56 protein-coding genes and 1 pseudogene (2 of these 57 running past the window's edge) are annotated in these 55,865 nt (G+C 64.5%); 21 read left to right on the forward strand and 36 right to left on the reverse strand.

Features of this window, described 5'->3' with window-relative positions; all coding sequences use genetic code 11:
- The 3 genes from FJ956_RS10955 to FJ956_RS10965 all read right to left on the reverse strand — a co-directional run.
- A protein-coding gene (locus tag FJ956_RS10955) for a YceI family protein (protein ID WP_140681425.1) crosses the window boundary here: on the reverse strand, nt 1-235 show its 5' portion. Its footprint begins 341 nt before the window's first position; only the first 235 of its 576 coding nucleotides appear in the window; the start codon lies at nt 233-235; its stop codon lies off the left edge, out of view.
- Between the two features lie 67 nt (nt 236-302).
- Nucleotides 303-872: a cytochrome b gene (locus FJ956_RS10960; RefSeq protein WP_140681423.1), complete on the reverse strand. Its 570-nt coding sequence runs from the start codon at nt 870-872 to the stop codon at nt 303-305.
- A 93-nt stretch (nt 873-965) separates the two neighbouring features.
- Nucleotides 966-1,856, reverse strand: a complete 891-nt coding sequence (locus FJ956_RS10965; RefSeq protein WP_140681421.1) for a LysR family transcriptional regulator — start codon at nt 1,854-1,856, stop codon at nt 966-968.
- 97 nt (nt 1,857-1,953) lie between these two features.
- Between FJ956_RS10965 and FJ956_RS10970 the strand changes: the two genes are divergently transcribed.
- Entirely contained in the window at nt 1,954-2,949 is a 996-nt protein-coding gene (locus FJ956_RS10970) for an aldo/keto reductase (protein ID WP_140681419.1), read from the forward strand.
- A gap of 96 nt (nt 2,950-3,045) precedes the next feature.
- Here FJ956_RS10970 and FJ956_RS10975 read toward each other — a convergent pair whose 3' ends face one another.
- The 8 genes from FJ956_RS10975 to infC form a co-directional block, all read right to left on the reverse strand.
- On the reverse strand, nt 3,046-3,648 hold the full coding sequence (locus tag FJ956_RS10975; RefSeq protein ID WP_140681417.1) for a nucleotidyltransferase family protein: 603 nt from the start codon (nt 3,646-3,648) through the stop codon (nt 3,046-3,048).
- 47 nt (nt 3,649-3,695) lie between these two features.
- Nucleotides 3,696-6,104: a phenylalanine--tRNA ligase subunit beta gene (pheT, locus tag FJ956_RS10980; protein WP_140681415.1), complete on the reverse strand. Its 2,409-nt coding sequence runs from the start codon at nt 6,102-6,104 to the stop codon at nt 3,696-3,698.
- A complete protein-coding gene (locus tag FJ956_RS10985; RefSeq protein WP_140681413.1) occupies nt 6,101-6,538 on the reverse strand; it encodes a GFA family protein in 438 nt (145 codons plus the stop codon). Before FJ956_RS10985 ends, pheT begins: the two co-directional genes overlap by 4 nt.
- Entirely contained in the window at nt 6,535-7,587 is a 1,053-nt protein-coding gene (pheS, locus tag FJ956_RS10990; protein ID WP_246672166.1) for a phenylalanine--tRNA ligase subunit alpha, read from the reverse strand. The genes FJ956_RS10985 and pheS overlap by 4 nt, the downstream gene beginning before the upstream one ends.
- A 188-nt stretch (nt 7,588-7,775) precedes the next feature.
- Entirely contained in the window at nt 7,776-8,177 is a 402-nt protein-coding gene (gene rplT, locus FJ956_RS10995; RefSeq protein ID WP_042637600.1) for a 50S ribosomal protein L20, read from the reverse strand.
- Between the two features lie 91 nt (nt 8,178-8,268).
- Nucleotides 8,269-8,472, reverse strand: a complete 204-nt coding sequence (gene rpmI / locus FJ956_RS11000) for a 50S ribosomal protein L35 (protein ID WP_027166935.1) — start codon at nt 8,470-8,472, stop codon at nt 8,269-8,271.
- Nucleotides 8,473-9,163: 691 nt separating this feature from the next.
- Nucleotides 9,164-9,811, reverse strand: coding sequence for an isoprenylcysteine carboxylmethyltransferase family protein (locus FJ956_RS11005; RefSeq protein ID WP_140674231.1), 648 nt, complete (start codon nt 9,809-9,811; stop codon nt 9,164-9,166).
- Nucleotides 9,812-9,998: 187 nt separating this feature from the next.
- On the reverse strand, nt 9,999-10,535 hold the full coding sequence (infC, locus tag FJ956_RS11010; RefSeq protein ID WP_095767981.1) for a translation initiation factor IF-3: 537 nt from the start codon (nt 10,533-10,535) through the stop codon (nt 9,999-10,001).
- Between the two features lie 214 nt (nt 10,536-10,749).
- On the opposite strand from infC, the gene FJ956_RS11015 reads away from it, so the two are divergent.
- The 4 genes from FJ956_RS11015 (at nt 10,750) to FJ956_RS11030 (ending at nt 14,142) form a co-directional block, all read left to right on the forward strand.
- Nucleotides 10,750-11,520 carry an alpha/beta hydrolase gene (locus FJ956_RS11015; RefSeq protein WP_140674232.1) on the forward strand — a complete coding sequence of 257 codons (771 nt, stop codon included), beginning with the start codon at nt 10,750-10,752 and terminating at the stop codon, nt 11,518-11,520.
- Between the two features lie 3 nt (nt 11,521-11,523).
- The gene (locus FJ956_RS11020) at nt 11,524-12,666 is read left to right on the forward strand and encodes a benzoate/H(+) symporter BenE family transporter (protein WP_140674234.1); all 1,143 of its coding nucleotides are present in this window, start codon (nt 11,524-11,526) and stop codon (nt 12,664-12,666) included.
- A 116-nt stretch (nt 12,667-12,782) separates the two neighbouring features.
- Nucleotides 12,783-13,262, forward strand: a complete 480-nt coding sequence (locus FJ956_RS11025; protein ID WP_140674236.1) for a DUF2852 domain-containing protein — start codon at nt 12,783-12,785, stop codon at nt 13,260-13,262.
- A gap of 121 nt (nt 13,263-13,383) precedes the next feature.
- A complete protein-coding gene (locus FJ956_RS11030) occupies nt 13,384-14,142 on the forward strand; it encodes a M48 family metallopeptidase (protein ID WP_140674238.1) in 759 nt (252 codons plus the stop codon).
- 300 nt (nt 14,143-14,442) lie between these two features.
- Here the strand turns inward: FJ956_RS11030 and FJ956_RS11035 are convergent, their stop codons facing one another.
- Nucleotides 14,443-14,658 carry a hypothetical protein gene (locus FJ956_RS11035; protein WP_140674240.1) on the reverse strand — a complete coding sequence of 72 codons (216 nt, stop codon included), beginning with the start codon at nt 14,656-14,658 and terminating at the stop codon, nt 14,443-14,445.
- 110 nt (nt 14,659-14,768) lie between these two features.
- On the opposite strand from FJ956_RS11035, the gene FJ956_RS11040 reads away from it, so the two are divergent.
- The 6 genes from FJ956_RS11040 (at nt 14,769) to FJ956_RS11065 (ending at nt 20,571) form a co-directional block, all read left to right on the forward strand.
- Nucleotides 14,769-15,428 (forward strand): phosphoribosylanthranilate isomerase, encoded by a 660-nt coding sequence (locus FJ956_RS11040; protein ID WP_140674410.1) that lies wholly within the window; start codon nt 14,769-14,771, stop codon nt 15,426-15,428.
- A 26-nt stretch (nt 15,429-15,454) separates the two neighbouring features.
- On the forward strand, nt 15,455-16,675 hold the full coding sequence (trpB, locus tag FJ956_RS11045; protein WP_140674242.1) for a tryptophan synthase subunit beta: 1,221 nt from the start codon (nt 15,455-15,457) through the stop codon (nt 16,673-16,675).
- A 2-nt stretch (nt 16,676-16,677) separates the two neighbouring features.
- Nucleotides 16,678-17,517, forward strand: coding sequence for a tryptophan synthase subunit alpha (gene trpA, locus FJ956_RS11050; protein WP_140674412.1), 840 nt, complete (start codon nt 16,678-16,680; stop codon nt 17,515-17,517).
- A 95-nt stretch (nt 17,518-17,612) separates the two neighbouring features.
- Complete coding sequence (gene accD, locus FJ956_RS11055) at nt 17,613-18,539, forward strand: acetyl-CoA carboxylase, carboxyltransferase subunit beta (RefSeq protein WP_140674244.1); 927 nt, start codon at nt 17,613-17,615, stop codon at nt 18,537-18,539.
- A gap of 235 nt (nt 18,540-18,774) precedes the next feature.
- The gene (locus FJ956_RS11060) at nt 18,775-20,100 is read left to right on the forward strand and encodes a folylpolyglutamate synthase/dihydrofolate synthase family protein (protein WP_140674246.1); all 1,326 of its coding nucleotides are present in this window, start codon (nt 18,775-18,777) and stop codon (nt 20,098-20,100) included.
- A gap of 51 nt (nt 20,101-20,151) precedes the next feature.
- On the forward strand, nt 20,152-20,571 hold the full coding sequence (locus tag FJ956_RS11065; protein ID WP_140674248.1) for a VOC family protein: 420 nt from the start codon (nt 20,152-20,154) through the stop codon (nt 20,569-20,571).
- 396 nt (nt 20,572-20,967) lie between these two features.
- Here the strand turns inward: FJ956_RS11065 and FJ956_RS30840 are convergent.
- The 14 genes and pseudogenes from FJ956_RS30840 to FJ956_RS11140 all read right to left on the reverse strand — a co-directional run bounded on the left by FJ956_RS30840 (nt 20,968) and on the right by FJ956_RS11140 (nt 39,650).
- Nucleotides 20,968-21,176, reverse strand: a pseudogene (locus FJ956_RS30840) (plasmid stabilization protein).
- A gap of 72 nt (nt 21,177-21,248) precedes the next feature.
- A complete protein-coding gene (locus FJ956_RS11075) occupies nt 21,249-21,530 on the reverse strand; it encodes a cupin domain-containing protein (RefSeq protein WP_140546375.1) in 282 nt (93 codons plus the stop codon).
- A 132-nt stretch (nt 21,531-21,662) separates the two neighbouring features.
- Nucleotides 21,663-21,986, reverse strand: coding sequence for a thioredoxin (gene trxA / locus FJ956_RS11080; RefSeq protein WP_140674250.1), 324 nt, complete (start codon nt 21,984-21,986; stop codon nt 21,663-21,665).
- 74 nt (nt 21,987-22,060) lie between these two features.
- A complete protein-coding gene (gene addA, locus FJ956_RS11085) occupies nt 22,061-25,573 on the reverse strand; it encodes a double-strand break repair helicase AddA (protein WP_140674252.1) in 3,513 nt (1,170 codons plus the stop codon).
- The gene (gene addB, locus FJ956_RS11090; protein ID WP_140674254.1) at nt 25,570-28,689 is read right to left on the reverse strand and encodes a double-strand break repair protein AddB; all 3,120 of its coding nucleotides are present in this window, start codon (nt 28,687-28,689) and stop codon (nt 25,570-25,572) included. The genes addA and addB overlap by 4 nt, the downstream gene beginning before the upstream one ends.
- 60 nt (nt 28,690-28,749) lie before the next feature.
- Nucleotides 28,750-29,526, reverse strand: coding sequence for a nucleotidyltransferase family protein (locus tag FJ956_RS11095; protein WP_246672001.1), 777 nt, complete (start codon nt 29,524-29,526; stop codon nt 28,750-28,752).
- On the reverse strand, nt 29,523-31,034 hold the full coding sequence (gene tsaE, locus FJ956_RS11100; RefSeq protein ID WP_140674256.1) for a tRNA (adenosine(37)-N6)-threonylcarbamoyltransferase complex ATPase subunit type 1 TsaE: 1,512 nt from the start codon (nt 31,032-31,034) through the stop codon (nt 29,523-29,525). The genes FJ956_RS11095 and tsaE overlap by 4 nt, the downstream gene beginning before the upstream one ends.
- Before the next feature lie 9 nt (nt 31,035-31,043).
- Complete coding sequence (locus tag FJ956_RS11105) at nt 31,044-33,608, reverse strand: PAS domain-containing sensor histidine kinase (RefSeq protein WP_140674258.1); 2,565 nt, start codon at nt 33,606-33,608, stop codon at nt 31,044-31,046.
- Nucleotides 33,609-33,798: 190 nt separating this feature from the next.
- On the reverse strand, nt 33,799-35,199 hold the full coding sequence (ahcY, locus tag FJ956_RS11110) for an adenosylhomocysteinase (protein ID WP_140674261.1): 1,401 nt from the start codon (nt 35,197-35,199) through the stop codon (nt 33,799-33,801).
- Between the two features lie 478 nt (nt 35,200-35,677).
- Entirely contained in the window at nt 35,678-35,974 is a 297-nt protein-coding gene (locus FJ956_RS11115; protein WP_140658726.1) for an HPr family phosphocarrier protein, read from the reverse strand.
- Nucleotides 35,971-36,372 carry a PTS sugar transporter subunit IIA gene (locus FJ956_RS11120; RefSeq protein ID WP_140674263.1) on the reverse strand — a complete coding sequence of 134 codons (402 nt, stop codon included), beginning with the start codon at nt 36,370-36,372 and terminating at the stop codon, nt 35,971-35,973. The genes FJ956_RS11115 and FJ956_RS11120 overlap by 4 nt, the downstream gene beginning before the upstream one ends.
- Before the next feature lie 164 nt (nt 36,373-36,536).
- Complete coding sequence (locus FJ956_RS11130; RefSeq protein WP_140674268.1) at nt 36,537-36,998, reverse strand: HPr kinase/phosphorylase; 462 nt, start codon at nt 36,996-36,998, stop codon at nt 36,537-36,539.
- A gap of 14 nt (nt 36,999-37,012) precedes the next feature.
- Complete coding sequence (locus tag FJ956_RS11135) at nt 37,013-38,797, reverse strand: sensor histidine kinase (RefSeq protein WP_140674270.1); 1,785 nt, start codon at nt 38,795-38,797, stop codon at nt 37,013-37,015.
- A gap of 151 nt (nt 38,798-38,948) precedes the next feature.
- Nucleotides 38,949-39,650: a response regulator transcription factor gene (locus FJ956_RS11140; protein ID WP_006201274.1), complete on the reverse strand. Its 702-nt coding sequence runs from the start codon at nt 39,648-39,650 to the stop codon at nt 38,949-38,951.
- 341 nt (nt 39,651-39,991) lie between these two features.
- On the opposite strand from FJ956_RS11140, the gene FJ956_RS11145 reads away from it, so the two are divergent.
- The 5 genes from FJ956_RS11145 (at nt 39,992) to FJ956_RS11165 (ending at nt 44,890) form a co-directional block, all read left to right on the forward strand.
- Nucleotides 39,992-41,602, forward strand: coding sequence for a phosphoenolpyruvate carboxykinase (locus FJ956_RS11145; RefSeq protein ID WP_140674272.1), 1,611 nt, complete (start codon nt 39,992-39,994; stop codon nt 41,600-41,602).
- An 81-nt stretch (nt 41,603-41,683) separates the two neighbouring features.
- Entirely contained in the window at nt 41,684-42,121 is a 438-nt protein-coding gene (arfB, locus tag FJ956_RS11150) for an alternative ribosome rescue aminoacyl-tRNA hydrolase ArfB (RefSeq protein ID WP_140674274.1), read from the forward strand.
- Between the two features lie 178 nt (nt 42,122-42,299).
- The gene (lysM, locus tag FJ956_RS11155) at nt 42,300-42,779 is read left to right on the forward strand and encodes a peptidoglycan-binding protein LysM (protein ID WP_140674276.1); all 480 of its coding nucleotides are present in this window, start codon (nt 42,300-42,302) and stop codon (nt 42,777-42,779) included.
- A 208-nt stretch (nt 42,780-42,987) separates the two neighbouring features.
- On the forward strand, nt 42,988-43,605 hold the full coding sequence (locus tag FJ956_RS11160) for an alpha-ketoglutarate-dependent dioxygenase AlkB (protein ID WP_140674278.1): 618 nt from the start codon (nt 42,988-42,990) through the stop codon (nt 43,603-43,605).
- Nucleotides 43,606-43,720: 115 nt separating this feature from the next.
- Nucleotides 43,721-44,890, forward strand: a complete 1,170-nt coding sequence (locus FJ956_RS11165) for a glycosyltransferase family 87 protein (RefSeq protein WP_181181043.1) — start codon at nt 43,721-43,723, stop codon at nt 44,888-44,890.
- 79 nt (nt 44,891-44,969) lie between these two features.
- On the opposite strand, the gene FJ956_RS11170 is transcribed toward FJ956_RS11165, so the two are convergent.
- From FJ956_RS11170 to hisB, 10 genes are all read right to left on the reverse strand, one after another.
- Entirely contained in the window at nt 44,970-46,178 is a 1,209-nt protein-coding gene (locus FJ956_RS11170) for a glycosyltransferase family 87 protein (RefSeq protein ID WP_140674282.1), read from the reverse strand.
- Between the two features lie 90 nt (nt 46,179-46,268).
- Nucleotides 46,269-47,228 carry a type I pantothenate kinase gene (gene coaA / locus FJ956_RS11175; protein WP_140674284.1) on the reverse strand — a complete coding sequence of 320 codons (960 nt, stop codon included), beginning with the start codon at nt 47,226-47,228 and terminating at the stop codon, nt 46,269-46,271.
- 37 nt (nt 47,229-47,265) lie between these two features.
- Nucleotides 47,266-47,589, reverse strand: coding sequence for a phosphoribosyl-ATP diphosphatase (locus FJ956_RS11180; RefSeq protein WP_140674286.1), 324 nt, complete (start codon nt 47,587-47,589; stop codon nt 47,266-47,268).
- A 9-nt stretch (nt 47,590-47,598) separates the two neighbouring features.
- Nucleotides 47,599-48,393: an imidazole glycerol phosphate synthase subunit HisF gene (gene hisF / locus FJ956_RS11185; RefSeq protein WP_181170118.1), complete on the reverse strand. Its 795-nt coding sequence runs from the start codon at nt 48,391-48,393 to the stop codon at nt 47,599-47,601.
- Nucleotides 48,390-49,229, reverse strand: coding sequence for an arginase family protein (locus FJ956_RS11190; protein ID WP_140674290.1), 840 nt, complete (start codon nt 49,227-49,229; stop codon nt 48,390-48,392). Before FJ956_RS11190 ends, hisF begins: the two co-directional genes overlap by 4 nt.
- Nucleotides 49,229-49,972: a 1-(5-phosphoribosyl)-5-[(5-phosphoribosylamino)methylideneamino]imidazole-4-carboxamide isomerase gene (hisA, locus tag FJ956_RS11195; protein WP_140674292.1), complete on the reverse strand. Its 744-nt coding sequence runs from the start codon at nt 49,970-49,972 to the stop codon at nt 49,229-49,231. Before hisA ends, FJ956_RS11190 begins: the two co-directional genes overlap by 1 nt.
- A gap of 3 nt (nt 49,973-49,975) precedes the next feature.
- Entirely contained in the window at nt 49,976-50,266 is a 291-nt protein-coding gene (locus FJ956_RS11200) for a DUF1330 domain-containing protein (protein WP_140674294.1), read from the reverse strand.
- Between the two features lie 3 nt (nt 50,267-50,269).
- Nucleotides 50,270-50,920: an imidazole glycerol phosphate synthase subunit HisH gene (gene hisH, locus FJ956_RS11205; protein WP_140674296.1), complete on the reverse strand. Its 651-nt coding sequence runs from the start codon at nt 50,918-50,920 to the stop codon at nt 50,270-50,272.
- A 1-nt stretch (nt 50,921) separates the two neighbouring features.
- On the reverse strand, nt 50,922-51,398 hold the full coding sequence (locus tag FJ956_RS11210; RefSeq protein WP_140674298.1) for a DUF2628 domain-containing protein: 477 nt from the start codon (nt 51,396-51,398) through the stop codon (nt 50,922-50,924).
- A 4-nt stretch (nt 51,399-51,402) separates the two neighbouring features.
- Nucleotides 51,403-51,999, reverse strand: coding sequence for an imidazoleglycerol-phosphate dehydratase HisB (gene hisB / locus FJ956_RS11215; RefSeq protein ID WP_140674300.1), 597 nt, complete (start codon nt 51,997-51,999; stop codon nt 51,403-51,405).
- Between the two features lie 219 nt (nt 52,000-52,218).
- Between hisB and hslV the strand changes: the two genes are divergently transcribed.
- The 5 genes from hslV to FJ956_RS11240 form a co-directional block, all read left to right on the forward strand.
- Nucleotides 52,219-52,770 carry an ATP-dependent protease subunit HslV gene (gene hslV / locus FJ956_RS11220; RefSeq protein ID WP_140674302.1) on the forward strand — a complete coding sequence of 184 codons (552 nt, stop codon included), beginning with the start codon at nt 52,219-52,221 and terminating at the stop codon, nt 52,768-52,770.
- Nucleotides 52,760-53,287, forward strand: a complete 528-nt coding sequence (locus FJ956_RS11225; RefSeq protein WP_140674304.1) for a GNAT family N-acetyltransferase — start codon at nt 52,760-52,762, stop codon at nt 53,285-53,287. Before hslV ends, FJ956_RS11225 begins: the two co-directional genes overlap by 11 nt.
- Before the next feature lie 4 nt (nt 53,288-53,291).
- Nucleotides 53,292-53,891 (forward strand): DUF2585 domain-containing protein, encoded by a 600-nt coding sequence (locus FJ956_RS11230; RefSeq protein ID WP_140674306.1) that lies wholly within the window; start codon nt 53,292-53,294, stop codon nt 53,889-53,891.
- 5 nt (nt 53,892-53,896) lie between these two features.
- Nucleotides 53,897-55,207 carry an ATP-dependent protease ATPase subunit HslU gene (hslU, locus tag FJ956_RS11235; RefSeq protein ID WP_140674308.1) on the forward strand — a complete coding sequence of 437 codons (1,311 nt, stop codon included), beginning with the start codon at nt 53,897-53,899 and terminating at the stop codon, nt 55,205-55,207.
- Nucleotides 55,208-55,787: 580 nt separating this feature from the next.
- Nucleotides 55,788-55,865, forward strand: the start of a protein-coding gene (locus FJ956_RS11240; RefSeq protein ID WP_140674310.1) for a DUF1402 family protein. The gene runs 882 nt beyond the window's last position; only the first 78 of its 960 coding nucleotides appear in the window; it begins with the start codon at nt 55,788-55,790; its stop codon lies beyond the right edge, outside the window.

Consider the following 55,865-nt stretch of genomic DNA (forward strand, 5'->3'; position numbering starts at 1 on the left):
TGAGGTCGACCTTCGAGCGGCTGACATCGCCATTGTCGATGCGGATCGTGCCCTTGAAACGGCCGAAGGCGCCGTCGAAGCCGCCGCCGCCGGCCTTGCCGATGGTGAAGCGGATCGAGGAGCCCGACGGGCTGATCGTGTAGCTGCCGGCGGCGTCGCTGAGCGCCACCGCCGCGTAGACAGGCATGACGAGGCAAGCGGCAAAAGCCGCCAATCCGAGGATGCGCGCGTTCATGGGTTTCTTCCTTCCGCAGATGCGGTTTTTCTGCGTTCTCGCCCCACCAACGAATGATGGCGCAGTTCTATTCCCCGCCTGACGAAGGTGTGATCATGCGCTTGAGCACGCTGTCGCGCAGCAGGAAATGATGGCGCAAGGCCGCTGCGATGTGCAGCGCGACCAGCGCGATGCCCGCATAGGCGAGATACCAGTGCGCGGACGTCCAGAAACCTTCGGCGGCGTCGGATTCGGCGAGCGGCAGATTGGGCATGACGAACAGGTTGAACGGCATGCTCGGGATCTCCAGCGTCGACACCGAGACCAGCGCCCAGCCGGACAGCGGCAGCGCGAGCTGGAAGGCGTAGAGCGCGAAGTGGGCCAGCGGCGCCGCCCGGCGTTCCAATGTTCCGACAGAGCGCGGCAGTGGCGGCGCCGCATTGCCGAGCCGCCAGGCGATGCGCAGGACGATCAGGCCGAGCAGCAGGAAGCCGAAGGACTTGTGCAGCTGGATCAGCTCGAAAGACGTCCGTTGGCTTGTCGTCCGCACCATGACGACGCCGAGCACGAACTGGCCTATGAAAATGACGCCGATCAGCCAATGGAAGACGATCATCGCCCAGCCATAGCGGGTGGCGGTGTTGGTGATGGATTGCATGGTGGAAGAACGAAGCAGGCGCCGGCTTTCTTCCGGAAGTCTCACCCTCCCCCTTGTGGGGAGGGTCGATCCGCATAGCGGATCGGGGTGGGGCTATCCGCTCACCTTGAAGAAATCCACGAACGCCCTCAGCGCCGGCCGCATCTGCCTGCGGCTCGGATAGTAGACGAAGAAGCCCTCGAAGGACGGGCACCAGTCCTCCAGCACGCGGATCAGCCTGCCGTCGGCGAGCGGCGCCCGCACATAGGGTTCGAAGACGAAGGCAAGCCCGGCGCCGTCGACCGCCGCCTGGGCGATCAGATGATCCTCGTCGAGGATCAGCGGCCCCTCGGCCGCGATCTCGATTTCCTCGCCGTCCTTTTCGAACTCCCAGCGGTAGAGGATGCCGCTGGAGAAACGGAAGCGGATGCAGCGGTGACCGGCGAGCTCGCGCGGATGGCGCGGCTTCGGCATAAAAGCGAAATAGGACGGCGCGGCGACCACCGCGCCGCGGATATTCGGCCCGATGCGCACCGCGATCATGTCGCGCTGCAGGCTTTCGCCGAGCCGCACGCCGGCGTCGAAGCCGCCTTCGACCACATCGGTGAAGCGATCCTCGATGACGATCTCCAGCACGATGTCGGGATAGGCGGCGGCAAAGGCGCCGAGCCGCGGCGTCAGCACCAGATGCGCGGCGGTGCGCGGCACGCTGAGCCGCAGATTGCCAGCCGGCCGGTCGCGCGCCTCGACCGCCGTCTCCAGCGCCAGGTCGATCTCCGACAACGCCGGCCGCAGCCGTTCGAGCAACTGCGCGCCTTCCTCGGTCGGCGCGACGCTGCGCGTGCTGCGCGCCAGCAGCCGCACGCCGAGCCGTGCTTCCAGGCTCGACACGGCATGGCTGACCGCCGACGGCGCGATGCCGAGCTCGCGCGCCGCGCGGCGGAAGCTGGCGCATTGGGCGACGGTGGCGAGCACGGCGAGCTGGGAGAGGTTGGTGCGGTTCATTGTTCTATTTTATAGAGCAAGCCGTGCGAAAGAGAACTGATTATCGAACGGAGTACAAGGCGCTATTCTCTCCCTCATCGCAACAAGGAGACGCGTGATGAAAACCCGCAAGCTCGGAACTGAACTCGAAGTCTTCCCCGTCGGCCTCGGCTGCATGGGCATGAGCTTCGGCTATGGCGGCCAGCCGGAGGCGGAAGCCATCGCCACGCTGCGCCGCGCCGTCGAGATCGGCGTGACCTTCTTCGACACCGCGGAAGTCTATGGTCCGTTCGAGAACGAGATCCTGCTCGGCAAGGCGCTGAAGCCGGTGCGCGATCAGGTGACGATCGCCACCAAATTCGGCTTCAAGATTTCCGAGCACGGCTCGGGCATGGACCGCATGATCGGCGTCGATAGTCGTCCTGAGCATGTCAAGGCGGTGGCCGAAGCCTCGCTCAAGCGGCTCAATACCGACGTGCTCGACCTCTACTATCAGCACCGCGTCGACCCCAACGTGCCGATCGAGGACACGGTCGGCGCCATGGCCGAGCTGGTGCGCGAGGGCAAGGTGCGGGCGCTCGGCCTGTCGGAGGTGAGCGGCGCCACGCTGCGCCGGGCGCATGCCGTGCATCCGATCGCCGCGGTGCAGAGCGAATATTCGCTGTGGACCCGCGATCCTGAGGATGAGGTGTTCGATATCTGCCGCGAGCTCGGCATCGGTTTCGTCCCCTACAGCCCGCTCGGCCGCGGTCTGCTCACCGGCACGCTCGACAAACCGGACGCGCTCGGCGCCGCTGACTGGCGCCGCACCCTGCCGCGCTTCCAGGCCGAAGCGATGGCAGCCAACAACGCCGTCATCGCGCTGCTGGAAAAGCTGGCGGCTGAAAAGGGTGTGACATCCGCGCAACTGGCGCTCGCCTGGGTGCTGCATCAGGGCGATTTCATCGTGCCGATCCCCGGCGCAAGGAAGATACGCCATCTGGAGCAGAACATGACGGCGGCCGGCATCGAGCTGAGCGCGGCGGAAGTGGCGGCGATCGGGGATGCGCTGTCGCCGGACAAGGTCGTCGGCAAGCGCTATACCGAGGAATTGCTGGCGCTGGTGAATGGGTGAGCATAAGGGCGCTTAGGCGCCCTTTGTTGAGAGGTTGGCGCGAGGCCCCCCTCTCTGTCCGGCAGGACAGAGAGGGGGGTCTCGCGCCGACGTTTCCTACCAAGCCACCACACTAATCTCCGGCCAGTACGCCTGCGCCCTTTTCCCCTTGGCTTCATGCGTCCGCTGATTATCCAGCACCCGGTTCGGCGTGATCCGAAACGAAAAAAGATCGTCCAACCCGAACGGCGCCACCAGCTCCAGCGCTCCGTCCCGTCCGAACCGCACCCCGACCGCATGCGTCTTCGAAGCAAAATAGCTCACCGATTCGCTCGCGCTCGTGTACCTCGGACATTCCTGCCCGAACTTGACCGGATACCACAGATGCACCCGCGCCTGGTTGCGCACCTCGACCGGCAGCGACAGTCCCTCGAAATGCTGCGCCGCCCGGCGGATCACCGCATCTTCTGCCTCGTAGGAAAGGTCGGCATCGTCGAAATAGAACAGGTCGACATCCTTGATGCCGTATCCAGGCGGCTTGCCGGTCAGATGGTTCCAGACGCTGTTGTAGAGAGCGCCGGAAACCACCAGCCAATCCGGCAGCGCAAGCTGGCGCACCCGCGCCAGCGTCTCGCTGAGCAGCGGGTCGGCCGCAACGATCCTCAGGAACGCTGCGCGCTGTTCTTCAAAAGGCAGGCCGGAATAGCGGAGATGGTGCATCACCCTTTGGAGGGCGATTCGCCATGCTCGGGCAATCCCAGAAAGCGTTAAGCCCTCAGCACGCCGCCCGTCTGCTTGTTGACGTTGTCGACGATGCGCTTGGCCAGCGCCTCGAAATCCTCGTCGGTCAGCGTCTTTTCGACAGGCTGGATCGACACCTCGATGGCGATCGACTTCTTGGCCGCCCCCAGCGAGGCGCCTTCGAAGACGTCGAACACCGAAACGCCGGTGACCAGCTTCTTGTCGGCGGCTAAAGCCGCCCGCACCAGCGTGCCGGCCTCGACCGTCCGGTCGACGACGAAGGCGAAATCGCGCTTCACCGCCTGGAAGGGCGACAGCTCCAGCTTCGGCTTGGTGCGCGTCGGCTTGGCCTTCGGCTCCGGCACGGCGTCGACGAACACCTCGAAGCCGCAGAGCGGACCCGACACGTCCAGCCCGTCCAGCGTCCTCGGATGGAATTCGCCGAAGGTGCCGAGCACCGTCTTGGGGCCGAGCTTGATCGTGCCGGAACGCCCCGGATGATACCAGGCCGGGCCGCCGGGCTCGATCTGCAGCCGGTCGACCGGCGCGCCGCAGGCTTCCAGCGCCGCGATCGCGTCCGCCTTGGCGTCGAACACGCCGACCGGTCCGGCATTGCCGGCCCAGCTGCGGCCCGAGCCGTCGAGCTTGGCGGTGCCGCGCCGCACGCCGGCGGCGACGCGGCGCTGCTGGTCGGCCAAGTCGCCCTCATAGGTGCCGGAGACCTCGAACAGCGCCACGTCGCCGATGCCGCGGTCGGCATTGCGTTGCGCGGCCGCGATCAGCCCCGGCAGCAGCGAGGGCCGCATGTCGGACATGTCGGCGGCGATCGGGTTGGCGAGCTTGAGCGCAGCCTGGCCGCCACCGAACAGCTCGGCGTGCTTTGCCGGGATGAACGACCAGGTGACGGCCTCCATCATGCCGCGCACGGCCAGCGCGCGCTTGGCCGAACGGGTGCGCACCTGCAGCGTGGTCAGGATCTTGCCGTTGACCGCGTCATGCGAGGTCAGCGGCTGCGGTGCGATGTTGTCGACACCATAGATGCGCATCACCTCTTCGACGAGATCGGCCTTGCCGTCGACATCCGGCCGCCAGGACGGCACCTCCACCTTGACGACGTCGCTCAGTCCTTTCGGCTCGAAGCCGAGCCGGGTCAGAATGCCGAGGGCTTCTTCCCGCGGCACCTCGATGCCGGTCAGCCGCTTCACTTCCGAAAGCGGGAAGGAGACGATCTTCGGCTTGTGGCCGGTATAGCCGGCCACCTCGATTTCAGAAGGCGTGCCGCCGCAGAAATCGAGCACCAGCTTGGTCGCGAGCTCGACGCCCGGCACCATGAATTCCGGGTCTACGCCGCGCTCGAAGCGGTAGCGCGCATCGGTGATGATGCCGAGCGCGCGGCCGGTCCGCGCGGTGGCGATCGGGTCCCAGAGCGCCGATTCGATCAGCACGTCGGTGGTGTTCTCGTCGCAGCCCGAATGCTCGCCGCCCATGATGCCGGCGATCGATTCGACGCCATTGTCGTCGGCGATCACGCACATCTCCGGCGTCAGCGTGTATTCGCGCCCGTCGAGCGCCAGCACCGTCTCGCCGTCCTTCGCGCGGCGCACCACGAGGTTGCCGGCGACCTTCTTCGCATCGAAGACATGCAGCGGCCGGCCCCGGTCGAAGGTGACGTAGTTGGTGATGTCGACCAGCGCGCTGATCGGCCGAAGCCCAATGGCGATCAGCCGCTGCTGCAGCCATTTCGGCGACGGACCGTTCTTGACGCCCTTCACCAGCGCCAGCGCGAAGCCGGGGCAGAGCTCCGGCGCCTCGATCGTGACCTTGACCGGGCACAGGCCTTCGCCGGCATGCGGCATGATCCCGCCGCCCACCAGGCGGCCGAGACCGCTCGCCGCGAGATCGCGCGCGATGCCGTAGACGCTGGTGGCGTCCGGCCGGTTCGGCGTCAGGTTGATCTCGATCACCGGATCGTCGAGATGCGCGTAGGCGGCGAAGCTCGTGCCGACCGGCGCATCCTGCGGCAAATCGATGATGCCGTTATGCTCGTCGGAGATTTCCAGCTCGCGCTCCGAGCACATCATGCCGTGGCTCTCGACGCCGCGGATCTTGCCGACCGAGAGCGTCACGTCGATGCCGGGAACATAGGTGCCGGGCGCCGCGAAGGCGCCGATCAGGCCCGCGCGGGCGTTGGGCGCGCCGCACACGACCTGCACCGGCGGCTTGCCGTCGCCGGTGTCGACGGTCAGCACGCGCAGCCGGTCGGCGTCGGGGTGCTGCACCGCCGTCAGCACCTTGGCGATGACGAAGGGTTTCAGGCCGGCCTTGTCGTCGACATGTTCGACCTCGAGGCCGATCGCGGTCAGCCGCTCGACGATCTCGGCAAGCGAGGCGTCGGTCTCGAGATGGTCCTTGAGCCAGGAGAGGGTGAATTTCATGACTGTGTTCCGTCGGGTCTTTGTTCTTCGGGCCGGGGTACGCTGGTCTTCAGATGCCTGGGCAGGTCGTCCGGCATGTGCAGGAAGGGCAGCTGCTCACGCACATAGGCATGCAGCGTCGGCTTGAAATAAGCCGGCATGTCCATGGCGCCGAGCATGAAATAGATCTGGTTGTCGAGCCGCTTGTCGACATAGGCGATCGGCGAGCCGCAGATGCCGCAGAACGAGCGCTCCACCGGGCCGTTGCGGTAGCTTTTCAGCGATTTGCCGTTGAGCGCGACCTGATCGGCCATGAAGCCGACAAAGGCCGACACCGGCGCGCCCGTCGCGCGCCGGCAATCGCCGCAATGGCAATAGCTGATGTGGTGCGGCTCGGCCGAGGCCTCGAACCGCACCGCGCCGCAGCGGCAACCCCCGGTGTGGGGTGCGGTCATGTCGACAGTCCCCCGAACAGCGTCGGCAGGTCGAGCGGCCGGAAGCCGTAGTGCGCCAGCCAGCGCACGTCGGCGTCGAAGAAGGCGCGCAGGTCCGGCATGCCGTATTTCAGCATGGCGATGCGGTCGATGCCCATGCCCCAGGCAAAGCCCTGATATTCGTCGGGATCGAGCCCGCCGGCACGCAGCACGTTGGGGTGGACCATGCCGCAGCCCAGGATCTCCATCCAGTCGGAGCCCTCGCCGAAGCGCACTTCGCCTGGACGCGAGCGGTCGCACTGGATGTCGACCTCGAGGCTGGGCTCGGTGAACGGGAAGAAGGACGGGCGGAAGCGCATCTTGACCGACGGCACCTCGAAGAAGGCCTTGCAGAACTCCTCCAGCACCCACTTCATGTTGGCGACGTTGGCTGAGTTGTCGACCACCAGCCCCTCGACCTGGTGGAACATCGGCGAGTGCGTGGCGTCCGAATCCTGCCGGTAGGTCTTGCCGGGGATGACGATGCGGATCGGCGGCTTCTGCCGCTCCATGGTGCGGATCTGCACGGGTGAGGTGTGCGTGCGCAACAGCTTGCGCTCGCCCTTCTCGTCCGGCTGGAAGAAGAAGGTGTCGTGCATCTCGCGCGCCGGATGCCCCTCGGGGAAATTCAGCGCGGTGAAATTGTAATAGTCGGTCTCGATGTCCGGCCCTTCGGCGATGGCGAAGCCGAGATCGCCGAAGATCGCCGCGATCTCGTCGATCACCTGGCTGATCGGATGGATGCGGCCGCGCTCGGCCGGCGACTGGCGAACCGGCAGCGTGACGTCGACCTTCTCGGCCTCGAGCCGGGCGGCGATCGCCACATACTTCAGTTCCGCCTTGCGCTGGGTGAGCGCTTCGGTGACGCGGTTCTTCAGGCCGTTGATCGCCGGGCCCTTCACCTGGCGCTCCTCCGCGCTCATGGCTCCCAGCGTCTTCAGCATCTCTGAGACCGAGCCCTTCTTGCCCAGCGCCGAGACTCGCACCGCCTCGATCGCGGTCTCGTCCGCCGCCGAAGCGATTTCGGCCATCAGAGAATTTTCGAGTGTATCAAGGCCTGTATTTGCGTCGTTCACGATCAAAGCTCGCTGCGTTGGAAGTCACGCTAAAACGTGAAAGTCACGTCTAAAGTGAAAGTTCAGGCATAAGAAAAACCCGCGCCAGCCGTGCCAGCGCGGGTTCCCCAAATCAGTACTAAAAATGCTTGGGAAGCGCTGGCTTAGGCGACAGCGCTCTCAAAAGCATTCGGCGTGGTGTTCTTCAGGTATTCGAGCGCGACCTTGGCCTTGGCGACCAGCGCGGCGAAAGCCTGCGGCTCGTGGATGGCCATGTCCGAAAGAACCTTGCGGTCGATCTCGATGCCGGCCTTGTTGAGGCCGTCGATGAAGCGGCCATAGGTCAGGCCGTGCTCGTGCGTCGCGGCGTTGATGCGCTGGATCCACAACGCGCGGAACGAGCGCTTGCGGTTCTTGCGGTCGCGGTAGGCGTACTGCAGCGACTTTTCCACCGCCTGCTTGGCGATGCGGATGGTGTTCTTGCGGCGGCCATAGAAACCCTTGGCAGCCTTCAAAACCTTCTTGTGCTTGGCGTGGGCGGTGACGCCTCTCTTTACGCGTGCCATGTCATGATCTCCTTAAAAAGCAATTCCAGGAAAAGTGTCGAGCGGTTTTCCGTTCGGAATTGCGTCAAACAAATGCGTCCAGGCCGAATGCTCAGAGGCCGTTCGGCAGAAAATTCTTGATGACCTTCTTGCCGTCCGGTTCAGCCAGAACCATCGTGCCGCGGGCATCGCGAATGAACTTGTTGGAACGCTTGATCATGCCGTGGCGCTTGCCGGCGGCAGCCGACAGCACCTTGCCGGTGGCAGTAATCTTGAACCGCTTCTTGGCGGCCGATTTGGTCTTCATCTTGGGCATTTTGCTACTCCGTATTGGTGGCGCACCATCGCGCTTCTTGTCTCGCTTCAGGCCGACCAAAGCCCGAAAAGCAAATGAAACCGCCACGGCATGCCCTGCCGGGCGGTTTTCGTTTTTTGCTCTGCGTATCGTGCTTTCCGTAAATCAAAGATGATTTCCGGGCCGATACGCGGAACGGCGGTCCTATAGATCAAAGACGGCCTGTACGCAACACCTCATAGGGGTTCCCCACTCTGTTCCGACCGCACAAGGCAGCCGCTGCCAGGAGCGGGTTGGGGTTCAGACCAGACTAGCATCACCTGAATATCAATACGCTCAACACAGGGATTTTGAACGATTGTAGGCTTGTCGGCGGGCAAGATTATCCACGTCCGTTGCGGTAGCCAGCGCAAACGCTGGCGATGAGTTGAAGCTCCCCAACCTCGTCATTCTAGGGCGGAGCAAGGAGCGAAGCGACGCGCGCAGACCCTAGAATCCATGCCGTTACCTCGATCGAAGTGTGCAACGGTGCAGAATTCTGGACCGCCGCGGCGCTTCCAAGTCACGGCATGGATCCTCGGGTCTGCGCGCGTCGCTTCGCTCCTTGCTCCGCCCGTGGATGACGAAGTGACGAGCGTTTCGGCCAATCTCCAAGGCATGGGATCTGCCAATGCACGCATAGTCAACCGGTCAGAACTTCTGTGCTAGAGACCTAAGGCAGCGTGAACCACACCGGCAACATCCCCGACTGCTGCATGCCGTCAATCAACTCGAAGGCCGGCAGCGCCACCAGGAACACCAGCCCGTCGAGCAGCGTGTTCAAGAGCAGGCGGGGCTTGAAGCTGCCGGTATCGCCTTCCTGGTAGAGCGCAAGGTTGGGGAAGAAGCGCGGCACCTTGGCCAGATAGGCTTGGTAGGGCGCGCCGAGCAGTTCCTTCAGGTAACGCTCCTCGCGCAGGATGACGATGTGGAAGGCGCCAGCGCAGAGCAGCGAAAACAGGATGATGCCGCTGAACGAGCCGATCTGCGCGCCGACGCCGGCGGCGGCGACCGTCGAAAACAGATAGAGCGGGTTGCGGGTGATCGAATAAGGCCCGCCGGTGACCACTTCGGCCGACTTGCGCCCGCCAATATAGAGCGTCGACCACAGCCGTCCGACAATGCCGAGGAAGATCAAGAGAACGCCGAACATCTCGATCGACTCGTGCATCGAGGTCTCGGGCGGAAAGCTCGATTGGCCGAACAGCAATGCGCAGAACAGCACCACGATCAGCACCGCCAGCACGATCCGGCGCATGTGCTGATAGCCGCCAAGGCCTTCTGTTTGCCCGGCGGGCTGGGACTTCACTTCATCGGCCATGGCGAAACCCGATCGTCGATTGGCTCGCGATCGAGGAACTTGATCGTCGAGATTTACACGCGATCGACAACTCGATCGTCGATTTGCTCCCGATCGGTTACCCGATCGCGAGTTTGAGAGCGATCGGATAGAAAAACAGGCGCCCCGCCGATCGTCGGGACGCCTTGCACCATGATTTTGGCGGGATTTAGCGCGGCGCCAGAACCATCATCATCTGGCGGCCTTCGAGCTTCGGCTCCGCCTCGACCTTGGCGATCGTCGCAACTTCCTCGCGCACCTTGTTCAGAAGCTGCATGCCGAGTTCCATATGCGCCATCTCGCGGCCGCGGAAGCGCAGCGTCAGCTTGACCTTGTCGCCTTCCTCGAAGAAGCGCCGCACGGCCTTCATCTTGGTCTCGTAATCATGGCTGTCGATGTTCGGGCGCATCTTGATCTCCTTGATCTCGATGACCTTCTGGTTCTTGCGCGCTTCGGCCGCCTTCTTCTGGTTGGCGTATTTCAGCTTGCCGAGATCGAGGATCTTGACGACGGGCGGCACCGCGTTGGGCGATATCTCGACCAGATCGAGCCCGGCCTCTTCGGCCAGCAGCAATGCGTCGTTGATGGAAACATCGCCTCGGTTCTGGCCGTCGGCATCGATAAGCTGGACCCGGGGCACCCGGATGTCTCGGTTGGAGCGCGGCCCGTCCTTGGTGGGTGCCGCTGCTTTGAAAGGTCTGCGAATGGTCGTGGTCTCCTCGGCCGTTTCGTTCTGGGTTCTTTAGACAAAAAATAGGTGGACGCGCCTATGTGGGGAGCGCGGGGCGTGAGTCAATAGCATAGCCCCGCCGGAAAATCACCTGCTGCCTGGTAATTGTCTGCACCAAGCAAAGAAACGCCGCGAGCACTTTTCGTTGAACCACCGCCTGTGCCAAAAGACCGGCGGGAAGGACAAGCTCATGGCCGCCAGCGCTCCGGTTTTCATCGATGTGGACGGATCGGACATCGCCGTCAGGCAGGCGCCTGGCGCGGCGCCCGGCGTGGTCTGGCTCGGCGGCTACAAGTCCGACATGCTGGGCACGAAGGCGCAGACGCTTGCCGCCTGGGCCGCTCGCGAGGGCCGTGCCTGTCTGCGCCACGACTATTCCGGCCATGGCGAGTCGGGCGGCGCGTTCGCCGACGGCACGATCTCCAGATGGCTGGCCGAGAGCCTTGCCGTCTTTCGCCGGTTCAGCCAGGGCAAGCAGATCTTGGTCGGCTCCTCGATGGGGGCGTGGATCGCGCTGCGCATGGCGCAGGAGCTGCGCAAGGCGGGCGACACAAGGGTTGCCGGCCTGGTTCTGCTCGCCCCGGCGCCGGATTTCACCGTCGAGCTGATCGAGCCGGTGTTGACCGACGCGCAACGGCAGGATCTGAAGGAAAAAGGCTTCTTCGCCGAGCCGTCCGACTATTCGGACGAGCCTTATATCTACACGCGCGCGCTGATCGAGGACGGTCGCGCCAACCGGGTGATGACCGGGCCGATCGACACCCATTGCCCGGTCCACATCCTGCAGGGCCTGGCCGATCCGGACGTGCCGTCCGGCCATGCCTTGAAGCTCGCATCCATGCTGCCCGCCGACGATGTGACGCTGTCGCTGATCCCGGACGGCGACCATCGCCTGTCCCGCCCCGAGGATCTCGACATGCTCGAGCGGGCCGTCGGCGACATGGTCAAGCGGGCCGCCTGACCGATGCGCATCTCCATCCCGATATCCGCCTTCGTCGCGGCGATCGTCGGCTTCGGCGGCACGCTGGCCCTCGTCATTGCCGCCGCCAAGGCGGTCGGCGCCACGCAGATCGAGACCGCGAGCGGCGTGACCGCGATCTGCCTGGCCATGGTCGTTGAGTGCCTGTGGCTGTCCTGGCGCACCAAGATGCCGGTCATCACCGCCTGGTCGACGCCCGGCCTGGCGCTGATCGGGGCCTCCAGCGGCTTCACCATGCCCCAGGTCGTGGGCGCCTTTATCGTCACCGGCGTCCTTCTGGTCGCCACCGGCCTGTTCAAGCCACTGACCCGGTTTATCGCCAAAATCCCGACCTCGGTCGCTTCCGGCATGCTGGCCGGCATCCTGGTCAGCTTCGCCGTCAACGCGGTGAAGGCCATTCCGGCCGATCCCTGGCTGATCCTGCCTTTGATCGCCGCCTTCTTCGTCATCCGCCTGTTCAATCCGGCTTTATCGGTGCTGGTGGTGCTGATCGGCGGCGGCCTCGCCGCTTTCCTCACCGGTCGCGTCGGCAGCCTGCCGGCGCCGGAACTGTCGACATTGACGCTTATTGCGCCGCAATTCACCGCGTCGGCGGTCATCGGCCTTGCCCTGCCGCTCTATCTGGTCACCATGGCCTCGCAGAACCTGTCCGGTCTCGCGGTGCTGCGCGCCGCGGGCTACCATCCGGAGCCCGGTCCGCTGATCGGCGTCACCGGTTTGTTTTCGCTGCTCTCGGCGCCGTTCGGCGCCGCGACGACCAATCTTGCGGCGATCTCGGCCGCCATCTGCACCGGCCCCGATGTCCATCCCGACCCGGCCGAGCGCTGGAAGACCGGGCCGTTCTACGCGCTCGCCTATCTCATCTTCGCGATCTTCGGCGCCTCGCTGGTGGCGATCTTCGCCGTCCTGCCGCAAAGCCTGATCGTGCTGGTCGCGGGGCTCGCCTTGACGGCGCCCTTGGCCAACGCGCTGTCGATCGCGCTGAAGGACGAGGCCGAACGCATGCCGGCCACCGTCACCTTCGCCGCGACGGCTTCGGGGCTCACGCTCTTCGGCGTCGGCGCCGCATTTTGGGGGCTCGTGGCCGGAATGGCGGTGCTTTTCCTCGAGAAGCTCAAAAAGCGATAATCATTTCAGATGCTTCGCCGGTTTTGGCCGGACTTGCCTTGAATCGCCGATTTCGCCTTCCCATTTCGATTCCACGCAGCCGGTTTGGCTGTCTCCAAAGGAAGGATTGGGAGAAAATGAACACAAGTGCATTGATCCGTCCGGCCTGGACGCCGGCCACCATCGCGCTGATGGTCATCGGCTTCATGGTGTTCTGGCCGCTCGGCTTCGCCATGCTCGCCTACATCATCTGGGGCGACCGGCTCGATGGCTTCAAGCGCGACGTCAACCGCGCCACGGACGGCATCTTCGCCGGCTGCCGCCGCGGTTCCGACAAGGCGGCCCGCTGGGGCCACGGCTCGGCCCGCACCGGCAACGTCGCCTTCGACGACTGGCGCGAGAAGGAACTCGAGCGCCTCGCCGAGGAGCGCCGCAAGCTCGACGAGATGCTGACCGAGTTCGACGACTACGCCCGCGAGCTGCGCCGCGCCAAGGACCAGGACGAGTTCGACCGCTTCATGGCGAACCGCAACAAATCGACCGCGCCGACCACCACCGGCTCGACCGACAAGACCGCTCCCAAGCGCGGCAAGGGCACGACCTTGCTCGACGACTAAGATCCGGCGACAGGTCTTAGGTTGATAAAACGGCGTCGCGCTTAGCGGCGCCGTTTCTTTTTTGTTCTCCATGTGACTTCCCTCCACTGGCCGTTTTTTTCGAATCGCGTATCGTCCAGCCATGACCCTCGGCTTCCTTCGCAACCTGACCAAGCCAAAGCCCACGCCCGTCGTCGAGCGCGAGCATTGCGTAGCCGGCCGTACGCTGCCGCTGAAAATCGTCGAAAGCGCCAGGGCCCGGCGGCTCACGCTGCGCATCGATTCCGGCGGCCAGGGCCTGCGCGTCACCGTTCCGCCCGGCCTGCGTCGGGGCGAGGTGGAGAAATTCCTCGACCGCCACCAGGACTGGCTGGAGCAGCGGCTGGCCAAGGTGCCGACGAGGCCGCAGGTGCGCCCGGGCATCCGGATCCCGATCCGCGGGGTGCCGCACCGCATCGTGCACGAGCCTTCGAGGCGCGGCACCGTCACCGTCGCGCGCGACGATCGCGGCCCGCTCCTGATCGTCCATGGCGAGCGCATCCATTTGCCGCGTCGCATCGGCGATTACCTCAAGCGCGAGGCCAAGAAGGAGATCGAGAAGCTGGTGGTCAAGCACACCGAGGCGATCGGCAAGCGCGCCAAGGCTATAAGGTATAAGGATACCTCCAGCCGCTGGGGGTCATGCACCTCGGAGGGCAATCTCTCCTTCTCGTGGCGCATCATGATGGCGCCGCCGGCGGTGATAAACTACCTTGTGGCGCATGAGGTGGCGCATCTGAAAGAGATGAACCACGGCCCGAAATTCTGGAAACTGTGCGAGAAGCTTTGCCCGGATACCGACCGCTGCAAGGACTGGCTGAAGCGCAACGGCGGCGCGCTGCAGGCGATTGTGTTCGAATAGAGGCGATGGTTGTGCGGGCCACTAGCCCGCAAACGGTGGAGATTGGCCGAGCCACTCGAGCTTCGTCATTCTAGGGCGAAGCAAGGAGCGAAGCGACGCGGCGCAGACCCTAGAATCCATGCCGTGACGTGCGGGCGCCGCAGCGATGCAAAAAGACGCTATATCATTGAACGAAAAAGAGAATATTCTCCGTCGCCGCACCTTTTGGTGGATGTAACGGCATGGATTCTAGGGTCTGCGCGCCGCTTCGCGTCGCTCCGCCCTAGAATGACGAAGGATAGGTGGCGCCCTATGGACCCCTCAATCGTCATTCGCCGCATTCAGCTCTTCCGGTCGCAGCCCTTCCTCCGTGTGCGGCCACGGCAGAAAATCCCGGTCGAACGCGTCGCTACTAAAATACTCCAGGGCCCGGTGCGCTTCGGCGCCGTTGTAGGCGGCCTTGTCCATCAGATGCGCGATCACCTCGCGCGCCTGCGCGATCTTCTGCTTGAGTTCGGCGACGGTCCGGTCGGCCATGTTTATCGTTCTCCCGCCTGTGTTTCCTATATCAACGTAGTGTTTTCCGCAGAACCGGCAACAGCATGCTTTTTCTCGACTCTTTGGCCGTTTCGTGCCAATCCCGCGCCATGACGCTCGACATCAAGATCTGCGGATTGAAGACCGACGCTGCGATGACCGCCGCGCTTGCCGGCGGCGCCAGTCATGTCGGCTTTATTTTCTTCGCCAAGAGCCCGCGCTATGTCGAGCCGGCCGAGGCCGGGCGCCTGCGCGAAGCGGCGCGCGGCAAGGCCAAGGCGGTCGCCGTCACCGTCAATGCCGATGATGCCTTCCTCGACGAGATCGTCGCCAAGATGCAGCCGGACATGCTGCAACTGCATGGTTCGGAGACATCCGAGCGCGTGGCGGAACTGAAGGCCCGCTATGGCCTCCCGGTCATGAAGGCGCTGTCGGTCAGCGAGGCGGCGGATCTCGAGCGGGTAAAACCCTATATTGGCATCGCCGACCGCTTCCTTCTGGATTCCAAGCCGCCGAAGGGCTCGCAGCTGCCGGGCGGCAACGGCGTCGCCTTCGACTGGCGCATCCTCGTCGGCCTTGACGCCGGGCTCGATTACATGCTTTCCGGTGGGCTCAACGCCGCCAATATCGGCGATGCCCTGAGACAGGCCAATCCGCCCGGAATAGACGTTTCGTCCGGCGTGGAAAGCGCTCCGGGCGTCAAGGATCCGGCGCTGATCGAGCAGTTTTTCCGGGCCGTCAGGGCCGCGCGCGACGACCGCGCCGCCTGAATACAATTCACATTAGGAGATCGGCGATGAACAAGCCGGCAATGCCCAATTCCTTCCGCACCGGACCCGACGAGCAGGGCATGTTCGGCATTTTCGGCGGCCGCTTCGTCGCCGAGACGCTGATGCCGCTGATCCTCGATCTGGAGGAGCAGTGGAACAAGGCCAAGACCGATCCGGAGTTCAAGGCCGAGCTGCAGAACCTCTCCACCCATTATGCCGGGCGGCCGTCAAAACTTTATTTCGCCGAGGGCCTTACAAAGCATCTCGGCGGCGCAAAAGTCTATTTCAAGCGCGAGGACCTGAACCACACCGGCTCGCACAAGATCAACAACTGCCTCGGCCAGATCCTGCTCGCCAAGCGCATGGGCAAGAAGCGCATCATCGCCGAGACCGGCGCCGGCCAGCATGGCGTCGCCTCGGCCACCGTCGCGGCGCGCTTCGGCTATCCCTGCGTCGTCTACATGGGCGCCACCGACGTCGCCCGCCAGAGCCCGAATGTCTTCCGCATGAAGCTGCTCGGCGCCGAGGTGCGGCCGGTCACCGCCGGCCACGGCACGCTGAAGGACGCCATGAACGAGGCCCTGCGCGACTGGGTCACCAATGTCGAGGACACCTATTACCTGATCGGCACCGCTGCCGGCCCGCATCCCTATCCGGAACTGGTGCGCGACTTCCAGTCGGTGATCGGAACGGAAGCCCGCGCCCAGATTCTGGAGCAGGAAGGCCGGCTGCCGGACGTGATCATCGCCGCCGTCGGCGGCGGCTCCAACGCCATCGGCCTGTTCCATCCCTTCCTCGACGACAAGGACGTCCGCATCATCGGCATCGAGGCCGGCGGGCGCGGTCTCGACGGCATCGAGCACTGCGCCTCGATGAATGCCGGCAAGCCAGGCGTGCTGCACGGCAACCGCACCTATCTGTTGCAGGACGCGGACGGCCAGATCCTCGACGGCCACTCGATCTCGGCCGGCCTCGACTATCCGGGCGTCGGTCCGGAACATTCCTGGCTGCGCGATTCCGGCCGCGTCCAGTATGAGCCGATCCTCGACGACGAGGCGTTGGAAGCCTTCCAGCTCACCACCCGCGTCGAAGGTATCATCCCGGCGCTGGAATCGGCGCATGCCATCGCGCATGCGATGAAGATCGTGCCCAAGATGGACAAGGACCAGATCGTCATCGTCAATCTGTCCGGCCGCGGCGACAAGGACGTGCACACGGTGGCGAACATGCTGGGCATGGAGATCTGATGATGACCACCCGCATCGACCGCCGCATGGCCAAGCTCAAAGCCGAAGGCCGCCCGGCTTTGGTCACCTATTTCATGGGCGGCGACCCGGACTACGATACCGCTTTGGCCATCATGAAGGCGCTGCCGGGCGCCGGCAGCGACGTCATCGAGCTCGGCATGCCCTTCTCCGATCCGATGGCCGACGGCCCGGCGATCCAGGCGGCGGGTCTTCGAGCGCTGAAGGGCGGCCAGACGCTGGCCAAGACGCTGAAGCTGGCGTCCGAATTCCGCGCCGGCGACGACGAGACGCCGATCGTGCTGATGGGCTATTACAATCCGATCTACATCTATGGCGTCGACCGCTTCCTCGCCGATGCCAAGGCGAGCGGCATCGACGGTCTGATCGTCGTCGACCTGCCGCCGGAGATGGATGAGGAGCTTTGCATTCCGGCGCTGAAAGCCGGTGTCAACTTCATCCGGCTGGCGACGCCGACCACCGACGACAAGCGCCTGCCCAAGGTTTTGGAAAACACCTCCGGCTTCGTCTATTACGTCTCGATGACCGGCATCACCGGCTCGGCACTCGCCGACACCGCCAAGGTCTCGGCGGCGGTCAGGCGCATCAAGGGCCATACGGCGCTGCCGGTCTGCGTCGGCTTCGGCGTCAAGACCGCCGAGCAGGCGCGTGTCATAGGAGCCTCGGCCGACGGCGTCGTCGTCGGCACGGCGATCGTCAACGCGATCGCCAATGTGCTTGGACCGAAGGGTGAGAAGACAGCCGATCCGGCGGAAGCCGTCGCCACTTTGGTCAGCGGTCTTGCCCAGGGCGTCCGCTCGGCCCGCCTTGCTGCCGCCGAATAGCCTGACTATTTGTTCTTGAGCAATTCCGGCCGGAAAACCGCAACAGACTTTCCCTGGAATTGCTTGCAGTCCTTTCCAGGACAGGAGCCGAAGCCATGAACTGGATCACCAATTACGTCCGCCCTAAGATCAATTCGATGCTCGGCCGGCGCACCGACATGCCGGAAAACCTCTGGATCAAGGATCCCGAGACCGGCGAGATGATCTTCCACAAGGATCTCGAATCCAACCAGTTCGTCATCCCGGCTTCCGGCCACCACATGAAGATCTCGGCCAAGGAGCGGCTGAAGTACTTCTTCGACGACGGCAAGTATGAGGTGCTGGAAAACCCCAAGGTCGTTCTCGATCCGCTGAAGTTCCGCGACGAGAAGCGCTACACCGATCGCCTGAAGGAGGCGAAGGCCAAGACCAGCCTCGAGGATGCGATCCTCAACGGCGCCGGCACCATCGACGGCCTGCCGGTCATCGTCACCGTGCAGGATTTTGCCTTCATGGGCGGCTCGCTGGGCATGGCCGCCGGCGAAGCCATCGTGCATGCCTTCGAGGTCGCGCTGCAGCGCAAGCGGCCGCTGATCCTGTTCGCCGCCTCCGGCGGCGCACGCATGCAGGAAGGCATCCTGTCGCTGATGCAATTGCCGCGCACCACGATCGGCGTCGACCGGCTGAAGGAAGCCGGCCTGCCCTATATCGTCGTGCTCACCAACCCGACCACCGGCGGCGTCACCGCCTCCTACGCCATGCTGGGCGACGTCCAGATCGCCGAGCCCGGGGCGCTGATCGGCTTTGCTGGCCCGCGCGTCATCGAGCAGACCATCCGCGAAAAGCTGCCCGACGGTTTCCAGCGCGCCGAATATCTGATGGAGCACGGCATGGTCGACATGGTCGTCTCGCGCCTCGAGATGCGCCGGACCATTTCCCAGCTCTTGAAGATGCTGCTCAAGATGCCGGAGGCCGAGAAGCCGCTGGAGGCGGAGATCCTGCCGCCGGCGGTGGTCAATGCCGAGGCGCGGCCGCAAGCCTGACGATATCGGCCCGACGCGACATCGCTCGCCGCGAACCGCGATTTGCGCCGCCCGTTGCGTGCTGTAGCCTCTGATTTGCGCATGACCGTTCCGAGACCGATTCCCGATCTCTGGTTAGGCGCTAAAGCAATTCCAGGAAAAGTGTGAAACGGTTTTCCGTCCGGAATTGCGTCAACAAAAAAGAGAGAGCGGTTCAGAATTTCCATGAAATGATGAACCGCTCTAGGATTCCATCATGACAACGCTTTCCGCCGAACGCGAAATCGAACATCTGATGACGCTGCATCCGAAAGGCTTCGACCTTTCGCTGGACCGCGTCACGCGGCTTCTCGAGCGCCTCGGCAATCCGCAGGACCGGCTGCCGCCGGTCATCCACATCGCCGGCACCAACGGCAAGGGTTCCTGCGCCGCCTTCGCGCGCGCGCTGCTGGAGGCGGCCGGCCACCTCGTTCACGTCCACACCTCGCCGCATCTGGTGAACTGGCATGAGCGTTACCGGCTGGCGGCCGAAGGCGGCGGCAAGCTCGTCGAGGACGATATCTTCGCCGAGGCCATCGCGCGTGTCGCCGAGGCCAATGGCGGCCAGAAGATCACCGTCTTCGAGATACTCACCGCCGTCACCTTCATCCTGTTTTCGGAGCATCCGGCGGAGGCGGCGATCATCGAGGTCGGCCTCGGCGGCCGCTTCGACGCCACCAATGTCATCAAGCAGCCGGCGGTTTCGGTGATCATGCCGATCTCGATGGACCACGAAGCCTATCTCGGCGACCGCGTCGAGCTGATCGCCGCCGAGAAGGCCGGCATCATGAAGCGCGGCTGCCCGGTGGTGATCGGCGCCCAGGAAAGCGACATCGCGCTTCAGGTGCTGATCGAGACGGCCGAGCGGCTGGATTGCCCGACCGTGGTCTATGGCCAGGATTTCCTCGCTTTCGAGGAGAACGGCCGCATGGTCTATCAGGACGGGGACGGGCTGATGGACCTGCCCTCGCCGCGCCTGCCGGGGCGCCATCAATACGCCAACGCCGCGGCGGCGATCGCCGCCGTCAAGGCGGCCGGCTTCGAGATCGGCCACCGCGCCGCCGAGCGGGCGATGACCCAAGTCGCCTGGCCGGCGCGCATGCAGAAGCTGACGCAGGGCAAGCTCGTCGACCTGGCGCCGAAGGGCGCCGAGATCTGGCTGGACGGCGGCCACAACCCCGGCGCCGGCATCGTCATCGCCGAGGCGCTGGCCGAGCAGGAGGAAAAGAACCCGAGGCCGCTGGTGCTGATCTCCGGCATGATCAACACCAAGGACCAGTCTGGCTATTTCAGCGCCTTCAAGGGGCTGGCCCGCCATGTCTACACCGTGCCGGTAACCAGCAGCGACGCCGGCGTTCCCAACGACGAGCTGGCCCTGTGTGCCGAAGAGGCCGGGCTGTCGGCCGAGCCGGTCAGCTCCGTCGCCAGCGCGCTGATGCTGTTGCGCGACAGTTGGGACGGCCCGGCGCCGCGTATCCTGATCGGCGGCTCGCTCTATTTCGCAGGCGCCGTGCTGGCCGAGAACGGCACGCCGCCGACCTGAAGCAATCGGCATGACGTATTGGATTTCGGCGGGGGGCGAAAGGAACCGACCATGATCAAGGTGAAGCAACTCGCCCATGTCTGCATCTTCGCGCATGACCTGGAGGCGACGCGCCGCTTCTATCGTGACGTCCTCGGCATGGATACGCGGTTCAATTTCCTCCGCGACGGCAAGATCTTCGGCTTCTACCTCGACTGCGGTGGCCGCAGCCATGTCGAGGTGTTCGAGAAAAGCGAAGCCAGCTACAGCGCGGCAAACCAGATCAACCACTTCTGCCTTGAGGTGGAAGACATCGATGCGGCGATCCTTCACATCCGGTCGAAGGGCATCGCGGTGACGCCAAAGAAGCTCGCCTGCGATGACACGTACCAGGCCTGGATCGCCGACCCGAACGGGGTGAAGATCGAGCTGTTCGAATACACCGCCAAAAGCGCGCAGTTCGCCGGCGGCGATCGCATCGCCGACTGGTGACTAATTCAGCCAATTGATCAGTCCGAAATTCGGCTACTTCCCGACACAGGGATTTTGAAAGGTTGCCGTTTGTCTTGGTGCCAGATTTTCCGTTCATTTGCGTGAAATCAGCGCAAACGCCGGAGATTGGCTGAAGCCGCCCCCATCTCGTCATTCTATGGCGGAGCAAGGAGCGAAGCGACGCGGCGCAGACCATAGAATCCATGCCGTGACTTGGAAGCGCCGCCACGGTACAGAATTTGCTCCGTTGCACTCCCTGGCGAAGGTAACGGCATGGATTCCAGGGTCTTCGCGACGGAGCTTCGCTCCTGCTCCGCCCTAGAATGACGATCGCGAAGGGCGTCTCGGCCAATCTCCAAAGGCATGCCACCTGCCAATGCAAACAGAGCCGACCGGTCAAAATCCCTGTGCAGTGCCGCTAGAGTTCGCGGCCTTCGCGATAATTTTCTCCAGATCGATGTCGGCTCCGCTGCTTGCAACCAGGCGAGCGTAGAAGCAAGCGCGCGTTCGACCACATCGGCTATGGAGCGATTTTCCCGACGAGCAAGTCGATGAGCAATATCCCGTGCTTTCGCGCTACGGACTGAGAGTTTTGGTTCTGCCATTTGAACTCCGCTTGCCGGAAATAGATACCGACAGAGCTTAGCCATCAAGATGGCAGGTGATGGCCATCCCGCTCACTTCAGCTCGATCTCGATGAAAGCATACTCGCCGTCATTGGCGTTGATGACATCGTGCTCGACGCCCTCCCGACGGAAATAGGGCGCGCCCTGCTTCATCTCGGCGAAGGATTCGCCGTCCTTGGTCACCAGCTTCACCTTGCCGTCCATCAGCGGCACCACGACATAGTCGTGGCCATGGCGGTGCCAGCCGGTGTTGGCGCCCGGCGCGAAGCGGTATTCGGTGACGATGACGCGCTCATTGTCGACGTGAACTATGGCCTTGGCTGTTCCGGTCATGAAGCTCTCCCTTTCCTGCGAACAGAGGCCATGGAGTGCCCGCCGGCGAGAGCCAGCGCGCGTCAAGCGATGGCGCCAAAGAAAAAGCCCGGCGCGATGGCCGGGCTTGGATCTTGAAGACTTCAGATTGGCTCAGGCAAGGCTGCCGTTGATCCAGTGCGACAGCGCGGTCTTGGGTGCGGCGCCCACCTTCATGTCGGCGACTTCGCCACCCTTGAAGATCATCAGCGTCGGGATCGAGCGCACGCCGTACTGCGCGGCGAGCTCGGGGTTCTCGTCGATGTTGAGCTTGGCGACCTTGATCTTCGCGCCAAGCTCCTTGGCGATGTCTTCCAGCGCCGGCGCGATCATCTTGCAGGGGCCGCACCATTCCGCCCAGAAATCCACCACGACCGGCTCCTTGGCGTTGAGCACATCGGCCTGGAAATTGCTCGTGTCGACCTTGACGGTGGCCATGCTGAAATCCTTTCGAAAACTCGGGTTGCACCAAATGTGGTGGTTATGGCGGCGATGTTCAAGCAGTTCTTGTGTCACGCTGCCGTGAGTCGGGCAAGGGCGTCATCCATGGCGGGGGCGGGCAGCTCGATCAGGCGCGGCGCCTCGGTGAACAGCAGCGCGGCCGTCACCTCGCGGCCGGGATAGAGCGGCTGGAGCAGCGCCCGGTAGAGCGCAAGCTGCAGCACATAGGCGGGCGGCACCTGCGCCAGGTTCCCGGGCGCCGGCCGGTTGGCCTTGTAGTCGACGATCGACACTTTCTCCGGGGTTACAGCCAGCCTGTCGATCTTGCCGGAGATCGAACGCAATTTGCCCTTCACCTCGAGGCTGCCCATCACCGCGACTTCCGCGCGCGAGGATTGCGAGAACAACGCCGCGAAATGATTGTCGGACAGGATCGACAGCACCGCCTCCAGCGCCCGGTCGCGCTCGCTTTCCGGCCAATCGACACCGGCGCGTGCCAGATAGCGCTCCGCCGCGCCCCGCCTTTCAGCTTCGGCGATCCCAGGCAGCACCTGCAGCAATTTGTGCAGGGCCAGGCCCCGCATCACCGCAAAGCCGGGCTCGGCGGCGGCATCGAGCACCGGCGAGCGTGTGTCGGGCGCGGCGTCTTTCGCCTCGTCGATCAGCGCCGAGGCGCCGGAAGGCGAAAGTGGCCGCGGCAGCTCCTCATAGGGCGGCAGCGGCCGGAACAGGCCGTCCGGCAATGGCGCGGTATGCTCGAACAACCCCGCCTTGTCGACGCCGGTCGGCGCCACCGGCGGCAATTTGGTCATGTGGAAGCGGTGCACGGCCACATCGGTCGTTGCAGGATGCCGGCGCTCCTCGCTTTCCGGCGCACCAAGCAACGCGCGGCTGACGATCGAATGCCAGGTGCCGGGGCTGGGCTGACGCTTGCCGTGATAGCCGCAGACGATCAGCCGGTCCTCGGCGCGCGTCATGCCGACATAGAGCAGCCGCCGGTATTCGTCGTCCGCCAGTTCGCGCGCCCGGATCGAAGCCGCCTTCGAGACGCCGTTGGCGACATCGCTGGCCGAGCGCCACAGATAACCCTTGCCCCTCCACTGCGTCCCCGAGCTTTCGAACGGCATGAGCCGCGGCAGATGCTGGTCGCTGAACGGCGCCGAGCCGCCATCGACCAGGAAAACCACCGGCGCCTCCAGGCCCTTGGCGGCGTGCACGGTCATGACGCGGACCTCGTCGCGCGTCTGGTCCATCTCGCGCTTGATCTCGGGACCGGCATTTTCCAGCGTAGAGAGGAAGGATTCCAACCCAGGCAGGCCGGTGCGTTCCTCGGCCAGGCAGAAACTCAGGAATTCGTCCAGGATGTCGCCGGCTTCGGGCCCCAGCCGCGCCGTCATCTTGCGGCGCAGGCCGTCACGCGCCAGCACCGCGGCATAGAATTCGAACACCGGCTTGAAGGCAACTTCGCTCGCCCACTCATCGAGCCGGCTAACGACAGCGGTGAGCGCGACATCTTCCGCCGCATGCTGCCGCAGCGAAGCGATCAGCGACTGGCCTTTCGGCCTCGAGCCAGCGAATACCAGCAACGCCTCCTCGGAGACCTCGAAGATCGGACTGCGCAGCACCGCGGCCAAGGAAAGATCGTCTTCCGGCTGGATCAGGAAATGTCCGAGCGCGATCAGGTCCTGAACGGCGATATGGCCGGGCAGGCTCAGCCTGTCGGCGCCGGCGACCGGGATCTGCCGGTTCTTCAGGCTACGCGACAGCGCATGGACGAAGCGGTCGCGCTTGCGCACCAGGACGAGGATGTCGCCGGCGGTCAGTTTCCTGCCCTTGCCTTCGATCGCCTCGCCGCTGCGCAGCCAGTTCTGGATGGTCGTAGCGACATGCTCGGCCACCCGCACGGCCGGCGCGCTGGCATGGTTGACCGGCAAGGTCCAATCGTCGGGCTCCTCGACCGCATCAGTGCCGATCGAAGGCCACACCTCGACATAGCCCGGCGCGTCATTGCGGATCGCCTTGTGGCTGAGCGGATCGGGATCGTGGCTGATGCCGCGCCTGACGCCCGGTTCCGCGAAGACGCGGTCGACCGCGGCAAGCACGTCGTCGCTCGAACGGAACGACCAGGTGAGCTTGAGATTGGCGAAGGCGGCTTCGGCGTCGCGCACGCGTCCGGCGAACAACAGCCGGCTTTCGGCGAAGGAATCGGGTGCCGCGCCCTGGAAGGAGTAGATCGACTGCTTCTCGTCGCCCACGGCAAAGATCGTGCGCGTGACTGTCTCGCGCTGGCCGAGCCCGGCAAAGAACTCTTCCGTCAGCTTCTTCACCACCTCCCACTGGTCGGGGCTGGTGTCCTGCGCCTCGTCAAGCAGGATGTGGTCGATGCCCTGGTCGAGCTTGAACTGCACCCAGGGGCCGGCATCCGGCCGCGACAAGAGGCTGACGGTGCGGGTGATGAGGTCGTTGAAGTCGAGGAAACCCCGCCCGCGCTTCAACTGCTCATAGCGCGCGATCAGCCAGCCGGCGACGGTGAGCGCCGCCGCTGTCCCTTCCAGCATGCGGAACAGCGCCAGCCGGTCGGTTACCTCGAGGATCGCCTTGGCCGCGGCCAGATAGCGATCGGCCAAGTCCGGCAGCCGGTCGACCAGCGCCTTCTTGAAGATCTTGGGCGGCTCATAGGGGTCGCCGTCGGCCTTCAGGAAGGCCTTTGCCAGGAGCCGCAGCCGCCGGATCGGGTCGGTTTCGGCGAATGCGCCGCGTGCATAGGGGATGACGTTGTTCAGCACCTGCCGCGCGTCGGCGGTTTCGGCGGCCTGCGCGAATTCGGCGAATTGGCGGGGCGCGAAGCCAGGCAGCGGCCACAGCGAAGCGGCGATGTCCTCGGCCGTCTGTCCGGGCCTGAAACCGAATTCGGCGAACAGCGGCCGGAAGTCCCGATCCCTGCCGAGCTTGGCGATGAAATCGCGCAGCTCGCCGCGCTTGCCGACGATTTCAGAAAGCAGCGTATCGAGCCCGAACTCGCCGCCGCGCTCTAGCACGGTGGCAAAGGCTTCCGCCAGGCCTTCGACACCAGCGCCCGCCCCCGAAATCATGTCTCGACGGGCGTCGCCAAACAGTGAGGCCTCCATCTGCGGATCGAGCATCTCGAAATGCGCCGGGATGTTGGCTTCGAGCGGGAACTGGTGCAGCACGGATTCGCAGAAGGCGTGGATGGTCTGGATCTTCAGCCCGCCCGGCGTCTCGAGTGCCTCGGCGAACAATCGCCGCGCGCGCCGCATCGTGTCGCGGTCGGCGCCGCGGCCGTCCAGCGCCGCGATCCGCACGCCAAGTTCCGCATCGGGTAGCGCCGTCCATTCCGACAGGGTCGAGAACACGCGGTTCGACATGTTGGCGGCGGCGGCCCGCGTATAGGTGAGGCACAGGACCTTCGACGGGTCGGTGCCGTTGAGCAGGAGCCGGATGACGCGCTGCGCCAGCACATGCGTCTTGCCCGAGCCTGCATTGGCCGACACCCAGGCGGAGTAGGCGGGATCGGAAGCGCGCGCCTGGCTGGCCGCGGTATCGGAGGGGATCGGATACTTCATCCCTCCGCCTCCTCCTCGCTGGCGCCGCCGGCCGACCATTCCAGCACACGCGCCAGATGGTCGTAGTCGCCATCGGCTTCGCCTTCGCGGAACGGCAGCGCGCGCGACAGATAGCCGGTTGTCGGGTCGGCATAGTGGAAGAGCAGCCGTTCCAGCCGTGCCCAGGCTTCCTCGGAGAGGTCGTTGGCGGTGCGGGGCTTGCGGTTGTATTCGAGGATCGATTCCTCGAACACCTCGCCATTCGGCTTCAGCCGTACGAAGGCGAGTTGCGAGGGCTCGCGAATGCCGAGTTCCTTGAAGGCGCCGCGCCTCAGCAAGGCGCCTTCAAGCGCAAGCTGCGGCGACAGCAGCGTGTGCGCCTGCGCTTTCGAGGGCGAGGAGCCGGTCTTGTAGTCGAGGATGTCGGCCATGCCGCCAGCAAGCAGGTCGACGCGGTCGGCATAGCCGGACAGCGTCACGCCGGTGCGGCCGACCACCGTTTTGTCGGCGCGTTCCTCGGCATAGCGCCTCGCCACCGCATCGGCGCGACCATGCTCCCATTCAATGATGTTTTCGGCGAGCTTTTCGAAGCGCGGCCACCAGATAGCCTCGATATCCGGCGGAAGCTTTGCCTCGGCAAAGCAGAGACGGCCGGCTTCGATGAGGCTTTGCAGCGCGTTTGGTGCCCGGGGGTCTTCGACGCGGCGCGAAAACAAATGCAGGATTTCGTGGAACAGCGTGCCGCGCTCGGCGGCGCCCGGATCGCGGATCAAAGGTTCCAGCGGCATCAGGTTGAGAATCCGCCTGGCATAGACCGCGTAAGGGTCGCGACGCAAAGTCTCGATCTCGGTGACCGAGAAATGCTGCGGGCGCATGCTGAGCGGCGGCTTCGGTTGCGGGCGGGGGGCAAAATCCTTCTTCTCGCCGGCATCGAGCGCGCGCGCCCAGGTAAGCAGCGCGTCGCCGCGGCCGCGCAGTGCTGCTGCCGGCTCCTTGCCGATGAAGGTCAGGATGCGCTGCAGCCAGCGCGACGGCACCGCCGGCGCGTCGCCCGAGCGCGCCGACCGCGTCAGCACGACTGCAGCGGCACCCGTCGCCATCTGGAAGTCATGCGCGGCAAGGCCGATGCGCCGTTCCGGCGGCTCGAGATCGATGCCGGTCTTCATCAGCCGCGACATGAAGCGGTCGCTCTCGGGCTTGCGCGGCCAGACACCTTCATTGAGTCCGCCGATGACCAGCGTGTCGACGTTCTGCAATCGGGCTTCCAGCGCGCCCCAGATGGCGATGTTGCGGTCGGTGCCTTGCGCCGGCTTGACCGTCTCCGGCGCGATCAGCGCCTCCATCACGTCGGGCCATTCCGAAGCGGCGAAGGTGAAGGGCGAGGACGCCGCCACCAGTCCGCGCAACAGCTCGGCGAGTTTCTCGCCGGCGTCGCCGGCATAGAGTTCCGCCAGACCGCCATCGGCCGCGCGGCCCAGATCCTCCAGCGCGACAACGCTGGCGCGCGTCAGCGTCGCGATGTCGGCGTCGTTCTCGTCGCGGATCGCGGTGAGCGGCAGGAGTGAATTGGTAAGACGGCTAAGCATTCCGCGCGCCTGCTCAATGCCGCGCACGGTCAGGCGCGAAAACCAGAAGGGCTGCCTTGTGTCGCTGCTCAGCTCCGCCAGCCGTGCCTCGAAAAGCGCGCCGAGCGACGCGACATCGGGGCGGCCCGTGCCGCCGCGCAGCGCCACCAGCTCGACGAGTTCGGCCGCCTTGCGCACGGCTTGGCGTTCGAGGCCGAGCCCAAGCAGCGGATGCTTGAGCAATGACAGCAGGCTTACCGGATCGCCGGGCCGGAAGGCGGCGCTCAGCGCGAGCCGAAGCAGGCTGGCGGCCGGCGTGTTGACGAGCGGCGCGCCGCCGGAATCGTCGGCGACGACGCCGAAACGCAGGAGTTCGGCCGAAACCCGCCGCGCCAGCGCCCGGTCGCCGGTGACGAGCGCCGCGCGCTTGCCCGACGTCTCCACGGCGCGCTTCAGCGCGATGGCGATTGCCGCTGCCTCGTCGCGTTCGTTCGCCGCTTCCACCAGGGTCACGCCGCCAAGCGCCTGTTCGATGTCGTGTGCCGTGAAGCGCGGCCGCGTCTCGGTCCAGTACTCGGTGGTTTCGGCCGGCCGCAGCGCCTCGCCGACAAGGGCCGCGCGCAACGCGAGCGGCGGTGGCGCGGCGACGATATCCTCGACGTCGCGGCGCGAAATGCCGATGCCGCCGATCAGCTTGGCGAGGCCGTATTGCGGATGGCCGAGCGTTGCCGGGCGCGCGCCGGGCGCCGTGATCGCCGCGAAGGATGCGTCGTCCAGCTCGCGGTCGAGCCCAGGCAGCACGACGGCGCCGTTGGGCAGTCCGGCGATGACGCCAAGCAGTTCGGCCGTGGCGGGGATCGAGCCGGTCGACCCTGCGGCGATCACCGGTCCGGCCGGCGGATTGCGCTTCAGCCGCGTTGCCTCCAGCCGGATCAGGGCGCTGCGATGCGCGGCCGGATTGGAGCGGTCGCGCTCCTTGAGCAGTTCCGGCCAGTTGTCGGTGACGATCCCGAGGAAATCCAGCGTCACCTGCCACCAGCCGGCAAGATTGCCGGTCACCAGCGTCGCGAGCTTCGCCCAATCCGTGCCTTCGGTCTCGATCTCGTCCATCAGCCGGGCGAGGTCGCGCGCCAGCCAGATGGCGTCGGTGGCCGAGGTCGGCACGATGAATTCCTCGTTGAACCGCTCTCGCACATGCGCCGGCAGGCTTTCCTTCCAGGCGCGCACCAGCGGCGCCAGCAACAACAGCCGCTCCTGCGCGGCGATCGGCGGCGCGAGCTCGATGGCCGGCGCCGCCTCGGCGTCGAAGTCGGCCTCGTCCTCGTCGAATTCGCCGAGCGGCCGCACCGTCGGCAGGATGGCCGAGCATTTTCCGAGAATATCGACGAAAGCCCCGCGCAGCGCCCGCGCCGCACGGCGCGTCGGCACATAGATGGTGGCGTCGGCGAGCGCCAGCGGATCGCCATCGAAGCGGAAGCCGGGGATCAGGCGCCCGTCGAGCAACGCCTCCGCCAGCGTCGGCAGGAACGGCGCTCCGGACGGGATGGAAAGGACGCGGCGCGCGCCGCTCATACCGCATTAGATCGCCGTGCGCCCTTTTGGGCGCACCAAGGACGATCTAACCTTTTGAATCTACGCATCGTGCTTTCCGAAAATCGAACCCGATTTTCGGTCCGATGCGGTAGCGAGCGCGCCGGCGACGGCTGCCTCTGCCGCCGGAATCGCGTCCGGCGTGCCGACGGTGATCCAGCGTCCGTTCATCTTCATGCCGAACAGGCGCCCAGTGGCGATCGCCTTGTCGAAATAGACGTTGAGCGAATGCGAGCCTGTGGGCGCGTCCTTGAAGATGCGCGGATGGATGATCGCAGCACCCGCATAGATCAACCCGGTCGGATCACCCTTCGAGCGCCGTAGAGTTCCATCGGAGGCAACAAGGAAATCGGTGCCGACGCAATGCCCGGTCGCTGAGTCGAGATCGGTAAGCATCAGCAGAATATCCATTCTGGCGGCGTCCCATGCAAGGGCAAGGCGCTCGAGGCTGGGCTGGCCGCTGTCGATCCAGAACGTGTCGGCATTGATGATGTAGAAGGGCTCGCCACCCAGAAGCGGCAGCGCGTTGACGATACCGCCAGCCGATTCCAGCAGCGCCTCGCGCTCGTCGGAGATGACGATCTTCGGTGCGCGCCTATGGGCGACATGGGCGACGACCTGCTCGGGCAGATAGTGCACGTTGACGACGGCCTTGGCGACGCCGGCAGCTTCCAGACTGTCCAGCCCCCAGTCGAGCAAGGTCTTGCCGGCGATCGTCACCAAAGGCTTGGGCATCGTGTCGGTAATCGGCCGCATACGCTTGCCAAGCCCGGCCGCCAGCACCATCGCGGTCTTCGGCGTCATGGTTGGGGGCTTCATGGAACCCGTTCCTCGAGCAGGCCGTGGGCCATGTAGAAATCCTTAAGGCCGGCAAGCGCCGGATGCGCCAGCGCCCGCCTCAGATAATCGCGGATGCGCGGCAGGTGCTTCAGATAGTAAGGCTTGCCGTCGCGCTTTTCGAGCCGCACGAAGATGCCGAGGATCTTCGAATTGCGCTGCGCGGCCATCATCGCATAGGCCTCGGCGAAGCCGGCCTCGTCGAAAGCGCCGGCGCCGCGCCGCGCCGCGACATAAGCAGCGACCGTCCGCCGCTCGATCGCGGGCGAAACGGTGACGCGCGCATCCATGGCCAAAGAAGCCACGTCATAGGCCGCGGGCCCGATCAGCGCATCCTGCACATCGACGATGCCGAGCCGGTCGAGGCCGGCGCGCTCGGCCCGCCAGATGATGTTGGGCGAATGGAAATCGCGCAGCATCAGCGTGTATTCGCTGCCTGCCAGGCGATCGAGAAGCGCGTTCCATACCTTGTGGTAGCCTGCCCGCAACTCGTCGTTTGCCGGTTCGCCGGTGATCCATGGCACATACCAGTCGACCAAAAGGTCGGCTTCGATCAGCATAGCCTCCCGGTCGAAGGGCGGCACGTCATGGAATGCGCCCGGCGCCGCTTCCATGCGCGTGGGCCAGGTCTTGCCATGCATCATGGCCAGCAGCTCGGCCGCCGCCTCGTAGCGTTGGGCGATGGGCTTGCCGTCGCGACCGAGGAAACCTTCCGAGCCGAGATGCTCGATGAGCAGAAAACCCTGGTCGAGATCCTGGGCATGGATCGCCGGCACGCTGACGCCGGCGGCATAGAGCGCCCGGTCGATGGCGACGAAGGCGGTGACGGACTGGGCCGTATGGGCGATCACCGCATAGGGCTTGCCGTCGCGCACCGGCGGCCCGAGCACCAGCCGCGGCGAGTTCATCAGCACGCGCGGCGCCTCGCCGGCCAACGAGACGATTTCGTAGGAGCGGGCGGAGGCGTCGCCGACGAAATGGCGGCGGCTGGCTTCGCCCCATCCGGCCGAGGCCAGGAAATCGCGCATCGCCAGCGATCGCGCCACGCGATCATGGACCGGCCCGTTTCCGGACAGCCTTGCCACGCGGCCCTCGCCATGTTCGGCAAGCTCGACCCACAGCGCGTTTTGCGGCAAGCGGTCTGCGGCCCGTTCCGGCCATTCGATGAGCGCAGTGCCCTGCGTCAGCGCGTCGTCGAGGCCGAGCTCGTCGAGCTCGTCCGGTGAGGACAGCCGATAAAGGTCGAAATGATGCACCGGGACGCGCGTCTCGTAGCTCTGCACCAGGGTGAAGGTCGGGCTCGGCACTTCGAGGCCGGTATCGTCGGCAAGCGCGCGGATCAGCGCGCGGGCCAGCGTCGACTTGCCGGCGCCGAGATCGCCTTTCAGCGCGATCGCATCACCGGCGCGCAACGCCATGGCGAGATCCTCGCCAAGCCTTGCCGTTGCCACCTCGTCGGCGAGAAAACGTTCCAGCACCGTTCCTGCCATCGGGCCGCGCTACTCGGCCGCGTCGCGGATGCCCGCCGGCGTATCCGGGATTCCGGAAGGCTTGTCCGGGAAGATGCAGATGACCGTGGTGCCCCTGTCCTGGCCGGTCTCGATGCGCACGGTTCCGCCATGCAGTTCGACGAAGCTCTTGACGATCGAGAGGCCCAGCCCGGCGCCGCGCCGCCGTCCGCCATTGGCGCGCGGCTCGAAGCGGCGGAAGACTGATTCCAGCACGTCCGGCGGCATGCCGGGGCCGTCGTCATGCACCGAGAACTCGACGCTGTCGGCCAAGCGGCGGCATGTCAGCGTGATCGTGCTCGCCTCCGGCGCGTAGTTTGCCGCGTTGCTGAGCAGGTTGTAGAGGATCTGGCGGATGCGGATCTCGTCGCCATGGAAGCTCGCGGGCGCCTCCGCCGCGTCGATCTCGAGCTTGATCCGGTGCTCGTCCAGCCGGTCGGCGACCAGCTCCGCCGCAGCCGCGATCGTCCGGTCGATGTTCATTTCGGAAATGTCGAGCTGCATGATGCCGGCATCGACGGTGGCCAGGTCGAGGATATCGTTGACGATGGTGAGCAGCACCGACGACGACGAGCCGACATGCTCGACATATTCGCGCTGTTTGGGCGTCAGCGGCCCGGTCGCGGGCAGCGACAGAAGCTCGGTGAAGCCGATGATGTTGGTCAGCGGCGAGCGCAGCTCATAGGACACGTGCTGCACGAATTCGTTCTTCAGCTGGTCGGACTTCTCCAGCGCCTCGTTCCTGTCCTTCAGCGCCCGTTCGACATTGACGGTGTCGGTGACGTCGACGAAGGTGATCATCACCTGGCCGTTCGGCAGGTGGATCACCGCGTAGCTCAGCACCGTGCCGTTGACGAGCTCGATCTGGCCGCGCCGGTCGCGCCGCTCGTCGTCGAAGCCGGTGACCGCGGCGACGAAGCCGCCCCACGGGCTGTTCACGGCGCGCTGGTCGCACAGGTCGCGGATCGCCGAAACATGGACGTTCGGCTTGACCGCCTCCACCGTCAGCCCCCACAGCGCGACGAAGGCCGGATTGGACAGGCGCAGCCGGCCGTCTGGACCGAACACGGCCACGCCTTCGGCGAGGTTGTCCAGCGTCTCGCCCTGCACCCGCACGGCGGTCTGGTAGCGGCTTTCGAGGTCCATCTTCTCGGTCAGGTTCTCGAACACCCAGGTGACGCCGCCCTTCGGCTGCGGGTTCGCCACGACGCGGATCGTCTTGCCGTCCGGCAGGTGCCACCAATGCTCCTGCGATTCGACGGCGCGATAGGCGCCGAGCAGGTTTTCCTTCCAGCGCCGCCATTCCGGCTGCTCGGCGATCCTGCCTTCTGAGCGCAGCCTGTCGAGCAGCAACGTGTTGGAGGGAGCGCTGAGCAGGAAGCCCGAGTCGAGACCCCACAGCTTCTGGAAGGCCTGGTTGAAGAAGCGCAGCTTTTCCTCGGTGTCGAAGATCGCTACCGCCGTGTTCAACTGGTCCAGCGTGTCGGCATGGCTGCGCACGGTCCGCTCATACTCGGCGCGGATCGTCTCGGCGGCACTGGTGTCGCAGGCAAGTCCCGCCGAACCGTCGGCGCCGGCGAAATCGGTGACCGCGAACATGCGGCGGTCGCCCTCGATCACGGTGGAAAGCGTCTGCTCGAAGACCGGGCGCGACTTGTGCTGCTCGGCGATCTGCTCGCGTGCCTGGCCCCCGAGGAATTCCTTCGCGTCGCGCACGGCCGCGACCGTGCTTTCCGCCTCCACCGCCTCGGCATAGGCGCGGTTGACCCATTGCAATCGCCCGTCCGCGCCGCGTAGCCACACCGGCATCTTCAACGCGTCGAGCAAGCCGACCATGGTGTCGTAGTCGGCGCTGAGCCGCTGGTTCTCGATCTTCAGCCTGGCCTGGTTGCGCAGCGTCTCCGACAGCGAGACGAAGCGCACCAGCACATGCGCCGCGCTCTTGCGGCCATGCACCTCCAGCGGCACGCCGGCCTGCGTTTCGATGACCAGGTCGAAGGCCTTCGCCTGTTCACGCAGCGCCGCGACCGCGTGCTCCAGCGCCGCCGCCGAGCGCGGCATCAGCCAGCGGCCGAAGGCCAGGAAAGCGGATCTGTCGTCGGGCGCGCCGCTTTCCAGCGGCAGGCTGCCGATGAGCTCGGGCTTCTTGTTGTCCGTGGTCCACACCACCAGGCGCTGGTCGCGCAGGTTGAGCAGCGCCTCGGAACGCTGCAGCGCCGCGTTGACGTCCGCGACGCGAGCCCTGAGCTGGACATTCTGCGAGGCGGTGCGGGCGCGCTCTCGGATCAGGAAGATGGCCGAGACAAGTGCTGCGCCCATGACGCCGACGAACATGGCGAGCTGCATGACCTCGGCGGTGTTGACGGACGCCGAGGCCTTTACCGGAGCACCTGTCTGGGCGTGGGCCGCGAAGGCGAGCAGCGGGCCGGCAAGCGCCGAGGTGGCAAGCAGTGAGGCCAGCCGCACGCCGGCACGAAAACCGCCGCCGCTCACGTTCGAATCCTCATGGCCGCCGGAAACGGCCTTTCCCGCGCGTGGCGGGTAATCCCCCGGCATGTCTTGGTCCTCTTCGCCGCTTGAATGCAAGACCGCCCTGAATGCGTCCTCGGCCCAACATGTCCCCGGACCGCGAATCACAACAATAACGCTTGCCGGAATCGGCGTGAAGAATCATTGGCGCAAAAAATAAAGCCGGATGGAAAGTCAACCACCCGGCTTCAATATATGGTAGATAATTTCGCTTTGGTTAATAGCGGTAGTGTTCGGGCTTGTACGGGCCCTGCGGCGTCACGCCGATATAGGCGGCCTGTTCGCCGGACAGCTCGGTGAGCTTGGCGCCGAGCTTGTCGAGATGCAGCCGCGCGACCTTCTCGTCGAGGTGCTTGGGCAGCACATAGACCTGGTTCTCGTACTGGCCGTGCTTGCTGAAAAGCTCGATCTGCGCCAGCACCTGGTTGGTGAAAGAGGCCGACATGACGAAGCTCGGATGTCCGGTGGCGTTGCCGAGGTTGAGCAGGCGGCCCTCGGACAGGAGGATCATCCGCTTGCCGTCCGGGAAGGTGATCAGGTCGACCTGCGGCTTGACGTTGGTCCATTTCAGGTTGCGCAGCGACGCCACCTGGATCTCGTTGTCGAAGTGGCCGATATTGCCGACGATCACCATGTCCTTCATCGACCGCATATGGTCGAGCGTGACGACGTCCTTGTTGCCGGTGGTGGTGATGACGATGTCGGCGTTGGGGGCGGCGTCTTCCAGCGTCACCACCTCATAGCCGTCCATCGCCGCCTGCAGCGCGCAGATCGGGTCGACCTCGGTGACTTTGACGCGGGCGCCGGCGCCGCGCAGCGAGGCCGACGAGCCCTTGCCGACATCGCCATAGCCGCAGACCACCGCGACCTTGCCAGCCATCATCGTGTCGGTGCCGCGGCGGATGCCGTCGACCAGCGATTCCTTGCAGCCGTATTTATTGTCGAATTTCGACTTGGTGACGGAATCGTTGACGTTGATCGCCGGGAAGGGCAGCAGGCCCTTCTTCTGCAGCTGGTAGAGCCGGTTGACGCCGGTGGTGGTCTCCTCGGTGACGCCGCGGATCGCTTCGCGCTGCTTGGTGAAGAAGCCGGGCGAGGCCTTCAGGCGCTTCTTGATCTGCGCGACGAAGTATTCTTCCTCCTCGCTCTGCGGATTGGACAGCACATCCTCCCCGGCCTCGGCGCGCGCGCCGACCAGAATGTACATGGTGGCGTCGCCGCCATCGTCGAGGATCATGTTGGAGAGGCCGCCATCGGCCCACTGGAAGATCTTGTCGGTGTAATCCCAGTAGTCCTCGAGCGACTCGCCCTTGATGGCGAACACCGGAACGCCGGCCTCGGCGATCGCGGCGGCCGCATGGTCCTGGGTCGAGAAGATGTTGCAGGACGCCCAGCGGATGTCGGCGCCCAGCGCCTTCAGCGTCTCGATCAGCACCGCCGTCTGGATGGTCATGTGCAGCGAGCCGGTGATGCGCGCGCCCTTCAGCGGCTTCTTGGCGCCGAACTCCTCGCGGCAGGCCATCAGGCCCGGCATTTCGGTTTCGGCGATCTCGATCTCCTTGCGGCCCCAGCCGGCGAGCGAGATGTCGGCGACCACATAGTCCTTGCTACCCGTCATGGCAGTGCTCCGGTGTGATTTTTTCTCAAAGACGCGCCGGCGCCGGGAGGCGCATGGGAGGGCGCGGTTGCCGGCCTGACTAGCAGATCGGCCGTCGCACGACAATGGGATATAAAGAAATCTTTATGCGCGCATGTCCTGGAAAAGCGAAGCTGTTCCGTGAAATCAGCGCAAACGCCGGGGATTGGTTGAAGCCGCTCCCAATCTCGTCATTCTATGGCGGAGCAAGGAGCGAAGCGACGCGGCGCAGACCATAGAATCCATTCCGTGACCTTGGAGCGCCGCCACGGTGCAGAATTCTGCTCCGTTGCACGCCTTGGCGGAGGTAACGGCATGGATTCCAGGGTCTTCGCGACGGAGCTTCGCTCCTGCTCCGCCCTGGAATGACGATCGCGATTGCGCGTTTCGGCCATCTCCAACGCTTGCCACCTGCCAACGCGAACAGAGCCGACCGGTCAAAATCCCCTGTGCTGGGGAACTAGATTTCCTCGCCGAAACGCGAGGCGACCAGCTGCTCCAGCGCATCCATGGCCGGCACGGCTTCCGGGCCGCTGGCGATGACGCGGATCGAATAACCCGGGCTTGCCGCCAGCATCATCAGGCCCATGATCGAGGTGCCGCCGACCTTCACACCGTCCTTCTCGACATGGATGGTGGCGTCGAAGCCGCTGGCGACCTGGACGAACTTGGCCGAAGCGCGCGCGTGCAGGCCGCGCTGATTGATGATCGGGAACTCCCGCACCACCTCATCCGTACGCGGCGCCGGTGCGTTCATTTGCTGCTCAGGAGCTGGCTGGCGACGTTGATGTATTTGCGGCCCGCCGCCTGCGCTTCGTCGAGCGCGGCGGCCATGTTGTCGCCCTTGCGGATCGAGGAGAGCTTGATCAGCATCGGCAGGTTCATGCCGGCGATGACCTCGGTGCGGCCGGATTCCATCACCGAGATGGCGAGGTTGGAGGGCGTGCCGCCGAACATGTCGGTGAGCACGATGACGCCGGTTCCGGTGTCGACGCGCGCCACGGCGTCGACGATGTCGGCCCGGCGCTGCTCCATGTCGTCGTCGGCGCCGATCGCCACGGTTTCGAAATTGTCTTGCGGCCCGACGACATGCTCTACGGCATGCCGGAACTCGGTAGCGAGTTGACCGTGCGTCACGAGCACGAGTCCGATCATTCTCTGGTGGCTCCCGTCATCGCCGCTTTACAGGCGTATCTTATGTTCGCCGGCCATTCCAGGCGGCGGGAGCGCTATCTTGTCGACGCACGGCCGGTTGACAAGCCCAAAATTGCGGCGGCCCGGGCCATTTTGACGCATCGCAGCAAAAATCCCGGGCCGGATCATGAAAAAGGCTGGATCGACAGCCGCGCCATCAGCATGGACAGCGCGGCGGTGATATTTTGCCGGGCGACATCGACGCGGGGCAGCCGGCATCCGTCGATCGTTTCCGCGGCTTCGTCCTGCAGGCGCGCCATGTCGGCCGGCTCGACCAGCCGCACCATGAGGTCGATCACGGCGGCCGGTTCGAAAGCCAGCGGCCGCGGGCCGATGCCGTGCACCTCGGCGAGACCGGCGATGCTCGCCGGCGCACGGCACACCAGCCGGCCGCCATGGGCCACCGCAAACAACTGGTCGTCGCCCACCAGCCGGGCAAAAAGCCCCCGCGCGCGGCAATGATCGATCAGCGCCAGCGCCAGCGTCGTCTTGCCGGCGCCCGACGGTCCGGTGATCAGCACGCCGCGCTCGCCGACCAGTACGGCTGTCCCATGGATGTTGCGGGGCTTTGCGGCGGCGTCTGGCATGTTCGGCTCGGCGATCAGCCTTCCGCCGGCAGCGTCACCACGAAACGCGCGCCCTTGATCTCGCCGGGCTTGGTGCCGGGGATGTTCTCGGCCGTCAGCGTGCCGCCATGCGCCTCGACGATCTGGCGGCTGATCGACAGCCCGAGGCCGGAGTTCTGGCCGAATGCCTCGCCGGCCGGCCGGTCGGTATAGAAGCGCTCGAAGATGCGATCGATCTTCTCGGCCCGGATACCCGGACCGTTGTCGTCGACGGTGATGATGTTGAACTTGCCCGCGCGCGCCAACGAGATCGCTATGTGGCCATGCTCGTCGGGCACGAAGGAACGCGCGTTCTCGATCAGGTTGGTGATGACCTGACCGATCCTGAGGTCATGGCCGACAACGAAATATCCTTTGGCGCCGGCCGGCAGCTTGGCGACCTTGAGCTCGATCTCGACGGCCTTCTTGTTGCGCGTCGCCTCGCGCGAGACCGCGATGAGATCGGTGGTGAATTTCTTCAGGTCGACGGTCGCGGCATCCTCGCGCGCAAGCTCGGCATCGAGCCGCGAAGCGTCCGAGATGTCGGTGATCAGCCGGTCGAGCCGCCTCACATCGTGCTGGATGATTTCCATCAGACGCGCGCGAGACGTATCATTTTTCGCCAAAGGTAATGTCTCGACCGCGCTGCGCAGCGAAGTCAGCGGGTTCTTCAATTCATGCGAGACATCCGCCGCGAAACTCTCGATCGCCTCGATTCTCGCGTACAGCGCATTCGTCATGTCGCGCACGGCAATGGACAAATTGCCGATCTCGTCCTGGCGATCGGAAAAATCGGGGATTTCCTCGCGGCTCTTGACGCCGCGCCGCACCCTGACGGCGGCCGCGGAAAGCCGGCGCAGCGGATTGGCGATGGTGGAGGCGAGCAGCATCGACAGGATCGCGGTGACCAAAGCCGCCACCCCGAACACGCGCAGGATCGCCTTGCGCTCGGCCGCCACGATCTTGTCGATGTCGCCGCCTTCGGTGGACAGCATCAGCACGCCGAGCACGGCGCGGAAGCGCTGGATCGGCACCGCGACGGAGACGATCTGCTCGCCCTGCTCGCTCACCCGCACGATGGTCGAGGGGCTGCCGGTCAGCGCCTTGACCACTTCGGGGAAGGCCGCGCCATTGCCGCCGGGCTGCTCGTGGTAGACCGGCAGGTCCTTGTTGCGGAAGAAGTCGAAGATGAATTTCTCGACTCGCTCCACGACGCCGGGCTGTTCGTCTTCGACCGGCGGCAGGTCGTAGCGCAGGATCTGGCCGCGCGAATAAAGATGCCGCGAATCGAGCAGCAGGTTGGCGTCGCGGTCATAGATGCGGGCGCGGGTGCGCGTCGGCGAGATCAAGCGTCGCAGCACCGGCGCCACGCGCTCGGGATTGATCGGGAAATCGAGATTGTCGAGCTGGTCCGACCCCGGCCCCAGGCTTTCGCCCGCCTGCAGCTCAAGCAGCTTTTCCGGGTCGATGCTGATCGAATCGGTCTCGACGGTCGCCGAAGCCGCGATCGCGCCGGCGATGATCTCGCCCTGCGTCATCAGGCTTTCGACGCGCGCGTCGATCAGCCCGTCGCGGAAGGTGTTGAGATAAAGGATGCCGGTGACCAGCACGGCGAGGCCGGCCAGGTTGAGGAACAGGATGCGCCGGGTCAGGCTGGAGAAGATGTGATGGCCGAGAAACCGGCGCATCGGCACCGTGAATTTCGACACGAAGGCGGGCACGATCCGCGACGGGCGCCTTGCCGCGCCCGCCCGTCTGCCTCGCTCTACTTCCACTGCCATCGACTAGCAGGCCCTGCTTAGTTGGTGAGTAGCGAGTAGTGAGTAGGGAATAGAGACATGGTTGGCTGACCGCGGCTATGAATGAGCGGCCGCTCTCACCATTCAAAACTGACTACCGACTATTCCCTACTGCCTACTCACTACTGCCTATTCAAGCCTCGCGGAACCGGTATCCGACTCCGTAAAGGGTTTCGATCATCTCGAAGTCGTCGTCGACGGCCTTGAACTTCTTGCGCAGCCGCTTGATGTGGCTGTCGATGGTGCGGTCGTCGACATAGACCTGCTCATCATAGGCCGAATCCATCAGCGCATCACGGCTTTTTACCACGCCGGGGCGCTGCGCCAGCGAATGCAGGATGAGGAATTCGGTCACCGTCAGCGTCACCGGCTCGCCCTTCCAGGTGCAGGTGTGCCGCTCCTGGTCCATCACCAGCTGGCCGCGTTCGAGCGAGCGGGCCTGCTGGCTCGGCGCCTTGGCCGCCGCCTCGCGGGCGCTGGTCCGGCGCAGCACGGCGCGCACGCGCTCGACAAGCAGGCGCTGCGAGAAGGGTTTGCGGATGAAGTCGTCGGCACCCATCTTGAGGCCGAACAATTCGTCGATCTCGTCGTCCTTTGACGTCAGGAAGATGACCGGCAGGTCCGACTTCTGGCGCATGCGGCGCAACAGCTCCATGCCGTCCATGCGCGGCATCTTGATGTCGAGGATGGCGAGGTTCGGCGGCCGCGCCGCCAGGCCTTCCAGCGCCGACGCGCCGTCGGTGTAGGTTTCGACCCGATAGCCCTCGGACTCGAGCGCGATCGACACCGATGTCAGAATGTTGCGGTCGTCGTCGACAAGCGCGATTGTTGCCATTTCAAGCGGCTCCCTCATGAGCTGTCCCTTCTGTCGTCGAGAAGGGGCTTTTGCAGGACAAATTGGGTACAAAATGTGGCACGGGCCTTGTCCGAAGTCACGAGCGGCCTGCCGTCACACGCCATCGCACCCTAATTGGGATTGGACGAACCGAGCCTGCCAATCCTTTGGGCAACCTCTATGGTTTTTTGCACATATAAACGATTTAAACAACTTTCAAATTTTTTAAATCGATTAATGATTTGATATCATTCGGCTTTTCTGGTTCTGAACCTGACGGCCCCAGCGCGGGCTCCGGGAAGTCACCCGTCAGATGCGGCCAAATCCAGAGAGGAAATTTGATGTCGGAAGCCGGCAAACGCAACCCCGACTGCGCCATCGACGCGATAGGCCTGAAGACAACGGGCATGGTACGCTATAATTTTGGCGCCGCCGAACTCTACGAGGAAGCGATCCGGCGCGGCGAGGCGAGATTGACCGCGCAGGGCGCGCTGGTCGCCGAGACCGGCCAGCACACCGGGCGTTCGCCGAAGGACAAATTCGTCGTGCGCGACGAGGCGACCGGCGGCCAAGTCTGGTGGGACAACAACAAGGCGATCTCGCCGGGTGAGTTCGAGGCGCTGCTGGCGGATTTCAAGGCTCATGCGGCCGGCAAGGATCTCTACGTGCAGGACCTCGTCGGCGGCGCCGACGCCGATCTCAAGCTGCCGACCCGGGTCATCACCGAATTCGCCTGGCATTCGCTGTTCATCCGCAATCTTTTGATCCGCCCCGAAGCCGCCGAACTCGAGCATTTCGTGCCGGACATGACGATCGTCGACCTGCCATCCTTCCGCGCCGATCCCGCCCGCCATGGCACCCGCACCGAAACGGTGATCGCCGTCGACCTCACCCGCAAGATCGTGCTGATCGGCGGCACCTCCTATGCCGGCGAGATGAAGAAGTCGGTGTTCACGATGCTGAACTACCTGCTGCCGTCACAGGGCGTCATGCCGATGCACTGCTCCGCCAATGAAGGTCCGGACAGCGACGCGGCCGTCTTCTTCGGCCTGTCCGGCACCGGCAAGACGACCCTTTCCGCGGATCCGTCGCGCACGCTGATCGGCGATGACGAGCATGGCTGGGGCCCGCACGGCATCTTCAATTTCGAAGGCGGCTGCTACGCCAAGACGATCAGGCTGTCCGCGGAGGCCGAGCCTGAGATATTCGCCACCACGCAGCGCTTCGGCACGGTGCTGGAGAACGTGGTGCTCGACGCCTGCCGCGTTCCGGATTTCAACGATGGCAGCCTGACCGAGAACACGCGCTGCGCCTATCCGCTGGACTTTATCCCCAATGCCTCGAAGACCGGCCGCGCCGGTCATCCGAAGAACATCATCATGCTGACCGCCGATGCCTTCGGCGTCATGCCGCCGATCGCGAGGCTGACGCCGGCGCAGGCGATGTACCACTTCCTGTCGGGCTATACCGCCAAGGTTGCGGGCACGGAAAAGGGCGTCACCGAGCCGGAAGCGACGTTCTCGACCTGCTTCGGCGCCCCGTTCATGCCGCGCCACCCGTCCGAATACGGCAATCTGCTGCGCGAGCTGATCGCCGGCCATGGCGTCGACTGCTGGCTGGTCAACACCGGCTGGACCGGCGGCGCCTACGGCACCGGCCGCCGCATGCCGATCAAGGTGACGCGCGCCTTGCTGGGCGCCGCGCTCGACGGCTCGCTGAAGTCGGCCGAGTTCCGCACCGACGCCAATTTCGGGTTCGAGGTGCCGGTGGCGGTCCCGGGTGTCGACGGCGCCATTCTCGACCCGCGCTCGACCTGGGCGGACAAGGCCGGCTACGACCGCCAGGCCGCAAAGCTGGTCAATATGTTCGCGACCAATTTCGAGAAGTTCGAACGCCACGTCGACGCCACCATCCTCGGCGCGGCCCCGCGCTTGCAGGAAGCGGCTGAATAGCGGCCGCTTCTCATCTTTCCTCCAGGGCCTGGCTCGCGCCGGGCCTTTTCTTTTTGCCGTCATCGCGTCATGAGTGCGTGCATGGCAAGCGACGACGACATCATCATCTCGGGCGAAGCGGTCATTCGTGCGAGCGACCTGCATGAGGACTTCATCCGCTCGTCCGGTCCGGGCGGCCAGAACGTCAACAAGGTGGCCACCGCCGTGCAGTTGCGCTTCGACGCGGCGAACGCTTCGGGCCTCAGCGAGCGCGTGCGCGAGCGTGCCATCAAGCTTGCCGGCCAGCGCGCCACCAAGGACGGCGTCATCGTCATCGAGGCCGGCCGCTTCCGCACCCAGGAGCAGAACCGGGCCGATGCGCGGGCGCGGCTGACGGCGTTGATCGCCAAGGCGGCCGAGCCGCCACCGCCGCCGCGCAAGAAGACCAGGCCGTCCAAAGGCGCCGTGGAGCGCCGTCTCAAGAGCAAGGCGGGCCGATCGACGGTGAAAAAGCTGCGCGGCCGTGTCGAGAACGATTAGAGCAATTCCAGGAAAAGTGAGAGCGGTTTTCCGTCCGGAATTGCGTCAAAACAAGAGATAGAGCGGTTCGCCGTTTCCGTGAAACGGTGAAACGCTCTAAGCACGGTTGAATCAGCTGCTTCCAATTCTGGGTTGCAGATGGCAAGCTCCGATTGCTGCAACAGCGAGGAGACCAGCTATGGGTATTTTCGATTTCGTCAAAGGCGTCGGCAAGAAGCTCGGCATCGGCGGCGACGACGAGGCATCGCCAAGCGCGGATACGTTGAAGAAGGAGCTCGATTCCCACAAGCTGGGCACGGACGGCGTCGAGGTTGCCGTCCAGGGCGACACCGCGGTTTTGAAGGGCACGGTCAAGGATCAGTCGGCCTTCGAAAAGGCGGTGATCGCCGTCGGCAACACGCTCGGCGTCTCCAAGGTGCAGGCGGACGAGTTGAAGGTCGCGCCCGAGGCCGGCAAGGCGGCGGCGCCGGCCAAGGAACCGACGCTTTATACCGTCCAGAAGGGCGACAATCTCTGGAAGATCGCCGAGAAGTCTTACGGCAAGGGCAAGGGCGCGAAGAACAACATCATCTTCGAGGCCAACAAGCCGATGCTGACGCATCCCGACAAGATCTATCCCGGCCAGGTGTTGCGCATACCGGATATCGACCAGGCCTGAGGGGCATATCGCCGAGATTGAATAAACGGCGGCTTTCGGGTCGCCGTTTTCTTTTGCCGGTGGCATGCTAGAGCCGGATGATTTCAGGTCGAATCGACCTGAAATCTGAATCCGTCTCTAAATCAAAGAGATAGAGCATGATGTCGTCCGAAAACCGCTTCACACTTTTCGGCATCATGCTCTAGGGCAAAGAAAACGGATCGACGCAATGCTCGTCTTGCCCAAAGGCGTCCGCCATATGCCGGGCTACATCGCCCGACCGGCCCAGGAAGCGCTGGTCGAGGAGATCAGGCGCGTCGTGCAGGCAGCACCCCTCTACGTGCCGACCATGCCGCGCACCGGCAAGGAGATGAGCGTGCGCATGACCAATTGCGGCGCGCTTGGCTGGGTCACCGACAAGGAGCGCGGCTATCGCTACCAGCCGACCCATCCGGTGACGGGCGAGCCCTGGCCGCCGATCCCGGAAGCCTTGCTGCAATTATGGCGCGAGGTCTCGGCCTATCCGCATCCGCCCGAGGCATGCCTGGTCAACTTCTATGCGGCGGACGCCAAAATGGGCCTGCATCAGGATCGCGACGAGCAGGATTTCGCCGCGCCCGTGGTGTCGGTCTCGCTGGGCGACGACTGCCTGTTCCGGGTCGGCCAGGACAGGCGCGAAGGCGGCACGAAGTCGTTCAGGCTGAAGAGCGGCGACGTCGTCGTGCTTGGCGGCGAGGGACGCCTCGCCTTCCATGGCGTCGACCGCATCTATCCCGCGACGTCGGCCCTTTTGAAGAATGGCGGCCGCATCAATCTGACGCTGCGGCGGGTGACGGTGCCTGGCTGACCACTCCTCGGTGCAACGCGATTTTAAGGACACCCGGGCTACAACCGCGGTTGCGAAAACCGAGGTCGTCATGGAACCGAATTGGATCAGGACCCGAAGCCTCTTGGACGTGGCCTTGGTCACGGTCGTATCGATGATCGGTATCTGGATGGCCGAGGTCTACCTGAGCATGTTGTGGAACCTCGACGGCAGGGGGTTTTCCGAACTTTCGCATAGGCTTCCCTACTGGGATTTCACGAATCTCTGGGCAGGTTCGCGCATGGCTATTGACGGCCACGTTGCCGTCCTTTTCGATGTGGACGCCTATCGAGCGGCGCTGCGCGCCATGTTTTCGCCCGACCTTCAAAATCAGGAATGGAGCTACCCGCCGAGTATCCTCTTGCTCGGCGTTCCGCTTGCGACCTTGCCGATCCTGCCTGCTTATCTGATCTGGACGGTTGGGACCGTGCTGTGTCTGTGGCTGGCGATCCGGCCGCTGAAGCTCGGAGCGGCCCTGGAACTGGCGATTGTCTTGAGTCCCGCCGTTATCTGGAACTCGGTGTTCGGTCAGAACGGCGCGCTGACGACGGCTCTGTTGATCGGAGGTCTCGCCGTGGCGCCAAGGCGTCCGGTGCTGGCTGGTATCTTGTTCGGCCTGCTGACGATCAAGCCGCATCTTGGCATTCTGGTGCCTTTCTGCCTGCTCGCCAGCGGCAATTGGCGAGCCATTCTCACCGCCATCGCGACCGCCGTCGTGATCGCCGTCGCCACGGGCCTGTTCTTTGGCTTCGATGTCTGGCGGCTGTTCCTGACCGAAACCCGTCCGTTGATGACGGCGATCATGGAGGCTCCTTATCCGCAGCCCTACCAATACAACGCGATAACGGTGTTCTTCACGGCGAGGGCAATCGGCTTGGGTGTGGCCGCCGGCTATGGCGTGCAGGCGATCGCGACCGTCGTTTCCATCGCGGTAGCGGTCTGGCTCTGGTGGCCAGGGCGCCAGGTCTCGCATCAGGAACGCGTGGCGCTCACCGCTGTCCTTGCTATCCTAGCCACGCCTTATGGCTATACCTACGACACGATCGGTCTGGCCGTAGCGGTCGCCATGCTGGCCGCGATGACGTCAAGGCCACCCCGATTGATACTCGCGGTTTGCTGGCTCTGGCCTTTCGTCGGGCATTTTTTCACCTGGGGCGGATATTGCGTCGCCGTGCTGATCCCGCTGTTCCTCGCCGCCTGGATGCTGTTTTCTATATGGACGAGAAGCCGGAAGACTGAAGTCTCCGGAGAGCCGTCCATGGCGTAAGCGTTCGTAAGAGTGATTCAACGTTTCACGGAATCGCTCCACCAGTCTAAGTGTTTGTTTTTGCGTAAAAACAAACACTCTACGGCGCTGCGTCCATCTTGACGCTCACACGCCGCCGCAGGAAGTCGGGCGTAAGGCCGGCGTCGCGCAATGCCACGAGAAGAAGCGCGAACAGGACAATCGCGGCGAGCGGAATTTTCAGCAATCCAAACTGGATCATGGCGAGAGGCAGCAGCATCGCCAAGGTCAGGATGGCGATCCGGGTCCTGCCTTCGGGCGACGGCGGATCTCTCAATGCCATCAGCCCGAGCGCGCCGGCAAGCAGGCCGAGATCGTAGCTCAGCGCATAAGGCGTGATGATGAATGTGGCGATCAGCAGAAGAATGCTGCGGTCGCGCGCATCGCCGACACGGAAGAAGGCCGCGATGACGACCAGCGCCACGGGCGCGGCCACCGAAAGATGCAGCATGAGCGCCATGTCCGGACCGAAGTTCCAGTTGCGGAGCGCGCCATAGACCGAGGGCATCATCGCAAGGAACAGGCCCTCGAGCACCCTCATGACCGCGTTCTGGTATGGCACGACATTTTGGATGTAGCCGCGCCACGCATCGGGCCCGAAGATGGCGGCCGAGGCCGCCACCAGCAGCAGCGTGGAGATAGTGGCGCTGGCGATGACGGTCCAACGCCGCTCTGCCACCAGGAGGAACGGAAACAGCAGGCCGAGCTGCGGCTTGATCGTCAGCAGGCCGAGCAGGATGCCGGCGATGATGGGCCTTTTCTCGCGCAATGCCAGCGCGCCGAGCGCCAGGGCCGCGCAGAGATAGCCGTTTTGGGCGGCCCAGAAGTTGATAACGATGAAGGGCATTGCGGCGACCCAGGCCACGAGGTTCCGTTCGCCGATGAATGCGCGATAGGCGAAAAGGAAAGCGATGCCCGTCGTTGCCAGGAAGAGCAGCAGCGCGGTCTTGTAGCCAAACAATCCGAATGGCCAGACCAGGAAGAGGAAATGCGGCGGATAGCTCCAATTGTGCCAGGGATATTCGCTGCCGAAGGCCTCCTGGAGATGGCTGAAATAAACATCCCAAGGCCCGAACAGGTCCTGCACCTCGCCGGAGAGCAGCAATCTGGACGCCATCCAGTAGTTGGCGAAGTCCTTGTCGGCAAGGCTCGGGGCGAGGCCCGGTGCAAGGATCGCAACCACGGTCGCGCAAGCCAAGACCGCTGCCGCCATGGATGCGACCGCGAACACGAACAGATATGGCTTCGGCAGTGCCGCTAGCCGTTGCATGGAAACCTTGCCCGTTGCCTGGCCGGTTTCTTGCAGGAATCTCTTAAGAAACCCGAAAACCGGTCGGCGCCGGTCAGCTCAGGCGGGGCCTCAAAGCTTCCTCAGCGCCACTTCCTCGATCAGGTGGTTGGCGCCCTTGCGCAGGATGAGATCGGCCCGCGCCCTTGTCGGCAGGATGTTCTCGCGCAGGTTCTTCAGGTTGATGTTGGCCCACAGCCCTTCGGCGATGGCCCGCGCGGCATCCTGCGAAAGCTGCGAATAGCGGTGGAAGAAGGAGTCCGGATTGCGGAAGGCGGTTTCGCGCAGGCGCATGAAGCGCTGGATGTACCACTGATGGATCAGCTTCTCGTCGGCATCGATATAGATGGCGAAGTCGAAGAAGTCGGACAGGAACGGCACGATCTTGCCGTCCTTCGGCAGCTTGCCCGGCTGCAGCACGTTGATGCCTTCGAAGATCAGTATGTCCGGCCGGTCGATGGTGACGAACTCGCCGGGGATCACGTCGTAGGTCAGGTGCGAATAGACCGGCGCGACGACGCTGCTTTGCGCCGACTTGATGCCGGACAGGAACCTGAGCAGCGCGCCGACGTCGTAGCTCTCGGGGAACCCCTTGCGCTCCATGAGGTTCTCGCGTCGCAGGATCTCGTTGGGCAACAGGAAGCCGTCGGTGGTGATGAGATCGACTTTCGGGCTCGACGGCCAGCGCGCCAGCAGTTCCTTCAGCACGCGCGCCGTGGTCGACTTGCCGACCGCGACCGAGCCGGCGATGCCGATGATGAAGGGGGTCTTGACGACATCCTGCGCCTTGAAGAAGGCCTGACGCTGCCGGAACAGCAGCTGGCTCGCCTCGACATGCGCCGAAAGCAGCCGCGACAGCGAAAGGTAGATGCGCTTGACCTCTTCGAGGTCGACCGGGTCGTTGAGCGAGCGCAGCCGGTCGATCTCTTCCCCAGTCAGCGTCAGCGGCGTGTCGGCGCGGAACTGCGACCATTGCTCGGCGGAGAAGAATCGATAGGGGGAATACTTCTCGGTCGGAGCCAGTTGGTCCATCGGGTTTCCTGCCCTCCTCGCCGTCAGCCCCAGGCCTTCAACCGCGGGGACGGGACGCCTTTTCGGCGATGCCCGAGCGGCCGGTTCGGCTCTCGAGCTCCTTCAGCACGTCGTCAAGCGGAATGCCCGCTACGCCAAGGACGACCAGCCAATGATATATAAGATCGGCACTTTCCGAAACGATGGCCTGCTTGTCGCCGCGGATGGCGGCGATCACCGTTTCCACCGCTTCCTCGCCGAGCTTCTGCGCCGCCTTGTCCATGCCTTTGGCGAACAGCTTCGCCGTCCATGAGTCAGCGTCGCCGGAATGGGCGCGCTGATGGATGATCGTTTCCAGCTCGGCGAGCGAAAATTGAGCCATAGCAGTGGTTTAAGTCCGATGTGCCGGCGAGTCCAGCCGCATCGGCAGGCCGGCCTTTGCCATATGTGCCTTGGCCTCGGCGATCGTGAAGGTGCCGAAATGGAAGATCGAGGCGGCAAGCACTGCACCCGCATGGCCGTCGCGGATGCCTTCGACCAGGTGGTCAAGCGTTCCGACGCCGCCGGAAGCGATCACCGGCGCGCGCACGGCGTCGGCGATGGCGCGGGTGAGCGCGATGTCGTAGCCGGCCTTGGTGCCGTCGCGGTCCATCGAGGTCAAAAGAATCTCGCCGGCGCCGCGCTCGACCATCGTCCTGGCGAATTCGACCGCGTCGATGCCGGTCTTCTCGCGTCCGCCATGCGTGAAAATCTCCCAGCGATCGGCTTCGCCCGCCGCCGACACCTTCTTGGCGTCGATCGCCACGACGATGCACTGGTTGCCGAACTTGTCTGCGGCTTCCGCGACGAAATCCGGGTTCTTCACCGCCGCCGTGTTGATCGACACCTTGTCGGCGCCGGCCAGCAGCAGCTTGCGGATGTCGGCGACCTGCCGCACGCCGCCGCCGACGGTGAGCGGCATGAAGCACTGCTCGGCCGTCCTGGCGACCACGTCGAAGATAGTCTCGCGATTGTCGGACGATGCGGTGATATCGAGGAAGCAGAGCTCGTCGGCGCCTGCGGCATCATAAGCCTTGGCGGCCTCGACCGGGTCGCCGGCATCGATCAGGCCGACGAAATTGACGCCCTTGACCACGCGGCCGTTCTTGACGTCGAGGCAGGGGATGACGCGGGCCTTGAGCATCACTTGCCTTCCAGGGTCGAGAGCAGGTCGACCACCAGCTCGCCGACCAGCGGCGGCACGTCGCCCTTGGGGTCGAAGGCCGGATCGTAGGCGGAAATGGTCAACCCGGCGATGGCGAGCGGACCGGCGAGACCGCACATCGCGGTGCGCACCTGCTCGGGCGCCGGACCGCCGGGCGTGGTGTAGCGGTTGGCCTGCAGCTTCTCGGGGTCGTGCACGTCGAGGTCGACATGCATGTGCACCTGGCTTGCGCCGTCGGCCTTCAGCCGTTGCGCAGCTGCCTTCCAGTCCGGGCATTCGGTCCGGATGACGGGCAGCGTCTTCAGCAGCTCCTTCTCGGCCTCGTCGAGGTCGCGCGCATTGACCAAGACGCAACGCGACGGATCGACCGGCTTGAAGCCGGGGATCTGGTTGGCCATCGGCCGCCAGCACAGGCCGAGTGCGACAGCCAGCGCCATGCCGTCGAGGAAGCCGGTGGTGGAGGTCTCCGGCGTGTTGAGATCGCCATGCTGGTCTGCCCAGATGATGGCGTCGGCGCCGGCGCCGGCCACGGCGCCCGCGGCGGTCAGGCAGTTCCCCGCCAGCACGATCGGAAACCGCTTCTTGTCCATCGCGATGCGGACCTGGCCCGAAACGGCGTTGCAGACGGCGAATCCGGTGCTGATCTCGCGCTCTTCTTCGTCCTCGACCACCTTGCCGATGTCATGCACCTCGACGTCGTGGCCGGCGAGCTTCAGCGCCTCGGCCAGCCCGCCCGAGATCAGCGCGTCCGGCCCCTGGCCGCAGCCGCCGTGGAAATGGCCGCTGTCATAGGATGCCAGGATGATGGAAATGTTCACTATTCTGCCTCCGCCCGCTCGCCGCGCAGGATCGCCAGCGCCTCGGCCGGGTCGATACGTCCGTCATATAGGGCACGGCCGGAGATCGCGCCTTCGAGTTTTTTCGCGTCCGGCATGGTCATGCGCACGATGTCGGCGATCGAGGCGAGGCCGCCGGATGCGATCACCGGAATGGACACCGCCTCGGCGAGGTCGATGGTCGAATCCCAGTTGATGCCGGTCAGCACACCGTCGCGATCGATGTCGGTGTAGATGATGGCGGCGACGCCGGCGCCCTCGAACTTCTTCGCCAGCTCGATGACGCCGAGCTCGGAGGCCTCGGCCCAGCCCTCGACGGCGACCTTGCCGCCCTTGGCGTCGATGCCGACGGCGATCTTGCCGGGAAATTCCTTGCAGGCTTGCTTGACCAGCTCGGGTTCGCGCACCGCCACGGTGCCGAGGATAACGCGCGTCAGGCCGCGATCCAGCCAGTCCTCGATCTGCGGCAAGGTGCGGATGCCGCCGCCGAGCTGCACCGGATTCTTCGTCGCCTTGAGGATGGCGCCGACCGCCGCCGAATTGACGCTCTGGCCCTTGAAGGCGCCGTTGAGGTCGACGACATGCAGCCACTCGAAGCCCTGGTCCTCAAAGGCCTTCGCCTGTGCGGCGGGATCGTCGTTGTAGATGGTGGCGGTGGCCATGTCGCCGTGCTTAAGGCGCACGCACTTGCCGTCCTTGAGATCGATGGCGGGAAACAGGATCATCGGTCAGGCGCCCTCGACGATGACGAAATGGCCGGTCGAAGCGGCGAGCCGGAACTTCGAGGCATGCTGATATTCAGGCGAATGATAGCATTCGATCGCCTTGTCGTAGGTGTCGAACTCGACCAGCACGTGACGGTTGCCGGTCGCTCCTTCCGGGCTCTCGTAACGACCCGCGCGGACCGCGAACTTAGCGCCGTACTTCGCGAAGGCGACGGCGTTGGCTTCGATATACTGCTTGTAGACATCCGGATCGTGGACATCGATCATCGCCATCCAATAGCCCTTCTTGCTCATTTTTCAGGGCCTCCACTTCAAGAAATTGGTGATCAAGGCCAGGCCGAGCGCCTGGCTCTTCTCTGGATGGAACTGCGTGCCGGCGATATTGTCGCGCGCAACCGCTGCCGTCACCGCGCCGCCATAGTCCGCTGTCGCCAGCACCTCGTCCGCCTTCCGCGCATCGAGATGATAGGAATGGACAAAATAGGCGTGCAATCCGTTCGCGCCGGTCTCGATGCCGGAAAACAAGGGATGGGGGCGCGTAAGCTCGATCGTGTTCCAGCCGATCTGCGGGATTTTCAGCGCCGGATCGGACGGCGTGATCTCCTTGACGTCGCCGGCGATCCAGCCGAGGCCCCTTGTCACGGTCTTTTCGAGGCCGCGTTCCGACATCAGCTGCATGCCGACGCAGATGCCGAGGAAAGGCCGCCCCTTGGCGATTGCCGCTTCCTCCACCGCCTCCCACATGCCCGCCACAGCGTGCAGGCCGGCGGCGCAGTCGGCATAGGCGCCGACGCCCGGCAGCACGATGCGGTCGGCGGAACGCACCCGCTCGGCGTCGGCCGTCAGCTCGATCGTCGCCGCAAGGCCCGCCTCATGCGCGGCGCGCTCGAAGGCCTTGGTGGCCGAGCGCAGATTGCCCGAGCCGTAGTCGATGATGGCTACCCGCATGTCAGGGCCTTCCAGGCGTATGGGTCAGTCCCAGCGCCATGCCTGTCTGTGGCGGACGGGCCAGCGACGCGTCCGGCACGATGCGCGGCATTGGCGCCGCCTCCTCGACATCCTCGGCGATTTCCAGCGCTTGGCGCGTCTCGGCATCGCCGAGATCGCCGGCCTCGACCACACCCCATTCCCGCCAGCCGCGCCGGCGCAGCGAAGCGATGCGCAGGCCCCGGCCTTCAAATCCGACATAGAGCGAGACCAGCAGCGACAGCAGCGATCCGGCCCCTTCGAGCCCGAGCCTCTCGCCGAGCACCGACAGGAGCGCCATGACGATGAAGGTCAGGGCCGCCTCGATCCACAGCCGGTGCCAGGCGAGCCACAGCGGCGCGACGAGGAAACCCAGCCAGGTGAAGCTGTCGCGCACGAAAATCGCGTCCTCGGCTTTGTTGCCGCCAGCCGGCGGCTGCATCACGACATAGATCGCCATAGGGCTATCCTTTCAGGGATCCCTTGGTGGAAGGCACCGCGTCAGGCTGGCGCGGATCGCGCTCCAGCGCCGCGCGCAGCGCCCGCGCCACCGCCTTGAAGCAGGTCTCGGCGATATGATGGTTGTTGGCGCCGTAATGGTTGGTCACATGCAGCGTGATGCCGGCATTCTGCGCCAGCGCCTGGAAGAACTCGCGCACCAGCTCGGTGTCGAACGCGCCGATCTTCGGCGACGAGAAGGCGACGTTCCAGACCAGGAACGGCCGGCCGGAGACGTCGATCGCCGCCTTGGTCAGCGTCTCGTCCATGGCGAGGTCGATCGAGGCGTAGCGCATGATGCCGCGTCGCTCGCCAAGCGCCTTGGCAAGCGCCTGGCCGATCGCGATCCCGGTATCCTCGACGGTGTGGTGGTCGTCGATATGCAGGTCGCCCTTTGCCTTGATCGTCATGTCGATCAGCGAATGCCGCGACAGCTGGTCGAGCATATGGTCGAAGAAGCCGACGCCGGTCGAAATATCGGATTTTCCCTTGCCGTCGACATCAACGGAGACCGAAATCTCGGTTTCCTTGGTCTTGCGGCTGACTTCGGCCGAACGCGTCATCGCTCTGTCCTTGTTGCCCTGTTCGGAGGCGCCAGGGCTTGAAAACGAAAGCCTTCTATCAGCATGATCCGGCGATTGCCAGTTGCCATTCCGGCCGCTATCGGCCTCGGCTGAGGGGTGGTTTGCAATCGTTGGCCCTATGCATACATATGGCCGATCAAAACTCACTCGTACCGCGCCAATCGCCTTTCCAGAGGGATAGCGCGAATCGGAGCTAAAATGTCGAATGAACTCACCATGCACGCCACGACCATCATCAGCGTGCGCAAGGGCGGCAAGGTCGTGATCGCCGGCGACGGCCAGGTCAGCCTTGGCCAGACCATCATGAAGGGCAACGCCCGCAAGGTGCGCCGCATCGGCAAGGGCGGCAGCGTCATTGCCGGCTTCGCCGGCGCTACCGCCGACGCCTTCACCCTGCTCGAGCGGCTCGAGGCCAAGCTCGAGCAATATCCCGACCAGCTGACGCGCGCCTGCGTCGAGCTCGCCAAGGACTGGCGCACCGACCGCTATCTGCGCCGCCTGGAAGCCATGATGCTGGTCGCCGACAAGTCGGTCTCGCTGGCGCTGACCGGCAATGGCGACGTGCTGGAGCCCGAGCATGGCGTCATGGCCATCGGTTCCGGCGGCAATTACGCGCTGGCGGCTGCCCGCGCGCTGATCGACACCGACAAGGACGCCGAGGAGATCGCCCGCAAGGCTATGCAGATCGCGTCCGACATCTGCGTCTACACCAACAACAATTTCGTCGTCGAAACGCTCGATGCCGCTTGAGCGCGTTCAGCCATATGATTTTCGGCCGGTCACGGAAAAAGACTTGGCGATGATCGCGGGCTGGCTCAAGGAGCCGCACGTCGCCCAATGGTGGGACGATCCGGCAAAGGAAATCGCCGAGATCCGCGAGCATATGGATTCGGTCTCGGTGGAGCCGCTGATCGTCGAGCTGGACAGCAGGCCGATCGCCTATCTGCAGAGTTACGACCCGCATATGGAGGACGACCATCCATACGCCGACCAGCCCTTCGGCACGCTTGGCATCGATCTGTCGATCGGCCCGCCGGAGCTGGTCGGTATCGGTCATGGCTCGGCGATCGTGCGCCAGTTCGTCGAGGAGCTGTTCGAGGAAGGCGTGCCGCGCGTCATCATCGATCCGCATCCCGACAACGGCCGCGCCATCCGCGCCTATGAGAAAGCCGGCTTCAGGCCGATCGGCCGCAGGCATTCGCAATATGGGGACGTCGTGCTGATGGCCGTCGATGCGGCCGACGACGATGAAAATCTGGGGGACTGAGGCAATGACCGCATCCGGAGAGGGCAAGACGCTTTCGGCCTATGAAGACAGCTGGCGCATGGGCCTGCTGCTCGTGCTTGCCCTGGTCATCTTCCAGGCGGGCGCCTTGTACGGCATGGGCCATCCGCCGATCTGCACCTGCGGCTACGTCAAGCTCTGGCACGGCGTGGTCAACAGCTCGGAGAATTCCCAGCACATCGCCGACTGGTACACCTTCTCGCACATCATCCACGGCTTCCTGTTCTATGCGCTGGCCTGGGCGCTGTTCCCGCGCTCGCCGGTCGGGCTGCGGCTCGCCTTTGCGGTCCTCATCGAAGGCGGCTGGGAGCTTCTGGAAAACAGCCCCTTCATCATTGACCGCTACCGCGCCGGCACCATCTCGCTCAACTATTACGGCGACTCGATCATCAACTCGGTGTCCGACACGCTGTTCATGGCGCTGGGATTTGTGATGGCGCGAAAGCTACCTATATGGGTGATCGTGGCCCTGGCGCTCATCTTCGAGCTCGGCACGGGCTACATCATCCGGGACAATCTGACGCTCAACGTGATCATGCTGCTGCATCCGTTCGAGTCCATCAAGCAGTGGCAAAGTGGAATTTGAGTCTTATGAGCACCTTTTCTCCCCGCGAAATCGTTTCGGAACTCGACCGCTTCATCATCGGCCAGAAGGACGCCAAGCGCGCCGTGGCGATCGCCTTGCGCAACCGCTGGCGCCGCCAGCAGCTGGAAGGCCAGATGCGCGAAGAGGTGATGCCGAAGAACATCCTGATGATCGGCCCGACCGGCGTCGGCAAGACCGAGATCTCGCGCCGCCTGGCGCGGCTGGCCGGCGCGCCCTTCGTCAAGGTCGAGGCGACCAAGTTCACCGAGGTCGGCTATGTCGGCCGCGATGTCGAGCAGATCGTGCGCGACCTCGTCGAGGTCGCCATGGGCCTGGCGCGCGAAAAGATGCGTGGCGATGTCAGCGCGCGCGCCCAGGTCAATGCCGAGGAGCGCGTGCTGGAAGCCCTTGTCGGCAAGACGGCGAGCCCGGCGACCCGCGACTCTTTCCGCAAGAAGCTGCGCGACGGCGAGCTTGACGACAAGGAGATCGAGATCGAGGTGGCCGACACCGGCACCGGCGGCATGCCCGGTTTCGAGATCCCCGGCATGCCCGGCGCCAATGTCGGCGTCCTCAACATCAACGACATGCTGTCGAAGGCGATGGGCGGCCGCAGGACCAAGACCCGCAAGACCACGGTGCGCGATTCCTACGCGCTGCTGGTCAACGACGAATCCGACAAGCTGCTCGACCAGGACGAGGTGGTGCGCAGGGCGCTGGAATCGGCAGAGAATGACGGCATCGTCTTCCTCGACGAGATCGACAAGATCGCGGCCAGGAGCGACATTTCGGGCGGCCCGTCGCGCGAAGGCGTGCAGCGCGACCTGCTGCCGCTGGTCGAAGGCACCACCGTCGCGACCAAATATGGACCGATCAAGACCGACCATATATTGTTCATCGCTTCGGGCGCCTTCCACGTCTCCAAGCCGTCGGACCTTTTGCCCGAGCTGCAGGGTCGCCTGCCGATCCGTGTCGAGCTGCGCGCGCTGGAGAAGGCGGATTTCATCCGCATCCTCACCGAGACGGAGGCGAGCCTCATCAAGCAGTATATCGCGCTGATGAAGACGGAAGGCGTCGAGCTGACCTTCACCGACGACGCCATCGATTCGCTTGCCGGCATCGCAGTCGATCTCAACGCCAGCGTCGAGAATATCGGCGCCCGGCGCCTGCAGACAGTGATGGAGCGCGTGCTGGACGAGATCTCCTACGACGCCCCGGACCGCAACGGCACGGCCGTCACCATCGACGCCGCCTATGTCGAGAAGCATGTCGGCGACCTGTCCAGAAACACCGACCTGTCGCGGTTCATCCTTTAAGCTCCTAGTTCCTCGACATGGGAATCTGGAAGGTTGCCGTTTGTCTTGGTGCAAGATTTCCGCGAAATCAGCGCAAACGCTCGGGATTTGGCTGAAGCTGCCCCCAACGTCGTCATTCTATGGCGGAGCAAGGAGCGAAGCGACGCGGCGCAGACCATAGAATCCATGCCGTGACTTGGAAGCGCCGCCACGGTGCAGAATTCTGCTCCGTTGCACGCCTTGGCGAAGGTAACGGCATGGATTCCAGGGTCTTCGCAACGGAGCTTCGCTCTTGCTCCGCCCTAGAATGACGATCGTGATGGGCGTTTCGGCCAATCTCTAAGGCATGCCGCTTGCCAAAGCAAACAGAGCTGGCCGGTCAAAATCCCTGTGCAGCGCCACTAGTTCGGGCCGGCTCTCGTAGCCAACCCGAAACGGCCTCCCGGTGCCCCGACTTCGAGCCGCCCCGAAACACCCTTCCCAATCCAAAGTGTGGCCAAATGGAAGCATCAGGCCACCATTTTTGCTGGCAGCTCGAAGCCTTCTCTCGACTCTGCCATGCGCTTTACCTAGTTTGCCGCTCATTCGAAAGCGGCGGCGCATGAAGAAACTTATCCTGCTTTTTCTCGGCATGGCCTTAGCGGCGGCGGTGGCAACCGCCGACGCAGCGACCACCGTG

Source organism: Mesorhizobium sp. B2-4-3, assembly GCF_006442815.1.
Lineage (GTDB): Bacteria > Pseudomonadota > Alphaproteobacteria > Rhizobiales > Rhizobiaceae > Mesorhizobium.

Excerpts from the sequence above, each read along its gene's own strand:
- FJ956_RS10965 (WP_140681421.1), bottom strand. The coding sequence starts at position 1,856 with ATGAACCGCACCAACCTCTCCCAGCTCGCCGTGCTCGCCACCGTCGCC.
- FJ956_RS11065 (WP_140674248.1), top strand. The coding sequence starts at position 20,152 with ATGATCAAGGTGAAGCAACTCGCCCATGTCTGCATCTTCGCGCATGAC.
- FJ956_RS11170 (WP_140674282.1), bottom strand. The coding sequence starts at position 46,178 with ATGCAACGGCTAGCGGCACTGCCGAAGCCATATCTGTTCGTGTTCGCG.
- FJ956_RS11030 (WP_140674238.1), top strand. The coding sequence starts at position 13,384 with ATGACCCTCGGCTTCCTTCGCAACCTGACCAAGCCAAAGCCCACGCCC.
- hisB (WP_140674300.1), bottom strand. The coding sequence starts at position 51,999 with ATGACGCGTTCGGCCGAAGTCAGCCGCAAGACCAAGGAAACCGAGATT.
- FJ956_RS10960 (WP_140681423.1), bottom strand. The coding sequence starts at position 872 with ATGCAATCCATCACCAACACCGCCACCCGCTATGGCTGGGCGATGATC.
- trpA (WP_140674412.1), top strand. The coding sequence starts at position 16,678 with ATGACCACCCGCATCGACCGCCGCATGGCCAAGCTCAAAGCCGAAGGC.
- FJ956_RS11095 (WP_246672001.1), bottom strand. The coding sequence starts at position 29,526 with ATGAAGCCCCCAACCATGACGCCGAAGACCGCGATGGTGCTGGCGGCC.
- trpB (WP_140674242.1), top strand. The coding sequence starts at position 15,455 with ATGAACAAGCCGGCAATGCCCAATTCCTTCCGCACCGGACCCGACGAG.
- hslU (WP_140674308.1), top strand. The coding sequence starts at position 53,897 with ATGAGCACCTTTTCTCCCCGCGAAATCGTTTCGGAACTCGACCGCTTC.
- arfB (WP_140674274.1), top strand. The coding sequence starts at position 41,684 with ATGGCAAGCGACGACGACATCATCATCTCGGGCGAAGCGGTCATTCGT.
- FJ956_RS11180 (WP_140674286.1), bottom strand. The coding sequence starts at position 47,589 with ATGGCTCAATTTTCGCTCGCCGAGCTGGAAACGATCATCCATCAGCGC.
- FJ956_RS11115 (WP_140658726.1), bottom strand. The coding sequence starts at position 35,974 with ATGAACGCACCGGCGCCGCGTACGGATGAGGTGGTGCGGGAGTTCCCG.
- FJ956_RS11140 (WP_006201274.1), bottom strand. The coding sequence starts at position 39,650 with ATGGCAACAATCGCGCTTGTCGACGACGACCGCAACATTCTGACATCG.
- FJ956_RS10970 (WP_140681419.1), top strand. The coding sequence starts at position 1,954 with ATGAAAACCCGCAAGCTCGGAACTGAACTCGAAGTCTTCCCCGTCGGC.
- FJ956_RS11060 (WP_140674246.1), top strand. The coding sequence starts at position 18,775 with ATGACAACGCTTTCCGCCGAACGCGAAATCGAACATCTGATGACGCTG.
- FJ956_RS11075 (WP_140546375.1), bottom strand. The coding sequence starts at position 21,530 with ATGACCGGAACAGCCAAGGCCATAGTTCACGTCGACAATGAGCGCGTC.
- hisA (WP_140674292.1), bottom strand. The coding sequence starts at position 49,972 with ATGATCCTGTTTCCCGCCATCGATCTCAAGGACGGCAAGTGCGTGCGC.
- trxA (WP_140674250.1), bottom strand. The coding sequence starts at position 21,986 with ATGGCCACCGTCAAGGTCGACACGAGCAATTTCCAGGCCGATGTGCTC.
- FJ956_RS11225 (WP_140674304.1), top strand. The coding sequence starts at position 52,760 with ATGCCGCTTGAGCGCGTTCAGCCATATGATTTTCGGCCGGTCACGGAA.
- FJ956_RS11145 (WP_140674272.1), top strand. The coding sequence starts at position 39,992 with ATGTCGGAAGCCGGCAAACGCAACCCCGACTGCGCCATCGACGCGATA.
- accD (WP_140674244.1), top strand. The coding sequence starts at position 17,613 with ATGAACTGGATCACCAATTACGTCCGCCCTAAGATCAATTCGATGCTC.
- ahcY (WP_140674261.1), bottom strand. The coding sequence starts at position 35,199 with ATGACGGGTAGCAAGGACTATGTGGTCGCCGACATCTCGCTCGCCGGC.
- FJ956_RS10975 (WP_140681417.1), bottom strand. The coding sequence starts at position 3,648 with ATGCACCATCTCCGCTATTCCGGCCTGCCTTTTGAAGAACAGCGCGCA.
- hslV (WP_140674302.1), top strand. The coding sequence starts at position 52,219 with ATGTCGAATGAACTCACCATGCACGCCACGACCATCATCAGCGTGCGC.
- hisH (WP_140674296.1), bottom strand. The coding sequence starts at position 50,920 with ATGCGGGTAGCCATCATCGACTACGGCTCGGGCAATCTGCGCTCGGCC.
- FJ956_RS11135 (WP_140674270.1), bottom strand. The coding sequence starts at position 38,797 with ATGGCAGTGGAAGTAGAGCGAGGCAGACGGGCGGGCGCGGCAAGGCGC.
- FJ956_RS11120 (WP_140674263.1), bottom strand. The coding sequence starts at position 36,372 with ATGATCGGACTCGTGCTCGTGACGCACGGTCAACTCGCTACCGAGTTC.
- addB (WP_140674254.1), bottom strand. The coding sequence starts at position 28,689 with ATGAGCGGCGCGCGCCGCGTCCTTTCCATCCCGTCCGGAGCGCCGTTC.
- FJ956_RS11020 (WP_140674234.1), top strand. The coding sequence starts at position 11,524 with ATGCGCATCTCCATCCCGATATCCGCCTTCGTCGCGGCGATCGTCGGC.
- FJ956_RS11035 (WP_140674240.1), bottom strand. The coding sequence starts at position 14,658 with ATGGCCGACCGGACCGTCGCCGAACTCAAGCAGAAGATCGCGCAGGCG.
- FJ956_RS11160 (WP_140674278.1), top strand. The coding sequence starts at position 42,988 with ATGCTCGTCTTGCCCAAAGGCGTCCGCCATATGCCGGGCTACATCGCC.
- FJ956_RS11040 (WP_140674410.1), top strand. The coding sequence starts at position 14,769 with ATGACGCTCGACATCAAGATCTGCGGATTGAAGACCGACGCTGCGATG.
- addA (WP_140674252.1), bottom strand. The coding sequence starts at position 25,573 with ATGAAGTATCCGATCCCCTCCGATACCGCGGCCAGCCAGGCGCGCGCT.
- lysM (WP_140674276.1), top strand. The coding sequence starts at position 42,300 with ATGGGTATTTTCGATTTCGTCAAAGGCGTCGGCAAGAAGCTCGGCATC.
- FJ956_RS11200 (WP_140674294.1), bottom strand. The coding sequence starts at position 50,266 with ATGAGCAAGAAGGGCTATTGGATGGCGATGATCGATGTCCACGATCCG.
- pheS (WP_246672166.1), bottom strand. The coding sequence starts at position 7,587 with ATGGCCGAAATCGCTTCGGCGGCGGACGAGACCGCGATCGAGGCGGTG.
- FJ956_RS11005 (WP_140674231.1), bottom strand. The coding sequence starts at position 9,811 with ATGGCCGATGAAGTGAAGTCCCAGCCCGCCGGGCAAACAGAAGGCCTT.
- pheT (WP_140681415.1), bottom strand. The coding sequence starts at position 6,104 with ATGAAATTCACCCTCTCCTGGCTCAAGGACCATCTCGAGACCGACGCC.
- coaA (WP_140674284.1), bottom strand. The coding sequence starts at position 47,228 with ATGGACCAACTGGCTCCGACCGAGAAGTATTCCCCCTATCGATTCTTC.
- FJ956_RS11105 (WP_140674258.1), bottom strand. The coding sequence starts at position 33,608 with ATGCCGGGGGATTACCCGCCACGCGCGGGAAAGGCCGTTTCCGGCGGC.
- FJ956_RS11025 (WP_140674236.1), top strand. The coding sequence starts at position 12,783 with ATGAACACAAGTGCATTGATCCGTCCGGCCTGGACGCCGGCCACCATC.
- rpmI (WP_027166935.1), bottom strand. The coding sequence starts at position 8,472 with ATGCCCAAGATGAAGACCAAATCGGCCGCCAAGAAGCGGTTCAAGATT.
- FJ956_RS10985 (WP_140681413.1), bottom strand. The coding sequence starts at position 6,538 with ATGACCGCACCCCACACCGGGGGTTGCCGCTGCGGCGCGGTGCGGTTC.
- rplT (WP_042637600.1), bottom strand. The coding sequence starts at position 8,177 with ATGGCACGCGTAAAGAGAGGCGTCACCGCCCACGCCAAGCACAAGAAG.
- FJ956_RS11015 (WP_140674232.1), top strand. The coding sequence starts at position 10,750 with ATGGCCGCCAGCGCTCCGGTTTTCATCGATGTGGACGGATCGGACATC.
- FJ956_RS11210 (WP_140674298.1), bottom strand. The coding sequence starts at position 51,398 with ATGGCGATCTATGTCGTGATGCAGCCGCCGGCTGGCGGCAACAAAGCC.
- FJ956_RS11130 (WP_140674268.1), bottom strand. The coding sequence starts at position 36,998 with ATGCCAGACGCCGCCGCAAAGCCCCGCAACATCCATGGGACAGCCGTA.
- FJ956_RS11230 (WP_140674306.1), top strand. The coding sequence starts at position 53,292 with ATGACCGCATCCGGAGAGGGCAAGACGCTTTCGGCCTATGAAGACAGC.
- tsaE (WP_140674256.1), bottom strand. The coding sequence starts at position 31,034 with ATGGCAGGAACGGTGCTGGAACGTTTTCTCGCCGACGAGGTGGCAACG.